Source organism: Streptomyces sp. NPDC007088, assembly GCF_042869355.1.
Lineage (GTDB): Bacteria > Actinomycetota > Actinomycetes > Streptomycetales > Streptomycetaceae > Streptomyces.
In genome coordinates, this window is the sequence record NZ_JBIAFO010000016.1 from 1 (window position 1) to 56,699 (window position 56,699).

Annotated in this window: 48 protein-coding genes, 1 pseudogene and 1 riboswitch (1 of these 50 running past the window's edge); of the genes and pseudogenes, 25 read left to right on the forward strand and 24 right to left on the reverse strand. The window is 70.9% G+C overall.

What is annotated here, in order from left to right:
• Positions 1 to 204: 204 nt before the first annotated feature.
• Positions 205 to 651: an ATP-binding protein gene (locus ACFYMP_RS23370; RefSeq protein WP_388860961.1), complete on the reverse strand. Its 447-nt coding sequence runs from the start codon at positions 649 to 651 to the stop codon at positions 205 to 207.
• 196 nt (positions 652 to 847) lie between these two features.
• Here ACFYMP_RS23370 and ACFYMP_RS23375 point away from each other — a divergent pair, with 196 nt between their 5' ends.
• The 8 genes from ACFYMP_RS23375 to ACFYMP_RS23410 all read left to right on the forward strand — a co-directional run bounded on the left by ACFYMP_RS23375 (position 848) and on the right by ACFYMP_RS23410 (position 11,015).
• Positions 848 to 1,609, forward strand: a complete 762-nt coding sequence (locus ACFYMP_RS23375; RefSeq protein WP_388860964.1) for a hypothetical protein — start codon at positions 848 to 850, stop codon at positions 1,607 to 1,609.
• A 113-nt stretch (positions 1,610 to 1,722) separates the two neighbouring features.
• Positions 1,723 to 2,580, forward strand: coding sequence for a YcnI family protein (locus ACFYMP_RS23380; protein ID WP_388860967.1), 858 nt, complete (start codon positions 1,723 to 1,725; stop codon positions 2,578 to 2,580).
• 83 nt (positions 2,581 to 2,663) lie between these two features.
• A complete protein-coding gene (locus ACFYMP_RS23385) occupies positions 2,664 to 3,350 on the forward strand; it encodes an SCO family protein (protein ID WP_388860969.1) in 687 nt (228 codons plus the stop codon).
• 104 nt (positions 3,351 to 3,454) lie between these two features.
• Entirely contained in the window at positions 3,455 to 3,931 is a 477-nt protein-coding gene (locus tag ACFYMP_RS23390) for a copper chaperone PCu(A)C (RefSeq protein WP_388861311.1), read from the forward strand.
• A 10-nt stretch (positions 3,932 to 3,941) separates the two neighbouring features.
• Positions 3,942 to 6,233 carry a copper resistance protein CopC gene (locus tag ACFYMP_RS23395; RefSeq protein ID WP_388860972.1) on the forward strand — a complete coding sequence of 764 codons (2,292 nt, stop codon included), beginning with the start codon at positions 3,942 to 3,944 and terminating at the stop codon, positions 6,231 to 6,233.
• 5 nt (positions 6,234 to 6,238) lie between these two features.
• Complete coding sequence (efeB, locus tag ACFYMP_RS23400) at positions 6,239 to 7,507, forward strand: iron uptake transporter deferrochelatase/peroxidase subunit (protein WP_388860975.1); 1,269 nt, start codon at positions 6,239 to 6,241, stop codon at positions 7,505 to 7,507.
• A 1,166-nt stretch (positions 7,508 to 8,673) separates the two neighbouring features.
• Positions 8,674 to 9,951: a serine--tRNA ligase gene (gene serS / locus ACFYMP_RS23405; protein ID WP_388860977.1), complete on the forward strand. Its 1,278-nt coding sequence runs from the start codon at positions 8,674 to 8,676 to the stop codon at positions 9,949 to 9,951.
• A 293-nt stretch (positions 9,952 to 10,244) separates the two neighbouring features.
• Positions 10,245 to 11,015: an HAD-IIB family hydrolase gene (locus ACFYMP_RS23410; RefSeq protein WP_388861314.1), complete on the forward strand. Its 771-nt coding sequence runs from the start codon at positions 10,245 to 10,247 to the stop codon at positions 11,013 to 11,015.
• 1,170 nt (positions 11,016 to 12,185) lie between these two features.
• Here ACFYMP_RS23410 and ACFYMP_RS23415 read toward each other — a convergent pair.
• From ACFYMP_RS23415 to ACFYMP_RS23435, 5 genes are all read right to left on the reverse strand, one after another.
• Positions 12,186 to 12,593 carry a hypothetical protein gene (locus tag ACFYMP_RS23415; RefSeq protein WP_388860980.1) on the reverse strand — a complete coding sequence of 136 codons (408 nt, stop codon included), beginning with the start codon at positions 12,591 to 12,593 and terminating at the stop codon, positions 12,186 to 12,188.
• A gap of 181 nt (positions 12,594 to 12,774) precedes the next feature.
• Positions 12,775 to 13,497, reverse strand: a complete 723-nt coding sequence (locus ACFYMP_RS23420) for an ABC transporter permease subunit (protein ID WP_388860983.1) — start codon at positions 13,495 to 13,497, stop codon at positions 12,775 to 12,777.
• A gap of 13 nt (positions 13,498 to 13,510) precedes the next feature.
• Positions 13,511 to 14,422: an ABC transporter ATP-binding protein gene (locus tag ACFYMP_RS23425; RefSeq protein WP_388860986.1), complete on the reverse strand. Its 912-nt coding sequence runs from the start codon at positions 14,420 to 14,422 to the stop codon at positions 13,511 to 13,513.
• Positions 14,419 to 15,327, reverse strand: a complete 909-nt coding sequence (locus tag ACFYMP_RS23430; protein WP_388860989.1) for an ABC transporter permease — start codon at positions 15,325 to 15,327, stop codon at positions 14,419 to 14,421. The genes ACFYMP_RS23425 and ACFYMP_RS23430 overlap by 4 nt, the downstream gene beginning before the upstream one ends.
• Entirely contained in the window at positions 15,324 to 16,373 is a 1,050-nt protein-coding gene (locus tag ACFYMP_RS23435) for an ABC transporter ATP-binding protein (RefSeq protein WP_388861317.1), read from the reverse strand. The genes ACFYMP_RS23430 and ACFYMP_RS23435 overlap by 4 nt, the downstream gene beginning before the upstream one ends.
• A gap of 289 nt (positions 16,374 to 16,662) precedes the next feature.
• Here ACFYMP_RS23435 and ACFYMP_RS23440 point away from each other — a divergent pair, with 289 nt between their 5' ends.
• The 4 genes from ACFYMP_RS23440 to ACFYMP_RS23455 all read left to right on the forward strand — a co-directional run bounded on the left by ACFYMP_RS23440 (position 16,663) and on the right by ACFYMP_RS23455 (position 21,866).
• On the forward strand, positions 16,663 to 18,816 hold the full coding sequence (locus ACFYMP_RS23440) for an SDR family NAD(P)-dependent oxidoreductase (RefSeq protein ID WP_388860992.1): 2,154 nt from the start codon (positions 16,663 to 16,665) through the stop codon (positions 18,814 to 18,816).
• Positions 18,817 to 18,902: 86 nt separating this feature from the next.
• Positions 18,903 to 19,871: a MerR family transcriptional regulator gene (locus tag ACFYMP_RS23445; RefSeq protein WP_388861320.1), complete on the forward strand. Its 969-nt coding sequence runs from the start codon at positions 18,903 to 18,905 to the stop codon at positions 19,869 to 19,871.
• Positions 19,872 to 20,213: 342 nt separating this feature from the next.
• Positions 20,214 to 20,891, forward strand: a complete 678-nt coding sequence (locus ACFYMP_RS23450; protein WP_388860995.1) for a cyclodeaminase/cyclohydrolase family protein — start codon at positions 20,214 to 20,216, stop codon at positions 20,889 to 20,891.
• A gap of 99 nt (positions 20,892 to 20,990) precedes the next feature.
• Entirely contained in the window at positions 20,991 to 21,866 is an 876-nt protein-coding gene (locus ACFYMP_RS23455; RefSeq protein WP_388860998.1) for a bifunctional 5,10-methylenetetrahydrofolate dehydrogenase/5,10-methenyltetrahydrofolate cyclohydrolase, read from the forward strand.
• A 286-nt stretch (positions 21,867 to 22,152) separates the two neighbouring features.
• Here ACFYMP_RS23455 and ACFYMP_RS23460 read toward each other — a convergent pair whose 3' ends face one another.
• The 7 genes from ACFYMP_RS23460 to ACFYMP_RS23490 all read right to left on the reverse strand — a co-directional run bounded on the left by ACFYMP_RS23460 (position 22,153) and on the right by ACFYMP_RS23490 (position 26,964).
• Positions 22,153 to 23,058, reverse strand: a complete 906-nt coding sequence (locus ACFYMP_RS23460; protein ID WP_388861001.1) for an LLM class flavin-dependent oxidoreductase — start codon at positions 23,056 to 23,058, stop codon at positions 22,153 to 22,155.
• A gap of 9 nt (positions 23,059 to 23,067) precedes the next feature.
• On the reverse strand, positions 23,068 to 23,355 hold the full coding sequence (locus ACFYMP_RS23465; RefSeq protein ID WP_388861004.1) for a hypothetical protein: 288 nt from the start codon (positions 23,353 to 23,355) through the stop codon (positions 23,068 to 23,070).
• Positions 23,325 to 23,888, reverse strand: a complete 564-nt coding sequence (locus tag ACFYMP_RS23470; RefSeq protein WP_388861007.1) for a transposase family protein — start codon at positions 23,886 to 23,888, stop codon at positions 23,325 to 23,327. Before ACFYMP_RS23470 ends, ACFYMP_RS23465 begins: the two co-directional genes overlap by 31 nt.
• A 75-nt stretch (positions 23,889 to 23,963) precedes the next feature.
• Entirely contained in the window at positions 23,964 to 24,158 is a 195-nt protein-coding gene (locus ACFYMP_RS23475) for a hypothetical protein (protein ID WP_388861009.1), read from the reverse strand.
• A gap of 46 nt (positions 24,159 to 24,204) precedes the next feature.
• Positions 24,205 to 24,417, reverse strand: coding sequence for a hypothetical protein (locus tag ACFYMP_RS23480; protein ID WP_388861012.1), 213 nt, complete (start codon positions 24,415 to 24,417; stop codon positions 24,205 to 24,207).
• Positions 24,418 to 24,513: 96 nt separating this feature from the next.
• Positions 24,514 to 25,314: a hypothetical protein gene (locus ACFYMP_RS23485; protein WP_388861015.1), complete on the reverse strand. Its 801-nt coding sequence runs from the start codon at positions 25,312 to 25,314 to the stop codon at positions 24,514 to 24,516.
• A 708-nt stretch (positions 25,315 to 26,022) separates the two neighbouring features.
• Positions 26,023 to 26,964 (reverse strand): DUF72 domain-containing protein, encoded by a 942-nt coding sequence (locus ACFYMP_RS23490; RefSeq protein ID WP_388861018.1) that lies wholly within the window; start codon positions 26,962 to 26,964, stop codon positions 26,023 to 26,025.
• Between the two features lie 501 nt (positions 26,965 to 27,465).
• Here ACFYMP_RS23490 and ACFYMP_RS23495 point away from each other — a divergent pair.
• Positions 27,466 to 28,494, forward strand: coding sequence for an HAD family hydrolase (locus ACFYMP_RS23495; protein WP_388861021.1), 1,029 nt, complete (start codon positions 27,466 to 27,468; stop codon positions 28,492 to 28,494).
• Positions 28,495 to 28,597: 103 nt separating this feature from the next.
• On the opposite strand, the gene ACFYMP_RS23500 is transcribed toward ACFYMP_RS23495, so the two are convergent.
• The 5 genes from ACFYMP_RS23500 to hisC all read right to left on the reverse strand — a co-directional run bounded on the left by ACFYMP_RS23500 (position 28,598) and on the right by hisC (position 37,822).
• The gene (locus ACFYMP_RS23500; protein WP_388861024.1) at positions 28,598 to 29,665 is read right to left on the reverse strand and encodes a M23 family metallopeptidase; all 1,068 of its coding nucleotides are present in this window, start codon (positions 29,663 to 29,665) and stop codon (positions 28,598 to 28,600) included.
• Positions 29,666 to 29,905: 240 nt separating this feature from the next.
• Positions 29,906 to 33,610: a thiol reductant ABC exporter subunit CydD gene (gene cydD / locus ACFYMP_RS23505; protein ID WP_388861027.1), complete on the reverse strand. Its 3,705-nt coding sequence runs from the start codon at positions 33,608 to 33,610 to the stop codon at positions 29,906 to 29,908.
• A gap of 147 nt (positions 33,611 to 33,757) precedes the next feature.
• The gene (cydB, locus tag ACFYMP_RS23510) at positions 33,758 to 34,759 is read right to left on the reverse strand and encodes a cytochrome d ubiquinol oxidase subunit II (RefSeq protein WP_388861030.1); all 1,002 of its coding nucleotides are present in this window, start codon (positions 34,757 to 34,759) and stop codon (positions 33,758 to 33,760) included.
• A gap of 18 nt (positions 34,760 to 34,777) precedes the next feature.
• Positions 34,778 to 36,373: a cytochrome ubiquinol oxidase subunit I gene (locus ACFYMP_RS23515; protein WP_388861033.1), complete on the reverse strand. Its 1,596-nt coding sequence runs from the start codon at positions 36,371 to 36,373 to the stop codon at positions 34,778 to 34,780.
• A 369-nt stretch (positions 36,374 to 36,742) separates the two neighbouring features.
• Positions 36,743 to 37,822 (reverse strand): histidinol-phosphate transaminase, encoded by a 1,080-nt coding sequence (hisC, locus tag ACFYMP_RS23520; RefSeq protein ID WP_388861036.1) that lies wholly within the window; start codon positions 37,820 to 37,822, stop codon positions 36,743 to 36,745.
• 452 nt (positions 37,823 to 38,274) lie between these two features.
• Here hisC and ACFYMP_RS23525 point away from each other — a divergent pair, with 452 nt between their 5' ends.
• The 3 genes from ACFYMP_RS23525 (at position 38,275) to ACFYMP_RS23535 (ending at position 41,834) form a co-directional block, all read left to right on the forward strand.
• Complete coding sequence (locus ACFYMP_RS23525; protein WP_388861039.1) at positions 38,275 to 39,402, forward strand: LacI family DNA-binding transcriptional regulator; 1,128 nt, start codon at positions 38,275 to 38,277, stop codon at positions 39,400 to 39,402.
• Between the two features lie 186 nt (positions 39,403 to 39,588).
• The gene (locus tag ACFYMP_RS23530) at positions 39,589 to 40,758 is read left to right on the forward strand and encodes a metallophosphoesterase (RefSeq protein ID WP_388861042.1); all 1,170 of its coding nucleotides are present in this window, start codon (positions 39,589 to 39,591) and stop codon (positions 40,756 to 40,758) included.
• Between the two features lie 203 nt (positions 40,759 to 40,961).
• Entirely contained in the window at positions 40,962 to 41,834 is an 873-nt protein-coding gene (locus ACFYMP_RS23535; protein ID WP_388861045.1) for a hypothetical protein, read from the forward strand.
• Positions 41,835 to 42,302: 468 nt separating this feature from the next.
• On the opposite strand, the gene thiC is transcribed toward ACFYMP_RS23535, so the two are convergent.
• Positions 42,303 to 44,141, reverse strand: a complete 1,839-nt coding sequence (gene thiC, locus ACFYMP_RS23540; RefSeq protein ID WP_388861048.1) for a phosphomethylpyrimidine synthase ThiC — start codon at positions 44,139 to 44,141, stop codon at positions 42,303 to 42,305.
• Positions 44,134 to 44,282, reverse strand: a riboswitch (TPP riboswitch). Its footprint overlaps the gene before it by 8 nt.
• 72 nt (positions 44,283 to 44,354) lie before the next feature.
• Here thiC and ACFYMP_RS23545 point away from each other — a divergent pair.
• The gene (locus ACFYMP_RS23545; protein WP_388861051.1) at positions 44,355 to 45,758 is read left to right on the forward strand and encodes a YibE/F family protein; all 1,404 of its coding nucleotides are present in this window, start codon (positions 44,355 to 44,357) and stop codon (positions 45,756 to 45,758) included.
• Between the two features lie 166 nt (positions 45,759 to 45,924).
• Here the strand turns inward: ACFYMP_RS23545 and ACFYMP_RS23550 are convergent, their stop codons facing one another.
• The 3 genes from ACFYMP_RS23550 to ACFYMP_RS23560 form a co-directional block, all read right to left on the reverse strand.
• The gene (locus ACFYMP_RS23550; protein ID WP_388861054.1) at positions 45,925 to 46,380 is read right to left on the reverse strand and encodes an SsgA family sporulation/cell division regulator; all 456 of its coding nucleotides are present in this window, start codon (positions 46,378 to 46,380) and stop codon (positions 45,925 to 45,927) included.
• An 874-nt stretch (positions 46,381 to 47,254) separates the two neighbouring features.
• Entirely contained in the window at positions 47,255 to 47,473 is a 219-nt protein-coding gene (locus ACFYMP_RS23555) for a DUF5326 family protein (RefSeq protein WP_388861057.1), read from the reverse strand.
• 220 nt (positions 47,474 to 47,693) lie between these two features.
• Positions 47,694 to 48,011 carry a cupin domain-containing protein gene (locus ACFYMP_RS23560; RefSeq protein ID WP_388861060.1) on the reverse strand — a complete coding sequence of 106 codons (318 nt, stop codon included), beginning with the start codon at positions 48,009 to 48,011 and terminating at the stop codon, positions 47,694 to 47,696.
• A 68-nt stretch (positions 48,012 to 48,079) separates the two neighbouring features.
• On the opposite strand from ACFYMP_RS23560, the gene ACFYMP_RS23565 reads away from it, so the two are divergent.
• The 7 genes and pseudogenes from ACFYMP_RS23565 to ACFYMP_RS23595 all read left to right on the forward strand — a co-directional run bounded on the left by ACFYMP_RS23565 (position 48,080) and on the right by ACFYMP_RS23595 (position 53,702).
• Complete coding sequence (locus tag ACFYMP_RS23565) at positions 48,080 to 48,460, forward strand: phage holin family protein (protein WP_388861063.1); 381 nt, start codon at positions 48,080 to 48,082, stop codon at positions 48,458 to 48,460.
• A 214-nt stretch (positions 48,461 to 48,674) separates the two neighbouring features.
• A complete protein-coding gene (locus ACFYMP_RS23570) occupies positions 48,675 to 49,787 on the forward strand; it encodes a cystathionine gamma-lyase (protein WP_388861066.1) in 1,113 nt (370 codons plus the stop codon).
• Between the two features lie 329 nt (positions 49,788 to 50,116).
• Positions 50,117 to 50,429, forward strand: a pseudogene (locus tag ACFYMP_RS23575) (LysR family transcriptional regulator); the annotation flags it as partial.
• Positions 50,430 to 50,783: 354 nt separating this feature from the next.
• Positions 50,784 to 51,266 (forward strand): NUDIX domain-containing protein, encoded by a 483-nt coding sequence (locus tag ACFYMP_RS23580; RefSeq protein ID WP_388861069.1) that lies wholly within the window; start codon positions 50,784 to 50,786, stop codon positions 51,264 to 51,266.
• Between the two features lie 350 nt (positions 51,267 to 51,616).
• Complete coding sequence (locus ACFYMP_RS23585; RefSeq protein WP_388861072.1) at positions 51,617 to 52,510, forward strand: GNAT family N-acetyltransferase; 894 nt, start codon at positions 51,617 to 51,619, stop codon at positions 52,508 to 52,510.
• A gap of 149 nt (positions 52,511 to 52,659) precedes the next feature.
• Complete coding sequence (locus tag ACFYMP_RS23590) at positions 52,660 to 53,127, forward strand: MarR family winged helix-turn-helix transcriptional regulator (protein ID WP_388861075.1); 468 nt, start codon at positions 52,660 to 52,662, stop codon at positions 53,125 to 53,127.
• A 122-nt stretch (positions 53,128 to 53,249) separates the two neighbouring features.
• Positions 53,250 to 53,702 carry a GNAT family N-acetyltransferase gene (locus ACFYMP_RS23595; protein ID WP_388861078.1) on the forward strand — a complete coding sequence of 151 codons (453 nt, stop codon included), beginning with the start codon at positions 53,250 to 53,252 and terminating at the stop codon, positions 53,700 to 53,702.
• Between the two features lie 81 nt (positions 53,703 to 53,783).
• Here the strand turns inward: ACFYMP_RS23595 and ACFYMP_RS23600 are convergent, their stop codons facing one another.
• Positions 53,784 to 55,184: a serine hydrolase domain-containing protein gene (locus tag ACFYMP_RS23600; RefSeq protein ID WP_388861081.1), complete on the reverse strand. Its 1,401-nt coding sequence runs from the start codon at positions 55,182 to 55,184 to the stop codon at positions 53,784 to 53,786.
• 119 nt (positions 55,185 to 55,303) lie between these two features.
• Here ACFYMP_RS23600 and ACFYMP_RS23605 point away from each other — a divergent pair, with 119 nt between their 5' ends.
• A complete protein-coding gene (locus ACFYMP_RS23605; RefSeq protein ID WP_388861083.1) occupies positions 55,304 to 56,308 on the forward strand; it encodes an aminoglycoside phosphotransferase family protein in 1,005 nt (334 codons plus the stop codon).
• A gap of 108 nt (positions 56,309 to 56,416) precedes the next feature.
• Here the strand turns inward: ACFYMP_RS23605 and ACFYMP_RS23610 are convergent, their stop codons facing one another.
• On the reverse strand, positions 56,417 to 56,699 hold the 3' portion of the coding sequence (locus tag ACFYMP_RS23610) for a MerR family transcriptional regulator (protein ID WP_388861086.1). The gene runs 167 nt beyond the window's last position; only the last 283 of its 450 coding nucleotides appear in the window; the start codon falls outside the window, past its right edge; its stop codon occupies positions 56,417 to 56,419.

Here is a 56,699-nt window from a genome sequence, read left to right on the forward strand (position 1 = left end):
GGGGGGGCCGCCGCCCCCCCCGCCCCCGGCCGGGGGGCCGCCGGGGGGGGGGGGGCCCCGGGGGGGCGGGGGGGCGGGGCGCGGCCCCCCCCCCCCGGGGGGGGGGGGGGGGGGGGCCCCCCCCCCCCCCCCCCGGCCCTTCGTCGTAGGTGACAGACGCCGGGGCCCCGGTGGGTGGCCGGGTGTCGGCACCGGCCCCCGGACTCAGACGAGCAGTGGCGCGTCCGTGCGCCACTTGACGATCTTGTCGAAGCTGACGACGGCGCCGCCGCGGCCGGTCCGGTTGCGGAACTGGGCGTGGTCGGCGAGTTCCGTGATGATCCCGAGCCCGCGGCCGTCCTCCGCCTCCAGCCGCTGTCTGCGCGGGGCGCGCCCGCGCAGGGCCGGGAACCCGGGGCCCGAGTCGGTCACCTCGACTCGGCAGCGCTCTCCGTCGAGCCGTACCGTCACCCGGTACTTTCCGGCCTGCGTATCGCTCGTACCGCCCCCGTGCTCCACCGCGTTCGCGCATGCCTCGGTCAGGGCCAGGGACAGGTCGAACGCCGTGTCGGCGTCCACACCGGCCGTGTCCATGGCTCCCGAGAGCAGCCTGCGGGCGAGCGGCACGCTCGCCGCCTCCCGCCGCAGATGGAGTGACCACCAGATGCTCATGCTCCAGCCTCCCGTGCGCGGCTCGACATACCGATACGTATTGCCGCGACGGGAGTTGCTCAATCGCGCTCTTGACAGCCGTCGGCCTCCGGACGGGGTGCGCGCACAACCGGACCGTCCTCCAGGAACCCGACCTTCAGGATCTTGCGGACCTGCCTGACACGGGCCGGGGAGCCGGTGGGATGATGGGGCCGCCATGGCTGCCCCCCACGTGTTCGCGCGCGCCGGAGCGGGACTCCGGCTGCTGAGGGCCGCGGTGTTCACCGCGGTCTGCGTCGCGCTGTCCGCCGCCGGGCACGGGCTGGCCGCCGCCTCCGCCGTCCCTCTGTGGAGTCTGGGGCTCGGCTTCCTCCTCGTCCTGGCCGTCGCCGTACCGCTGGCGGGCCGGGAACGCGGCCTCCCGGGCATCGCCGCCCTGCTCGCCACGGGCCAGCTCGGTCTGCACCTCCTCTTCGGCGCGAGCCAGCAGGGCATGGCCATGGGGCGGGCGCCGGAGTCGGCGGCCGAGCGCGCGGCCCGGCTCGTGTGCGGGGCGGGGGCCTCCTCGCTGAGCCCGCTGGAGGCGCACCACATCCTCAAGACCGCCGGTCTCGACGGAAGCGGCGCCGCCGTCCACCCGCACGCGGGGATGCCGCTGCTGCCGACCGGTCCGATGCTCCTGGGGCACCTGCTCGCCGCCCTCGTGGCGGGCTGGCTGCTGCGCCGGGGCGACCAGGCGCTGTTCCGCCTGGTCCGGCTGTCCGCGCAGGCCGTCGCGACGGTCGCGGCCGGGGCCCGGTTGCGGACCCTGGTCAGGACGCTGCTGTGCGTCCGGGCCTTCCTGGCGGCCCTGTCCGAGACCCCGCAGGCACCGCCGGACTCGGCGGACGACGACGGGGTGCCGACTCGCACCGCCGACCTTCAGCACACGGTGATCAGGCGCGGCCCGCCCGCCGCCGGCTTCTCCCTCGCCGCCTGACACGACCGCTCCCCCGTGCCGCAGCGCACGGCCGAGGACGCGGCGTGCCGCCGCGCGCCACCACGGCGCGCCGGCTCTCACCGTCACCACTGCTGAAAGTGGAGTGTCACGCCATGAAGGCTCCGTACGCCCAGAAGGCTCCGTACGCCCCCCAGGCCGCACGTTCCCGCACGGCCGGCTCGCCCCGCCGGGGCCCGGCCGTGCTGCCCCGGCTCGCCGCCGCGGGCGCGCTCGCCGGCTCCGCCGTCCTGCTGCTCGCCGGCACGGCGTCCGCGCACGTCAGCGTGCAGCCGCAGGGCCCCGCCGCGAAGGGCGGCTACGCGACCGTCAACTTCAAGGTCCCCAACGAGCGCGACGACGCGTCGACCGTGAAGCTGGAGGTCAGCCTCCCCGCCGATCACCCCCTGGCCTCGGTCCAGCCGCAGGCCGTACCGGGCTGGAACGTGAAGGTCACGCGGAAGAAGCTCGACAAGCCCCTCGACATGCACGGCGAGAAGGTGACCGAGGCTCCCTCGAAGGTCACCTGGACCGCCACGGGCAAGGGTGTCGCCCCCGGCACCTTCCAGCAGTTCCCGCTCTCCGTCGGCCAGCTGCCCGAGGACGCCGACCAGTTGGTCTTCAAGGCGCTCCAGACGTACTCCGACGACGAGGTCGTGCGCTGGATCGAGGAGCCGAAGAGCGACGGCAGCGAGCCCGAGGACCCCGCGCCCGTGCTCCAGCTGAGCGCGCCCGCCGAGGACGGCCACGCCGCCCCGGGTTCGGCCGGCGCCACCGACAAGGACTCCGGCAAGGGCGCCTCGGACAAGCCCTCCGGCGCCCCCGGCGCCTCCCACACGACCGCCTCGGACAGTTCGGCCGGCTCGGACAGCGACACCACCGCACGGGTGCTCGCCGTCGTCGGCATCGTCGTGGGCGTCGCGGGCGTGGCCTTCGGCCTGCTGGCCGGCCGTCGGCGTACCACCGCCGGCTGATCCACCGGGCCGGTGGGGCCGGGGCCGTCTGTCCCGGCCCCGGCCCCACCGGCCGCCCTCACAACACCTTGGGACTCTCCGTCATGCGCACCACCCTCCTGGCCCGCCGTCTCCGCAAGCAGAGCCTGCTGGCCGCCTCACTCCTCGCCGCCGCCTCCCTGACCCTGACCGCCTGCGGCGGGAGCGACGGCAAGAAGGACGACGCCACCGTGGCCGACGTCTCGGTCGACAGCGGCTCGCAGAAGCCGGCGACCGTGCTCGACCAGCCGTTCACCAAGCCCGACGTGGTCCTCACCGACACCGCCGGAAAGAAGTACGACCTGCGGAAGGAGACCGCGGGCAAGCCGACGCTGCTGTACTTCGGCTACACCAACTGCCCCGACGTCTGCCCGCTGACCATGAGCAACATCGCGGTCGCCGCGAAGAAGCTGCCCGCCGCCGAACGCCAGAAGCTGCGGGTCGTCTTCGTCACCACCGACCCGGAACGGGACACCCCGAAGGCGCTCGGCTCCTGGCTCAAGGGCCAGGACCCCGACTTCACCGGCCTCACCGGCGACTTCGACACCATCCAGGCGAGCGCCCGCAAGCTGGGCATCAGCATCGAACCCCCGCACAAGGACAAGGAGGGCAAGACCGTCTCGACGCACGGCACCCAGGTCGTGGCCTTCTCCCCGAAGACCGACAAGGGGTACGTGCTGTACGGCGAGGAGGCGACCGCCCAGGACTACACGAAGGACCTGCCGAAGCTCGTCCAGGGCCGGACGCCGTGAGCCCCCGGCACACCGCGCGGCCCACGCCCGCCACGTACGCGTACACGTACCGGGAGGAACACACCGGGGGGCGGGGACGCGCCGGGCGGCGGGCGCGGACCGCCGTGGCGGCGGGTCTCTCCCTCGTCTCGGCCGTGGTCCTCGCCGGTTGCGGTTCCGACGACGCCTCCGGTGACGGCGGCGCGGACGGCGCGAGCGCCCCGCGTCTCAGCGTGAGCGGAGGCTTCATGCCGCAACCGGTCACCGGCTCCATGGCCGCCGGGTTCCTGCTCGTCCACAACTCCGGTGGCGGCGCGGACCGGCTCACCTCGGTGACCAGCCGGCTCTCCAAGGACGTGACGCTGCACAGCACCTCGGGCGGCACGATGCGTGAGCGGAAGTCCTTCGCCGTGCCCGCGCACGGGACGCTCGACTTCGAACGAGGCGGCAACCACCTCATGTTCGACGGGCTCAGCCACAAGCCCGAACTCGGCGAGAAGGTGACCGTGACCCTGCACTTCGCCATCTCCGGCACGGTCGAGGCCGTTCTCCCGGTGAAGGAGACGACGTACCAGCCCCCCAGGGCGGGACACCACCAGTGAGGAGTCACCGATGCGCCACCCCGCACCACTCCGCGTGAACCCGTCCTCCACCGGGGGGGCGACGGCCCGGACGACCGTTCCGGCCGGGCGGCCGCCCGCCGCCGGACGTCCCGGCGCGGGCGCGGGGCCCGGCGCACCAGCCGGCGCCCGGGGCGGACCGCACCGGTCCCGGGCCCGGCTGGCGCTCCTGCTGGCCACCCTCGCGGCGGCCCTGGGTGTCGTGCTCGGCGGGGCGGCGCCCGCCTCGGCGCACGCCGCGCTCATAGGCAGCGACCCGAAACAGGGCGCCGTCGTCGACACCGCCCCCCGCCAGGTCACCCTGACCTTCTCCGAGAAGATCGCCGCGTCCGACGACGCCGTCCGGGTCCTGGACCCCGACGGCCGGCGCGTGGACACCGGAAAGCTCACGACGCTCCCCGAGGGCTCGGGCGCCCGGTACGCGGTGGAACTGCACGCCGGGCTCCCGGACGGCACGTTCACCGTCGCCTATCAGGTCGTCTCGGCCGACAGCCACCCCGTGTCCGGCGCCTACACCTTCTCCGTCGGGGCGCCCTCGAAGACGAGCGCCGCCCTCCCGCAGACCGAGGCCGGTGGCGGAGTCGTCGGCGTCCTCTACGACATCGGCCGCTACCTGTCGTACGCCGGCTTCGTCGTCCTCGTCGGCGGCGTCGCCTTCGTCCTCGGCTGCTGGCGGCGCGGGGCGGGGGTGCGTTCCGTCCAGCGACTCGTCGTCTACGGCTGGGTCGCCCTGACCGGCTCGACCCTCGCGCTGCTCCTGCTGCGCGGTTCCTACACGGGTTCCGGGAAGCTCTCCGACGTCCTCGACCTCGGGGCGCTCGGCGACGTGCTCCAGACCAAGCCGGGCGCGGCGCTCGTCTCCCGGCTCCTGCTGCTCGCCGTGTCCGCGCTGTTCGTCGCGGTGCTGTTCGGCACCTACGCGCGGCGCGAGGACGCCCAGGAGAAGAAGGACCTCACCTTCGGTCTCTCGGTCGGCGGGGCCGTCGTCGCGGCCGGGCTCGCCGCGACCTGGGCGCTCGCCGAGCACGCTTCGGTGGGTGTCCAGGCCCGTCTGGCGATGCCCGTGGACGTCCTGCACCTGCTGGCCGTCGCCACATGGCTGGGCGGGCTGACGACGCTGCTGGTCGCGCTCTACCGGGACCCCTCGGTGGAACGCGAGGCCGTACGGCGCTTCTCCCGGGTCGCCTTCGTGAGCGTCCTGGTGCTCACGGCGACGGGGCTCTACCAGTCCTGGCGGCAGGTCGGCTCCTGGTCGGCGCTCACCGGCACCTCGTACGGACAGCTCCTTCTCGTCAAGGTCGGCCTGGTCGCCGTCCTCGTGGCCGTCGCCTTCTTCTCCCGGCGCTGGACGGCGCAGCTCGGTGAGGGCCCCCAGCCCTCCGGGGTCTCCGAGACGCCCTCCGAGACCTCTGGGGCCTCTGGGGCCTCTGGGGTTTCTGGGAAGGACGCGACGACCGGTACCACGCCTGTCGTGCCCGGCCAGAGCACCGCGTCCACCGGCCCTGCCGGGGAGACCACCCTCAGCGCTGCCGCTGCTGCCGCCGCCGTCGCCGAGAAGAAGGCCGGCCGCTCGGCAAAGGCCGCCACCTCCCGTAAGCCGGGCCCCGAAGACACGAACGGCCCGGAGAGCACGGAGAAGGCGCCGGGCACGGAGAAGGCGCCGGGCACGGAGGCCGAGGTCGCGGAGGGCGCCGGTGGTGCGGCCGCCGACCCGGTACGCGCGGCCCAACTCGCCCGGCAGCGGGCGGCCGTCGCGAGCGCCAAGGTGAAGCGCGTCAGGGACGGCGACCTGATCCGTTCCGGGCTACGCCGCTCGGTACTCGCCGAGGCCGGCATCGCCGTGGTGCTGCTCGCCGTCACCACGGTGCTCACCACGACGGAACCCGGGCGTACGGAGGAACAGGCCGCCGCCTCCACCTCCTCCTCCCGCACCACCCGGAACGAGCCCGTATCCCTCAAGATCCCCTTCGACACGGGTGGCGAGAAGGGCACCGGCACCGTCCTTCTCGACATCGACCCGGGTCGCCAGGGTGACAACGCGCTGCACCTCTACGTCGAGAAGCCGGACGGCTCCCCGTACGACGTTCCGGAGATCAAGGTCACCCTGACCCTGCCGGAGAAGAACCTCGGGCCGCTGGACGTCAGCGCCGACCACATCGCCGCAGGACACTGGAGTGCCGACGAGGTGCAGATCCCGATGGCCGGGAACTGGCAGGTCGCCGTCACCGTCCGCACCTCCGACATTGATCAGGTCACCGTGGACAAGACCGCAAAGATCGGCTGAACGACATGACTGAGCAGCAGCCCGCTGCAGAGTCCCCGTCCCTCTCCCGCCGCCGGCTGCTCGGCACGGCGGGAGCGACCGGGCTCGCCCTCGGCGCCGTCGGGGGTGGGGTCGGCTACGCCCTCGCCCCCTCCGGTGGCGCCAAGGGCGGGGAGGCCACTGAGGCCTTGACGCAACTCGGCGCCCGGCGGGCGATGTTTCACGTGAAACATCAGCCGGGCATTACCACCCCGCTTCAGGCCAAGGGCCATCTGGTGGCCTTCGATCTGGTCGCGGGGGCCGGGCGCCGGGAGGCCGCCGGCCTGCTGCGCCGCTGGTCGAGCACGGCGGCCGACCTGATGGCCGGAGCGCCCGCCGCCGCAGGGGGCCACGACACCGGGATCGCCCTCGACGCGGGGCCCTCCGGACTGACCGTGACCTTCGGCTTCGGCCGCAGTTTCTTCGCCAGGACCGGTCTGGAGAAGCAGCGCCCGGCCTCTCTCGATCCACTGCCGGACTTCTCCTCCGACCACCTCGACGCGAAGCGCAGCAACGGCGACCTGTGGGTACAGATCGGCGCGGACGACGCGCTCGTCGCCTTCCACGCCCTGCGCGCCCTCCAAAAGGACGCCCACGGCACGGCGCGGGTGCGTTGGCAGATGAACGGCTTCAACCGTTCCCCTGGTGCCACCGACCGGCCCAGGACGACACGCAACCTCATGGGCCAGATCGACGGCACCGGGAACCCCGCCCCCCGGGACAAGGACTTCGCGCAACGCGTGTTCGTCCCCGCCGACGCCTCACCGGAGTGGATGCGGAATGGTTCCTACGCGGTCGTACGGCGCATCCGGATGCTCCTCGACGACTGGGAGAAGCTCCCGGTGTCCGGGCAGGAACAGGTCGTAGGACGACGCAAGTCCACCGGGGCCCCGCTCACCGGCGGCACCGAGACCAGCGAACCGGACCTCGAAGCCACCGGGAAGGACGGAAAGCTCGTCATCCCGCTCAACGCCCACGCCCGGATCACCCGGCCCGACCAGAACGGTGGCGCGGCGATGCTGCGCCGCCCCTTCTCGTACCACGACGGAATCGACGCGGACGGGGTGCCGGACGCCGGGCTGCTCTTCATCTGCTGGCAGTCCGATCCGCTGACCGGCTTCGTGCCCGTACAGCGCAAACTCGACCGGGGTGACGCTCTGTCCGAGTACATCCGGCACGAGGCGAGCGGGCTCTTCGCCGTGCCCGGCGGGGCGGCGAAGGGGGAGTACGTCGGACAACCGCTGCTGGAGGGCTGAGCAGGTGGGCTGGAGGGCTGAGCAGCCGGGCTGGAGGGCTCCCTCAGCAGCGGGGCCGGAGAGCGGGGAAGGGAACCGGAGAGCGGGGAACCGGCCCGGAGCGCGGGGAGCCGGACTGGAGCGCGGGGAGCCGGACCGGAGCGGGAGCCAGGCCGAAACGGGGAGCCTTGGAGAGTCGCGTGGGGCGGTTGGCGGGCTTGAGCGGGCGGACCGTCGAGGCCCCGGTCGCTGTCCACAGAGTTATCCACAGGCTTCGTTCTCGACCTGGGGACAAGTCGACACACTGTCCCGACATGGTCGACAAATCGCCCTACGGACCCCAAGTCCGTCCACAGCCGTCCCCGCCCCGGTCCACCCTCTTCCCCACGGTTCCCGGCGGCATTTCCCTTGATCAACTCTATGCGCAGGTCAATTTCCACCCGAAAGGGGGCCCTGGCCAGGTTTCGTAAGGGAAATCTCCGAGACCGAGAGGTTGATTCGGAACGGACCATTCCGGCATCCACAGATACTCCGCACAGCCTGTGGATAACTTCCCCGAGCCGCCTTCACCTGTGGAAAACAACGCGCCCCGCGCAGCCCCGGGACCACTCCCCGACCGCACGGCCATCCGCGCCAGAGCCGACGAGCCGACGGCCCGTACCCCCGCAACCCGGCCCGCCTTGCGCGCTCGCGGGGCCTCAGAGGTCCCACAAGTCCGCGAAGGCCAGTTCTCACAGCCCCTCACCGGCCGGCGGATCGGTACGCGCGCCAGCTTTCCCGACGGGCGCCAGGCGCCAGGCGCCAGGCCGGGAGGAAAAGTCATCACACGCGCCACAAGTCAATCCCACCCGAGCGGAATAGTCCGTTCCGGGCAATGAGACACTCTCCGCTTGACGGCCGACACGCATCCACCCTCCGCCCTACTTCACAAAACTCCCAAGTCGGCACAAAACCGTCTGGGCGGCAACTCGGGAACCGCGAAGAGCGCACGCAGGTGCAGCCAGCGGGTGAAGCTACTCGCCCACGCCTCCCAGAGGCGCATTTCCCGTGATGTCGATTCGCATCAATCAGGCAAATTACCCATTTCTCTCATTTCACTCTCGCCCTGCCCCGGTTCCCCGCGTCGACATGGCGGCCGTAGCCATATCGGGTCGTGTGCCGCGAGCACGCACCGGTAGCCTTGAAGGGTGATTGACCTTCGCCTGCTCCGTGAGGACCCCGACCGTGTCCGCGCTTCCCAGCGCGCCCGAGGTGAGGACGTCGCCCTCGTCGACTCCCTCCTCTCCGCCGACGAGCGCCGAAGGTCGTCCGGGCTCCGCTTCGACGAGCTGCGGGCCGAGCAGAAGCAGCTCGGCAAGCTCATCCCCAAGGCGGCCGGGGAGGAGAAGCAGGAGCTGCTGAAGAAGGCGGGCGAGCTGTCCGCCGCCGTCAAGGCGGCCGACAGCGAGCGCGACGAGGCCGCCGCCGCGACCCAGGAACTGCTCGGCCGGCTCGGCAATCTCGTGCATCCCGCCGTACCGGTGGGCGGCGAGGAGGACTTCGCGCTCCTGGAGACGCACGGCGAGATCCGCGACTTCGACGCCGAGGGGTTCACGCCGAAGGACCACTTGGAGCTGGGCCACCTGCTGGGCGCCGTCGACGTGGAGCGCGCCGCCAAGGTCTCGGGCTCGCGCTTCTACTACCTCACCGGCATCGGCGCACTGCTGGAGCTGGCCCTCGTCAACGCGGCGATCGCCCAGGCCACCGCCGCCGGTTTCACCCCCATGCTGACGCCGGCCCTGGTGCGCCCGCAGGCCATGGAGGGCACCGGATTCCTCGGCCAGGCGGCCCAGGACGTCTACCACCTGGAGAAGGACGACCTGTATCTGGTCGGCACCTCCGAGGTCGCTCTCGCCGGCTACCACATGGACGAGATCATCGAGGCCGACCGGCTGCCGCTGCGCTACGCGGGCTTCTCGCCCTGCTTCCGCCGTGAGGCCGGTTCCCACGGCAAAGACACCCGCGGCATCTTCCGCGTCCACCAGTTCGACAAGGTCGAGATGTTCTCGTACGTCGACCCGGCGGACTCCGAGGCCGAGCACCAGCGCCTCCTGGACTGGGAGAAGCAGTGGCTGACCTCGCTGGAACTGCCGTTCCGCGTCATCGACGTGGCGACCGGTGACCTCGGGTCCTCGGCGGCCCGCAAGTTCGACTGCGAGGCGTGGATTCCTACGCAGGGCAAGTACCGCGAGCTGACCTCGACCTCGGACTGCACCGAGTTCCAGGCGCGCCGGCTGTCGATCCGCATGCGGGACGGCAAGTCCGTCCGCCCGCTCGCCACGCTGAACGGCACGCTGTGCGCCGTCCCGCGTACGATCGTCGCCCTCCTGGAGAACCACCAGCAGGCCGACGGCTCCGTACGGGTGCCCGAGGTCCTGCGCCCCTTCCTGGGCGGCCGCGAGATCCTGGAGCCCGTCGCCAAGTGAGTCCCGCCCTCTCGGGCGCCCCCGGCCCGGCACGTCCCGGCCCGGGGTCCGCCCCCGGCAAGGCCCCCGGCGGCCCGTCCCCCGAGGGACGGGCCGGCAACCCGGAACCGCTTCCCTCCAGTTCCCGCGCCCACGGTGACGTCCTGGCCTCGGGTTCCTTCGTCGCCGGAAGCCGCGCCTCCGCATCGCCCCCCGGGGCCACCGCGGGCTCGCGTGCCGCCGCCGAGACGGGCGCCGGGGCGGTCGGCGGACGGTTCCCGTACCGGCTCGTCGCCACCGACCTCGACGGAACCCTGCTGCGGCCCGACGACACCGTGTCGGCCCGGACCCGGGCGGCGCTCGCCTCGGCCGCCGCCGCCGGCGCGGCCCACATCGTCGTGACGGGCCGGGCGGTGCCCTGGACCCGGCGCGTCCTCGACGACCTGGACTACGACGGCCTCGCGGTGTGCGGTCAGGGCGCGCAGGTGTACGACGCGGGGCAGGACCGGCTGCTGACCTCCGTCACCCTCGACCGGGAACTCGCCCGGCTCGCGCTGGAGAAGATCGAGGCCGCCACCGGTCCGCTGTCCCTCGCGGTGAGCCGCGACGGACTGGACGGCGACGTGGTCGTCGGCCCCGGCTACACCGTCCAGGGAGGACTGCGATCGGTCCCTCTGGAGGACACCGCCGAACTGTGGTCCGCCCCGATCAACAAGGTCTACCTCCAGCACGCCGCGCTGGACGCCGACGAACTCACCCGCGCCGCCCGGGAGGCCGCGGGAGATCTGGTCGGCGTCACGATGGCGGGTGAGGGCATCGTCGAGGTACTGCCGCTCGGCCTGTCCAAGGCCACGGGGCTCTCGCTCGCCGCCCGCAGGCTCGGGGTGAAGGCCGTGGAGACCATCGCCTTCGGCGACATGCCCAACGACCTGCCGATGTTCGGCTGGGCGGCCCACGGCGTGGCCATGGCCAACGCCCACCCGGAACTGAAGGCGGTGGCCGACGAGGTCACCCTCTCCAACGCCGACGACGGGATCGCCGTGGTCCTGGAACGCCTCCTCGCCGAGCACCACCCCACCGGCTGACTCCCCCGCTCCCGTCTCCGTCCCCGGAGGCCGACGTTCCGGCGTCCGGGGACCAGCGCCGGAGCGTGGAACACGCTCTGTCCCGCGCGAAACCCTCCACCGTCACGGGCCGGGAGTCCCGCGGGTACGGGGACCAGCCGTCGGTCGTCAGCCGTCAGCCGTCAGCCGTCAGCCGTCAGCCGTCAGCCGTACGGAACCGCCGGGCCGACCGGTCCTCCGCCGAAGTGAGCGGAACACACGCCACCGCGCGGCCGTGGTACGAACAGCCTCCGTACACGTCGCGGGGCCGGCCCTCGACACTCGCCACTCGCCACTGGCCACTCGCCGGCAGTGGGCGGCCTCCAGCCGGTGGCCCGGTGATACACGGGTCGAGCGCGGCGACATCCGTACCGAGGCCCTTGCCCCCCTCGCGGAGCCGGGCGCGCCGCCCTTCCCGCCCCGGCACGACTTTCCCGTACGTCACGTACGTCACGAGACGGCACGAGCTCGCGGTGCCGGGCCGGGCCGGGTCGGAGATCACCGCCTCCGGCGTCGGGCGCCGCGCGGAAACGTCACCTCGGCGGCCTGTACGTACGGAGCCGGCGAGGGAAGCCTCCAGGGGGTGGGCGGCCATGGGCGCTCAGCGCACCTGAGGGCCGCCCCGGACAGCCCGGCGGCGCTCGACGGAGTGGAGGTGGTCTACTCCGGAGCGCTCAGCCGTGGGCCGTCCTGCCGGGAGCGCGACGAACTGCCCGAAGGCGTCGTTCCTCACTCCACACCCCGTGGACGGCCGGACACCGGTGACGGCGTCCGACACGAACAACTGTGCCTTTTTTGTGGTCGGTTGGCCAGCCATTTACGAGCCGTCTTTCCCTCTCGGCCGCGGGCACCGGCCCCCGGGCCCCGGGGTCGAGCGCCTTCCCGGTCGTATCACTGTCGCCCCCGACGGGGCCCCCGGTCAGATCATCCGCTGATCCAGCCACCCCTCCGGTCCGACGATCACCCCGTCCGATCACTCATCGATCCGATCATCTTCTGGCCTGATGAGACACCAGCCGGATTACCTGTCAGGCCGATTACCCACCGGTCCGGTCGCCTTCCCGGCTTCAGGCCGACCAGCCGGCCACGCTCGTGGCTCCCCTCCGGCCAGCGGGCTTCTCCCGAAATTTCCCGTTCATTCGGGACGCCCATTCATCCGGAATTCCCGCCGCCCCGGCGTCGGCGCCGGGAACGACGGGCGCGGCTCCAGAACCAGCCCGCCGGCGGATCGTCGGCACGCCAGGGTTCCGGATCGGGGGGACCGCCCTCCCGCCGCCACCGCGCCGCCAGCATGCGGGCTCGGGCCGAGGGCTCGACGGTCTGCGCCTCGCGGACGAACTCCATGTCGAACTCGCCCAGATCCCAGTCCTGATCCCGGTCCTGACCGGCCCCCGGACCAGCGCTCGCGGCATCGGCACCCCGCCCGCCGGGCCCGGCGACCGGCTCCGGCTCATGCTCCGGCTCGTCCCGCTGCTCACGCCGCGGTCCGTTCCGGGACCCGGCACCCGGCTCGTTCCGGTCGCCCCGGCCCTGCCGGTCCCTGTCCTGCGGTCCGTCCATGAGCACCCGCTCCTCACGACCCCGTATCCGTACACCCGCACATCCGTACACGCGTACGGAAGAGACGGGCGGATATTGCTAGGATTGCCACCCTTTTGTCCAGTGTCCCGCGCTTCGGACAAAGCTGACGAGGCCGCTGCGGAGAGGGCGGAGCCGTCCTGCTCCTCTCCTCTCCAGTCGCTCAGCCCTCCCCGGCGGCCAGCTTCAGCGTGCGCAGCTTCTGGCCCGCGTACCAGGTGGCGAGGCCCGTGACCGCGGCCAGCAGGACGACGGAGAGCGGAAGGCCGACGTCGGAGCTGATCAGGTCGCCGCCCGCGATGCGTTCCGCCAGCGACAGCGACCACTGCTGCACGCTGAGGGTGCGGGCGCCGGGCACGAGGGAGCCGAAAAGCGCCTCCCAGACGAGCGCGTAGACCAGGCCGAACACCACGGCGTGCCGGGTCACCGTGCCGAGCAGCAGGAAGATCGCGGCGTAGGCGACGGAGGCGACGAGCGCGGCGACGGTGTAGGCCACGGCGATCTGCTGGCCGTTGCCGTTGAGGACGAATCCGGCGATCAGGGTCGGGATCGCCGAGAAGGCCATGGTGACGGCGATCGCCACGATCAGCTTGGTCAGGATGATCGTGGGCCGCTTGACGGGCTTCGCCAGGAGGTACAGCACCGAGCCGTCGTCGATCTCCGGACCGATCGCGCCGGTGCCGGCGACGACCCCGATGATCGGGACCATCGTGGCCAGCCCGAAGCTGCCCAGGACCTCGACGGCGGCCTGGTCGTCCGCCCCTGAGAAGAGACGCGCGGCGACGGCGATGACGAGCAGGAGGAGCGGTAGGGCGAAGAGGATCAGGGCCCGGCGGCGGCCGAGCAGTGCCCGGTAGGTGAGCCGGGCGACCGTGGGGTCGTACATCGCTGGGACTCCTTTAAGCCGCGACGAGATAGGAGAAGACGGATTCGAGCGACTCGTCGGAGGGGGAGACGGTCAGCAGACGCACCCCGTGCTCCCGGGCGACCCGGGGCAGCAGCGTCGTGAATCTGCCGAAGTCGACGGCCTGCACCCGCAGCGCGCCCTCCTTGAGATCGACCTCGATGCCCGCCGTCGACGGGTCGGAGATCAGCGCGGCGGCCAGCACCCGGTCGTCGCTGGAGCGCACGAGGTAGCGGTGCGGGCGGTCGGTCATCAGCCGGCGGATACGCCGGAAGTCACCGCTCGCGGCGTGCCGTCCCGCCACCACCACCTCGATGTGCGAGGCGAGTTGCTCGACCTCCTCAAGGATGTGGGAGGAGAACAGCACGGTCCGGCCCTCGTCGCCCATACGCCGCAGCAACTCCATGAGCTGCATGCGCTGTCGCGGGTCCATCCCGTTGAACGGCTCGTCGAGCAGGAGCACGGAGGGCTCGTGCACGAGGGCGGAGGCCATCTTGACCCGCTGCCGCATGCCCTTGCTGTACGTGGAGATCTTGCGGTCCTGCGCGTGCTCCATCTCGACGGTGGCCAGGGCCCGCGCGGCGGCCTGCTCGTCCAGACCGTGCAGTTCGGCGTTGGCTACGACGAACTCGCGGCCGGTGAGGAAGTCGTACATCCCCTCCCGCTCCGGTACGAGACCGATCTCGCGGTAGATCTCCTCGTTGCGCCAGATCCGGGCGCCGTCGAGGGTGACGTCTCCTCCGGAGGGCGCGAGGAAACCGGCCATCATGTTGATCAGGGTGGACTTCCCCGCGCCGTTCGGGCCGAGCAGTCCGGTGACTCCCGGGCCGATGGTCATGGTGACGTCGTTGACGGCGACCACGTTGCCGAACCAGCGGGAGGCGTGGTCGATGGAGAGCGTGGTCACAGCGTGGCCTTTCGGTAGCGGCGCAGCAGCAGGCCGTAGCAGGCGGCGAGGAGGCCGATCAGGACGAGCAGGAACACGACGCCCGCTCCCGCCGAGGGGCCCTCTCCGCCCGGGTAGGCGGAGGACGCGCCCAGGAAGGCCGTCTGCACCCCGTCGATGAGCGTGATGGGGGAGAAGAGGCCGATCCAGCTGATCGCGTTCGCGCTGTTCTGCTCGAAGGCGATCCCCTGGAGGGCCGATACCGCCCCGTAGCTGATGGTGAGGACGGCGATGACCGCGGCGACCCCGAAGCCCCGGCGCGGAGTGACCGCCGAGACGACGAGACCGATCCCGGCGAAGAGAAGCGAGAGAAGGGCCACGGACACCAGTCCCTGGGCGAACCCCTTGGTGTGGTCCGCGAAGTCGAATTTGGCGAGCAGCGCCCCGGCGTACATCACGAGCAGGGGGACGGCGGTGAGCACGAACACCGCGGTGGCGGTCGCGGCGAACTTGGCCCGCACGTAGTCCACGGGGCCGACGGGCCGGGAGAAGTACAGCGGCATCGTGCGGAAACGCAGATCGTGCGAGACGGCCTGCGGGGCCTGCGCCGCGACGAACAGGCCGATCACGGCCTGCATGACGATCGCGTACCGGGTGTAGTCCACGGGCAGGTCCTTGAGCTTGGCGACGATGGTGGCCGCGGCGAGGATGCCCGCGACCAGGACCATGACGCCGAACAGGAGGACCGGCAGGACCTTCGACTTGGCGGAGCGCCCGAGCCCGAAGGAACTGCGCAGCGACTGGACGTACAGGGCGCGGCGCGCGGCCGCCCGGTCCAGGCGGGGCCCGGTGTAGTGCCGGTAGCCGATGTCGTGGATGGTCGAGGCTCCGGGGACCGGCGCCTCGGCCTTGGCGGGTGTGCTCATCGGGACCGTACCTCCTGTGCGGTGGCCGTCGGCTGCTGCGCCGGGGCCTGGGGGGCGGTGGCCTCGGCCGGGCCCGGGACGGACCCCGCCGGCACGGTCCGCCCGTCCGCGCTCTCGCTGTGGAAGACCTCGGCGATGCGGTGGCGGCGCTGTTCCATCCGGACCAGTCCCAGACCGAGATCGACGACGGCGTCACGCACCGCGTCGTGGGTCTCCTCCCCGGACGCCTCCACGAGCAGGATGCGCCCGGCGCCCGGGAGCCCCTGCTCGGCGGGGCCGCGGTCGACGGCGACGCCCGCGAGGACGAGCGCGTCACGCAGCGCGCGGGTGCCGTCGGGGTGTTCGTCGGAGTCGGTGACCTCGATCGCCAGAGTCGTGGTGGTCTGGGTGAAGTCGCTGGTGGAGCTGGAGCGCAGCAGCTTCCCGCCGTCGACGACCACGACGTGGTCGCAGGTGCGTTCCAGTTCGCCGAGGAGGTGCGAGGTCACCAGCACGGAGATGCCGAACTCGCTGTGCACGCGGCGGATGAGGCCGAGCATGTCGTCCCGGCCGACCGGGTCGAGTCCGTTGGTCGGCTCGTCCAGGAAAACGAGTTCGGGGTCGTGGACGAGGGCCTGCGCGAGTTTGACGCGCTGCTTCATCCCCGTCGAGTAGCCGCCCATCGGGCGGTACCGCTCCTCGTACAGCCCGACGTGGCGCAGGGTGTCGGCCGTCCGCTCCCGGGCCGCCGTCGCGGGAAGGCCCGACATGCGCGCCATGTGGACCACGAACTCGGTGGCCGAGACGTCGGGCGGCAGGCAGTCGTGCTCCGGCATGTAGCCGACGCGCGCCCGGATGGAGTCGCCCTCGGTGGCGACGTCCAGGCCGAGAACGGAGGCGTTGCCCTCCGTGGCCGGGGACAGACCCAGAAGGATCTTGATCAGGGTGGACTTGCCGGCGCCGTTGGAGCCCACGAGCCCGGTAACGCCGGGCCCGACGTCCAACGTGAGCCGGTCAAGCGCGGTCACCTTGGGGTACCGCTTGCTCAGGCTTTCGGTCGCGATCACAGTCACGCTTCGAAGTTAGTGGCGCGGACCACATACGACATCAACCCACGGGTCGGTCTTCGTCTCCCTCCCCGGTATTACGGGTCCCCCAGGGGTCCCCCTACGGTCTCCCCGGCTCCGCACTCCCCGCGTAGTCCGTCCGCGGCTCGACCGTAGCCCGCCCGCAACCCGCCGCCGCCCGGTCGCCCGGGTTATCCACAGGCCGGGCACGGGCCTTGACGTCGCCGCCGGGCATTGTCACATTCATTGGTGTCACCTTCCGGGACCGGCTGACGACAGGGGGAACGTCATGAACGGGCGCTACGGCGACGACGGCGACGGCGAGCGGGGCGACCGGGTCCACCAAGGCGACCTGGGCGACCTGGGCGACCGTGGTGGCAAGGGCTCCGATAAGGACCGCGAGGGGAACGGGGGCGGGCCCGCGCACGGACAACCAGTCGCTGGTCGGGGCGCTGAGCCGGCCGCTGCTCCGCCCGCTGAGCCGACCGCTCAGCGTCCGGTCGCCGCCGCGCGGGAGCGCCGCGTGCACACCGGCGGCATCGAGCTGTGCGTCCTGGAGCGCGGGGACCCGCGGCGTCCGACCGTCCTGCTCGTCCACGGCTACCCGGACTCGAAGGAGGTCTGGTCACCGGTCGCCGAGCGGCTCGCGCACCGCTTCCACGTCGTGCAGTACGACGTGCGCGGGCACGGCCGTTCCTCCGCCCCGAGGCCCCTGCGCGGCGGGTTCACCCTCCCCAAGCTGACGGACGACTTCCTGGCGGTCGCCGACGCGGTCAGTCCCGGACGCCCCGTGCACCTCGTGGGTCACGACTGGGGCTCCGTCCAGGGCTGGGAGTTCACCACCGTGGGCCGTACGGAGGGCAGGATCGCGTCCTTCACCTCGATCTCGGGCCCCTCCCTCGACCACCTCGGGCACTGGTTCCAGCGCCACCTGGCCCGCCCCACGCCCCACGCGGCGGCCCAGCTCCTCGACCAGGCGGCGAAGTCCTGGTACGTCTACGCCCTGCACACGCCGGTGCTGCCGGAGCTGGCGTGGCGCGGCCCCCTGGGCAGGCGGTGGCCCGGGTTGCTGCGGCGCGCGGAGAAACTGACCGCCGAGGACTACCCGACCCCCACGCTTCCCACGGACGCGGCCCACGGGGCCTGGCTCTACCGCGACAACATCCGGCCCCGGCTGCGCCGGCCACGGCCCGACGCCTTCGCCCACGCCCCTGTGCAGCTGATCGTCCCGACCGGCGACAACTTCCTGTCCCCCCGGCTCTACGACGAGCTGGCGGAGTGGACCCCGCGCGGTCTGCGCCGCCGCAGCGTCCCGGCCAAGCACTGGCTCCCCCGCTCCCGGCCGGACGGTCTCGCGACCTGGATCGGCGACTTCGTCACGGAGGTGGAGCGGCGCGGAGAGCACGGGGAAGGCAGGGAAAGCGGGAAAAGCGGGGAAAGCAGGAAAAGCGGAGGAAACGAGGAGGGGGACGACGCGGGCGGTGAGCGCGGCGGGAGTCCCGGCCGAGGGCGGACCGGCAGGGGCGTCGATCCTCCCCGAGCCGGCAAGCCCGTACCGCCTGGGAAGCGGCCACGCGGTGACCGGGCGAGCCGGGACGAACGGCGTCGCATGGTTTACGAAGAGCGGTTCGGCGGGCGGCTGGTGCTGGTCACCGGAGCCGCCGGGGGTATCGGCCGGGCCACCGTCCTCGCCTTCGCCCGGTCGGGTGCGCGGATCGTGGCGGTCGACAGGGACGCCGCCAAAGCGGCCGAGGTCGCCGGGCTCGCCCGGTCCGCCGGAGCGCCGGACGCCTGGGCGGAGACGGTGGACGTCGGGGACGCCGGGGCCATGGAGAGGCTCGCCGAACGGGTCGCCTCGGCCTACGGGACGGTCGACGTCCTCATGAACAACGCGGGCGTCGGCCTCGCGGGCCCCTTCCTCGACACCGGGGTCGAGGAGTGGCGAGCGGTGCTGGACACGAACCTCTGGGGAGTGATCCACGGCTGCCGGTTGTTCGGCGCGCAGATGGCCGAGCGCGGCGAAGGCGGCCACATCGTCAACACGGCCTCGGCCGCCGCCTTCCAGCCCTCCCGGGTCCTCCCCGCCTACAGCACCTCGAAGGCCGCCGTCCTCATGCTCAGCGAATGCCTCCGGGCCGAACTCGCCGGCCGGGACATCGGAGTGAGCGCGATCTGCCCGGGTCCCGTCCGTACCGGCATCACGACGGCCGCGCGCTTCACCGGTGTCGACGACCACGAGCAGGAACGGCTGCGGAGGCGGACCAGTCGCCTCTACGGTCTGCGGAACTACCCGCCCGAGAAGGTCGCCGAGGCCGTGCTCCGCGCGGTCGTGCGCAACGAACCGGTGGTCCCGGTGACCGCCGAGGCACGCGGCGCCCAGCTGATCGCCCGGTACGCCCCGAGGACCCACCGCGCCCTCGCCCGGATCGAGCCCCCACTGTGACGGCGGCCCACGACGCCCGCTCCGGCGTCGAGCCGCCCGAGCACCGCTCCGAGTCCCTCGGCGCGTCCGCGCTCCCGGCGGCCGCGATGGCCGGGCCCCCGGTGGACGCCGCTCCGTCGTCCCCGGCGGGACCCGTCTACCGCATCGAGGAACTAGCCGCCCGCGCGGGCCTCACGGTGCGGACGGTGCGGGGGTACCAGGACCGCGGCCTGCTGCCCAGGCCCGAGCGGCGTGGCCGGGCGAACGTGTACGAGAGGGCGCATCTGGACCGTCTGCACCGCATATCCGGTCTGCTGGAACGCGGCTACTCGCTCACCTCGATCAAGGAGTTGCTCGACGCGTGGGACACCGGCCGGGGACTCGGTGGAGTGCTGGGGATCGCGGCGGAGGTGGAGGGCCCGTGGACCGAGGAGCAGCCGGACCGGGTGACCCGCGAGGAGCTGCGCGAGCGGTTCGGGGGCCGGCTGGACGAGGAGGCCCTGGAGGACGCGATCGGCCTCGGCGTACTGGAGCGACTTCCCGGTAGTGAGAACGAGTTCCGGGTGCCCAGCCCCCAGGAACTCGCCGTGGCAGTCGAATTGTCCGCGGCGGGTGTCGGACTGCGCGCCGTGGCGGAGCACTTGCGTGAGGTACGCGGACAGGTCGAGCACATGGCGAGCCGGTTCCTGGAGTTCACCACCGAGCACGTCTTCGCCCGCTATATCGGCGACACCCGGGTGGACGAGGACGCCACGGCTGAGGCGGTGGCGCTCATCCGACGGCTGCGTCCCCTCGCTCAGCACACCGTCGACGCCGAACTCGCCCGCGCCATGCGTATTTTCGCCCGCCGGCAGCTCGACCGGGTGACCGGTCAGGACATACCGGAGGCGACGCCGACGAGACATGCGGACGTGCACATCCCGCTAAGCACAATCCGGGCCGTCAGCGACCTCGTTGGTGACGACGGTGTGTCGGCGTTCATCACCGCCGCCGCCGAACGAGAGGTGCAGACAAGGGCCTTGCAATCCCTTGTGGCAAACCATGTGAACAAAGGCCAAGTTGCCCAATCAGGGTGAGGTGCACCCTAGTTATCCACAGAAAAGTCAAACAGCCTGTGGATAACCGCAGTTATCTGTGGATCAAACCTGTTGGTTCCAACGGGGGAGGCACAAACACGGAGCGGTGCGACTGATCACATGGTCACTTCATCGGAAAGCCGGGATGATCCCCGGCCGGTGTACGAGTACCGGGTGATGGCAGGGTGTCCCTCACGAGGACCTGATGAGCGCCTCACGAGGACCTAATGGGCGCCGCACGAGCGCGTCACGAGCGCGTCACGAGCCGTACGATGTCGCTCTCGGCCTCAAGGGCCCCGCCAGGAACGCGTGTTGGCCCGCCATGCCTGAGAGAATCCGCGCATGCCCGACGCACCCACCGGCTCCGCCGCCTTCGCCGCCTCCTCCACCGGCTCCCTGCGCTCTCAGAGCCTCGACGACTACCTGCACGGCCTCGCCGCCCGGCTGCCCGCGCCCGGCGGTGGTGCCGTCGCCGCCCTGCACGCCGCACAGGCCGCCGCGCTGATCGGCATGGTGGCGCGCTACTCCACCGGGCCGAAATACGCCGACCACGCCCCGGCCGTGGACCGGATCACCACCGCGGCGGACGAACTGCGCGAGCGCGCGCTGTCGTTGGCGGAGGCGGACGCGGCCGCGTTCACCTCCGTGACCGAGGCGTACCGGCTCCCCAAGAATGACCCGCGGGAGAAGGCGGCACGCTCCGAGGCGATCGCCGCCGCACTCGTGGCGGCCGCGAACCCGCCCGCCGAGACCGTGCTCGCGGCCGGGGAGATCGTGGACCTCGCCGAGGCCCTGCTCCCGGTTGCCAACCCGAACGTCGTCTCCGACATCGCGGCCGCCACCGAGGCGGCGCGCGCGGCGGCCGTCACCGGCCGTGTGAACATCGAGATCAACCTGTCCGGCATCAAGGACCCGGACGCGCGGGACCGTCTCACGGGCCTCGCCGCGCGCGTCGACGACCTCGCCGCAAGGGCCGACCAGATGACCCGCGAGGTGCGCGGGCAGATCGCGAACGGCTGACCCGGCGCGGCAAAGCAGAGCAGCAACAGCGGGGTACGCGGGGCCGGCTCCCGCCGCCCCGCGCACCCCCTCATCCCCCCGTCTTCCCTTGGAGGAACCGTGTCCGAGCCGAGCACGGCGGCCCGTACTCTCTCCGGCAAGCAGCTCGCCGCCGAACTGCGGACCCGCACCGCGCGGCTCGCCGCCGAACTCACCGAGGCGGGCATTCCGCCGCGGCTCGCCATCGTGTCCGCGACGGAGGACGAGTCGAGCGCCTGGTACGTCCGTTCACTGGCCCGCGCCGCCCAGAAGTCCGGGCTGCTCTGCACCCTCGTGGACCTCGGCCCGCAGGCCACCACGGACGGACTGCGCGGCACTCTGGAGCGGCTGGGCGCGGATCCCGAGGTGCACGGGATCATCCTCCAGACACCGTTGCCGCCCGGTGTCGTCACCGAGGACCTCACCTCGTCCATCCCCCCGGCCAAGGACGTGGACGGGGCCAACCCCGTCTCGCTCGGCCGTCTCCTGGCGGGTCTGCCCGCCTTCGCGCCCGCCACCGCGGAGGCCGTCCTCGCGCTTCTCGACCACCACGCGGTGCCGTTGAGCGGGCGCCACGCGGTGGTCGTCGGCCGGTCCACGGTCGTCGGCAAACCCGTGTCCCTGCTGCTCCTGGCCCGCGACGCGACCGTCACCGTGAGCCACTCCCGCACCCCCGACCTCGCCGCCACCACCCGGTCCGGGGACATCCTCGTCGCGGCCGCCGGGCGGGCGGGCCTGATCACCGGAGAACACGTACGGCCCGGTGCCGTCGTCGTGGACGTCGGCACCAATCCCACCCCGGACGGCGGCCTGGCAGGCGACGCGGACGCGGCCACCGTCGCCGCGACGGCCTCTGCGCTCACCCCCGTACCCGGAGGCGTCGGACCGGTCACCACCGCCCTGTTGCTGCTCCACACCGCGGAAGCGGCCCGCGCGGCGGGAGAGGCCCGGCGGTAGCCCCACGGCGGTGGCCGCCCTGACGGCGGCTTACGGGCTCACGGGTCTACGAGGGGGCCTGCCGGGGGCAGCCGCGGGGCCGGCTGCCGAGAAGGGGAGGCGGAGCACTCGGGGACGAGCCGGCACGAGGGCCCGTCTTCCGCCCCGTCCGCGCCCACGGGCCCGCCGGCGCCGGGCCGGCCCGCTCTCCGCTCCCGGCTCCGCCGCCCGCCCCGGCTCCGCGGCCTGCCGCCTGCCGCCTGCCGCCTGCCGCCTGCCGCCTGCCGCCTGCCGCCTGCCGCCTGGCTCAGCCTTCCAGGCGGGAGAGTCCCTCGGTGGCGATCTGCTCGAAGACCTTCTCGTCGGCGGCGAAGTCGGAGTCCGGGATCGGGGCGTGCAGCACGATCTCGGTGATGCCCAGCTCGGCGTGCGCGCCGGCGAAGTCGACGAACGCCTCGACGCTGCTGAGCGGTCCCGTCCTCTCCGGAGTGAAGCCCGTGAGCAGCACGCGTTCGAGGGTGCCGGGGTCCCTGCCGGCCTCCTCACAGGCCGCGCCCAGCCGCTCGACCTGCCGTCCGATCGCGCGGCGGGACTCTGCGGGCGTGCCCGACTCGAAGAGCTTCGGATCACCGGTCGTGACCCAGGCCTGCCCGTACGACGCTGCAAGCCGCATGCCGCGCGGTCCGGTGGCGGCCACGGCGAAGGGCAGGCGGGGGCGCTGCACACAGCCAGGGATGTTCCGCGCCTCGATCGCCGTGTAGTGCGTGCCGTGGTGGGTGACGGCGGGTTCCGTCAGCAACCGGTCGAGCAGCGGCACGAACTCCGCGAAGTGATCCGCCCGCTCGCGAGGCGTCCAAGCCTCCTGGCCGAGAGCGGTGGCGTCGAAACCGCTCCCCCCAGCACCGATGCCCAGGGTCACACGCCCCCGCGAGACGTCGTCCAGCGAGATCAGTTCCTTCGCGAGAGTGACCGGGTGCCGGAAGTTCGGCGAGGTGACGAGGGTGCCCAGCCGGATACGTTCGGTCGCCGTGGCGGCGGCGGTGAGGGTGGGGAGGGCGCCGAACCAGGGCCCGTCGCGGAAGGTCCGCCAGGAGAGGTGGTCGTAGGTGTAAGCGGTGTGGAAGCCGAGTTCCTCGGCCCGCTGCCACTTCGCCCGTCCTCCCTCGTGCCAGCGGTCGGTGGGGAGGATCACGGTGCTCAGACGAATGCTCATGGGGGAAGGCTATGGGCAGGCGCCCCCCGCACTCGGCGGAGTGGTGTGCCGCGCCACGCACGTCACGGCACCGAGATCGCCGTCCGCGCCGAGCGCGGGACCGGGCCAGAACGTACCCCTCACGTCCGGAGCCGCCCCGAGCAGTACGTAGGCGTCGTCCTCGTCCAGGGCGCGTTCGTCGAGAAGGACGAGCGAGCGCTCCCCCTCGGGGCTCCAGGTCACCGTGCGGTACGGGCTGAGTACGGCGTCGTCGCTCGCGAGCACCGTCACCCCCGCGGTCCGGGCGAAGAGCGCCACGACACGCTCTTCGTCGACGCGCTCCTCGGCGCGTGGGTGCGGCCAGGCCGCGCGGCGGATGTCCAGATCAGGCGCCCGCTCTCGTCGGTCTGGGCGAGGAAGTGCAGGCCATGGCTGCGGTGCTTGCCGGAATAGTTCCGACGGTCGGCCTTGCCGGTGCGGCGTCTGGTGCGGATGAGGGTGCCGTCGATCAGGACCACCTCCCCGCCCTGCCTGGTGACCTTCATCAGGGCGCGGTCCAGGCGCGGGGCCTTGGCGGCGAGCAGCCCGATCAGCTCGTCCCGCCAGCGGCGGACCATGGACTCGGACACGCCGTTTCCGCCGGCCAGGTCGGCCAGGCGCTGGTCGTGACGCAGCACGGCCAGGACGATAACCGCGACTTTCCCGGGCGGCAGGGTCCGCCACCGGGGCCGAAAAGTCTTCAGATGACGCCGTAGCAGATCGGCGAGGTGGTTGACGGTGCGCGTGGACAGCGGCAGACGGCACTGGCAGACAAGCGCAGAGATGCCCTCGGCTCGCTCTTCGGTATTCATCACACAATTCCAACAGCCTCCAGGAGCAACCGGGTTACGCCCGTGCCGAGCCGCTCCGAGTGGCGGTGTTGCTGGTCACAGGCGGGTGGTGAACCGGCCGTCGGGCAGTTTCCGCAGCCAGCCGCGATCGACGAGTCTGACCAGCTTGCCGCGCAGCGGTTCCAGCTTGGCCTTCACGCTGACGTCCACCCCCACCACCTCGCCGACCTCGCGGCCCATGACCGGCCGGCGGCCTGCCGCACGGCGGTGATGACGCGCTGGTAGTCCCACGGCGGCGCGTCCTCCTCCTGGCCCGGCTCGCGGTGCGGGATCAGCATCACCGCCCGGCCGCCCACCTGCCCTGACATCGGCCTGGCGGAGGCGCGTTCCTCGGCGAGCTGCCCGGCCATCCGTTCAGAAACGCGTTCGGCGACGGCGAGTTCGTCTCGTTCGGCCGCACTTCCTCCAGCTGGGTGGCCAGCTGTTCTTCGGGTTCGTCCAGTTCCGCACGCCGCGCGGTGATCCGTTCCAGCAGCTCGGGATCCAGCATGCACCGGATCGTAGAGGGCCGTCCGGCCCCAGCGGGCAGGAACTGGAGTGCTCGCCGCTCCAGGGCTGGGAAAGGAACTTAAAGGGCGGCTCGTCATCAGTGTGCCCAGGGCAGGCGAACCGCCTCGATTTCGGAGTCGTTCAGCAATGCGTTGATGAGGGCTGGGGAACCGGTGACCTTGGTGGCCCACAGGTCGTAGTCGGTGCAAAGGACCCAGGAGCGGTCACCGGCCCAGAGGTTGGACGGGCTGAAGTCTGCTTCGGACTGGTCGTACAGGAGCTCGGCGTCGCCGAGCCGGCCCGCATGCACGTGGAGGTTGTCGAAGTCGGTGGCTCCGAGCGTCAGCGGGTTGTAATACGCAAGGCAGCGGGTATCCGGGTCTGCGGGGCTGTACCGGTTGAGGGTGACGATCAGCCGGTTCCAGGTCTCCCGGTCCAGGCTTCCTTCGGTCGGCGGGATTATGCTGAGTGGCCAGCTGCCCTCCTTCTTGGCTGAGGGGAAGCAGCGATAGGAAGGCATCAGCCCGTCGGGCACTATCGGGTCGCCGGTCCGCCGGGCAAGCTCGTTCCATCGCAGCCGCCGCCAGCCAGGGCCGGGGTGCCGGGCACGGCCCAGACCTCCCCCCGTGGCCATGCTCACGGCGTCGAGGTCGATACCCGCGACGGTATGGGGCTGGGTGCTCCCGTCACCAAGACGTGCCTGGTGGTGCTCGTCGTACGACACTTCGGTTGGTCCATGCTCGTGCTCGTACATGGCGTTGAGCACCCACACCGCGTCGGGCATCGCCGGAGGCATGAAACCGGTTAGGCCGTCACCACATAGCTCCAGCAGCCAGTCGGTGGCCCCAGGCGGTACGAGCGGCCACAGGCTAGACATCGGGTTCGGGTCCTCGGACATCCGCTCATGGTCCCAGGCCCGAATCCGCCCTTCTGCGAGGGGCCGACACAAGGAAACGGACCTCAAGAACCGACAACCGGCCGCTGGAAACGATCTACACCACAGACAACCGCCCACGACCAGCACGAGTACCCGGAGGACCGGCCACACCAGTCCTTTGACCTGCGACTTCAAGTTGGCGGAGGCTCAGTGCGCTCCACTCCCTGCGGACGGAGACCGGTCTCCACCCCGGTGCGCGAGCGCAACGTGTCGATCAGGGGAGGCGGCTCCTCCGGGAGGCCGGCATGTCGTAGCTCGCGTCGAACGACCAGTCCTCCCGGCCGAAACCTCCCGTGCGAAGGCCGCGTCCGTCTCGCCCAGCGCACCACGCGCGCATGACGACACCACGCGCGCATGACGAGGTGCGCGTAGTCATCCAGGACTTCGAGAGGGGGGCGAAGGACCGGTGAAGGAGGACCGGAAGGACATCGTGATCACTCCAGAAAGCAGGGGCCATGCCGCGTAACGGGCGGTCCCGGGAAGACGTGGGGGCGCCCCGACCGAGGAGGCCGGGGCCGGGCAGGGGTCAGGGCGAGAACGTGCCCGAGCAGAGCTGCGAGCGGTCAGGAGCCGCACCCCCCTGGCGCTCGTGGCGCTCACGGCACTCGCGGCACTCGCGGCACTCACGGAGTCCAGACCAACCGCTGTGCTGATCCGTCTTGCCTCCTCTCACCCTGCCTCATCCACCATGCCCATCAGGTCCATCCCGTCCAGCTCACCCGCCTCCCCACCGGGCGGCGCGGTGAGTCCCAGCAGATCGCGCATCGACTGTGCGGCGTGGACGGCAGCGTTCCCGCAACAGTTGTTGAACAGGACGTGCACCTCCCGAGCCTGTTGAGCCATCGTGCGGATGCGCGAGGTCCATGCGGACAGTTCCTCCGGCGTGTACGAGTGACGGAACTTCTCCTCCTTCGTACCGGTGCCCCAAGCCGCGCTGCGCCCGTGGAAGCGCACCACCGCGAGCTGCGGGGACGTGACCCGGACGACCGGTGGTATCGAGGTGGGGAGTTCCTGGGCCATGTCCACGGCCACCGCGGTCGTGCCGAGTTCTGTCAGCAGCGCGGTCGTCGCGGCGGCGCGGTCCTCGCGCCACCAGCCGGGGTGGCGGAACTCGACGGCCATCGGCCAGCCCTCGGCCCGTTCCCGGCATTCGCGCAGGAACGCCTCCGCCGGCCTCCCCGGCGCGAGCCGGCGCGGGAACTGAAACAGCAGCGTGCCCAGCCGTTCCGAGCGGCGCAGTGGCTCCAGAGCCCCGCTGAACCGGTCCCAGATGTCGTCGAGCAGTCCGGGATCACTGCCCGCCCGGTCCCCGCGCCGCGCGAGGTACGGGCGCAGGTCGGCCGGCATCGCCCGGGGCTGTGTCGGATGACCGGTCAGCAAGGAGAACGCCTTCACGTCGAAGTGGAAGCCGTCAGGGGTACGTTCCGCCCACAGCGCGCTGTTTCGGGCGCTGGGCAGCCCGTAGTAGGTGGCGTCCACCTCCACCACCGGGAACCGGCCGGCGTAGTGCCGCAGCCTGCCCTCGGCATCACGGAGACCTGTCGGGTACCAGCCGCTGGACACCAGCGCCTTGTCCGTCCATGAGCACGTTCCGACCCGGATCTCTCCCATACCCCCCGCCTTCCCCGGGCGCGGCCGCGCCAACGCCCCACCACGGGACCGCCCACAGGCGGGCGCCAACGCCCCTCCGTCGCATCCGCCCAACCGCTTCCCGCCCGAAACCTCCGCGCCGTGCGGTCCAGCGGAATTCCGCCGATCCGGCCGAGGCCGCGCCGAGTACGGCAGGGACCCGTCTTCGGCACGGCACGGCGAGGGCGAAGGACGGGCATGGCCCCAGCTCCACGTCCCCCGTGCCGGTCGGCCGCCGTCGCGAGAGGCGCGCGCCCGGCCTGACGGATCCGGCGAGGGCCGACGGAAGGGCGAGGGGTGCGCGCCGTTCGTGCGCCCCCGTTCCCCCGGCGTCGCTCGACCGTGGAGCCCTCCCGCTCCCTCCCTTTCACCGTGTGCCGACGACTTAGGGGATGCCTGCCGCTTGTCTCCGAGCCGCCTCCCACCGGCGACGGGGGCGCGAATGGCTCATCTGTGCGGCAGTCCGCACGCCCGTTCTGGCATATGCGACACAATGCGGAAGTGACCTCAGCGACTCCCCGGCCCAGGCCCGATACGTCCGTCCCCGCTGCCACGGCCCCCACCGCTCCGACCGCTCCGACCGCTCCGACCGCTCCGCCCGCGCTTCCCGGCTCCGCCGCCCTGGCCGCCGCGTCGAGCGGCGCCGGGTCCCGGCAGGAGCAGGTAGCGGCCGGGACGCTTCCCCGGCTCATCGCGACCGACCTCGACGGGACACTGCTGCGCGACGACCAGACCCTGTCGCCTCGCACGGTGGCCGCCCTGGCCGCCGCGGAACAGGCGGGGATCGCCGTCTTCTTCGTGACCGGCCGGCCGGCCCGCTGGATGGACGTCGTCAGCACCCACGTCCATGGCCACGGGCTCGCCATCTGCGGAAACGGCGCGGCGGTGGTCGACCTCCGGACGGCGGACGAGGAGAGCGGGCTGCCCCACAGCTTCGTGAAGGTGCGGCCCGTGCCGGCGCGAAAGGCCGCCGAGGTCGCCGAGGAACTGCGCCTGGCGGCCCCCGGCACCACCTACGCCGTCGAGCGGACCGGCGGACTGCACCACGAGCCCGGTTACCCGCCCTTCCACCTCGACCCGGGTTCCAGCGTCGCGCCCCTGTCCAAGCTGCTCGCCGACCGGAGTCCCGACGCCGGACAGCCCCTGCTGAAGCTGCTCGCCCACCACCCCGACCTCGCTCCCGACGCCTTTCTGCGCCTCGCGCGGGACACCATCGGGGACCGGGTCGCCATCACGCGGTCCAGCCCGACCGCTCTCCTGGAGATCAGCGCACTCGGGGTGTCCAAGGCCAGCACCCTCGCCCAGTGCTGCGCCGAACTGGGCATCACCGCCGAGGAGGTCATCGCGTTCGGCGACATGCCCAACGATCTGGAGATGCTGACCTGGGCGGGGCGCTCCTTCGCGATGGGCAACGCCCACCCGGACGTTCTCACCGCCGCCTCCGCCACCACGCGCGGAAACAACGAGGACGGCGTCGCCCACGTCATCGAACAGTTCCTGGCCCGGAGCTGACCGAGAGGCCCCGGCAGACCACCATCGGCGGGTCCGCGCCGCAGATCCGCGGACGAGGCGGAGCGGGGGGGCGAGCCGGGCCTGTGGACGGGAGCGTGCGACCCTACAGGGTGACGCCGTGCTCCTTGAGCCACGGCACGGGGTCGAGCGCCGAACCGTAGTCCGGGGTGAGGCGTACCTCGAAGTGCAGGTGCGGGCCCGTCGAGTTGCCGGTGGTCCCCGACTGCCCGATCCACTGGCCCGCGCCCACTCTCTGTCCCTGATCCACGGCCGCCGAGGACAGGTGGGCGTACTGGGTGTAGTAACCGCCCTCGTGCTGTACGACGACCTCGATACCGAACGGCCCCCCGCACGAGACGCGCACCACACGGCCCGCTCCGGCCGCGCTCACGGGTGTACCGACGTCCACGGCGAAGTCCTGACCGGTGTGCTGGTGCGACCAGCGTTCGCCCGAACCGCCGAACCTCGCGGAGACCACGTACTTGGCCACCGGCTTGACCCACGGTCCACGCGGCACCTCCGAGACGGCCTGCGCCAACCGCACCGCACCACGGCACTTCCCCGCCGTGACGGAACTGTCCGCCTCTGCCTGGAGTTTCTGCCGGGCCGTCTGGAGCTTTGCGCTGATCTCCGCCTTCAGAACCGCGAGTTGCGCGTTGCGTCTCTCCAGGGACTTCCACCTCTTCCTCGCCTCGCGCTCGTCCCCGAGGAGCTTCGCGCTCGCGAGCCGCGTCCGGTCCACCAGATGCGTCACGGCCAGATCGGCCCGCGCGGTCATCCGCGTGCTCCGCAACAGGCCATCGGGGTCGTCCGCGAGAAGCAGATTCGCGGCGATCGACAGGCCGTCGTCATGGGAGCGGTACTGCTCGCGGGCGATCCTGCCCACGTCCTCCTGCAACAGGACGAGCCGTCCGCGTTGCCCCTTGAGGCGCTCCTCCAACTCGGCTGCCCTGACCTTCTCGGCAGCCGCGGCCTTCCGTCCGGACTCGTACTGTTCAGTGGCCTGCGCCGCCCGCCGGTAGAGGGCCGCTACCTCCGCGCTGGGCGTCTCAGGACCGTCCGCAGCGTCGACCGGGGGCCGGGACACACCGAGCACCCCGGCCAGCAGCAGACACAAGGACGGCACCACGAGCGAACGCCGCAGGGCGCGGCTACGAGAGCAGGAAACCATGCCCCGGATGGTGACTCCGCTCCCGGGGAGGACGCGCCTCCTGCTCCTGCGGGTGGCGCAGTGCGTAACCCGAACGGGGTCGACGCAGCCCGACAGCCTCGCCAAGCCGGATAGTCGATGTTTCACGTGAAACATCGGACGGGGTGTCACGCGGATATGGGGTCACGCAGGTTTCACGTGAAACATGGAGGCCCATGTTTCACGTGAAACATCGCCTTCCCGCGCCAGGCGGCCGGGCGGTCAGTCCTGGGTGATCGCGAACGCCGGGCCGCCTCGGTGACTCGGAGCCCTCCTGGGCAGCTCCGGGAGCGCGTCCCCGGCAGAACCGCCGACCGCCAGAAGCCGCTCCGCTTCCCGTTCGCGCACCCACATCTCCTTCAAGGGTCCCTCACTACGGAGCAGTTCACTGACGTCGCCGCGCTGCACGACACGACCCTCGTCGAGAACGAGCACCTCGTCCACGGCCCCTTCAAGCCCTGCCAGCCGATGGGTGATCAGCACAGTGGTGTGCCCTTCGGTGGCCGCGAGCAGGTCGGTGGTGAGCGCGTCGGCCGTCTCCAGGTCCAGGTGCTCGGCGGGTTCGTCCAGGACCAGCACCGGGAAATCGGCCAGCAGCGCTCTGGCCAGCGCGAGCCGCTGCCGCTGGCCACCGGAGAGCCGTGCGCCGTGTTCGCCGATCATGGTGTCGAGACCGTCCGGGAGCGAGTCCACCCACCCCAGAAGCCGTGCTCGGTCCAGCGCCGAACGCAGCTCGGGCTCCCCGGCCTCCTTACGGGCGAGCAGCAGGTTCTCCCGTATCGAGCTGTCGAAGTGGTGGGCGTCCTGGGCGCACAGCCCCACGAAGCGGCGCACCACGTCCCCCGGCAGTTCCTCCGCCCTCGTCCCGCCGAGCAGGTAGTCGCCTTCCGCGGGGTCGAGGAAACGCAGCAGGACCTGCGCGAGCGTCGTCTTGCCCGAGCCCGAGGAGCCCACCACGGCGATCCGGCGTCCTTCGGGGATCGTCAGGTCCAGATCGCGCAGCGCGTCGCGCTCCCGACCCGCGTACCGGGCGCTGACCCCATGGAGCCGCAGCGGGAACGGCGAGACGGGTGCGGGCCGAGGCGCGACCGGTTCACGGACGGGCGCCGGGGCGTCCAGTACCTCGTGCACCCGCTCGGCACTGCGCCGGACCCGCTCCCGGTACTGCACGGTGACCGGCATGCCGGTCACCGCCTCGAACGCCGCGAGCGGCGTGAGGACGACCACCGCGAGGGCCACACCCGACAGGCGGCCCTGCGCGACCGCCGGTACGGCGACAGCGGCACAGGCCGCCACGGTGAGACCGGTGATCAGGGCCGTCAGTCCGTCGCCGAGAGCGGTCAGAGCCGAGGCGCGCGAGGCGATCCGGGTGAGCCTGCGGTCCGCCGCGACCGCCGCGCGGAGCCTGCCCGGCAGCGCCCCCGCGACCGTCAGTTCGCCGGTTCCGGTCAGCACATCGGTCACCCGGACGGCGAGATCTCCCCGGGCGGGGGCGAGCTGCCGCTCCGCACGGCGGGCGCCGCGCACCGTGAGCAGCGGGACGCCGACGCCGGCGAGCAACAGCCCGGCGGCGAGCACCATGCCCGCTGCCGGAAGCAGCCACGCGGTGAAGCCCACCGTCCCCGCACCGACGACCACCGCCGCGCCCGCCGGAAGCAGCCAGCGCAGCCAGTAGTCCTGGAAGGCGTCGACATCGGCCACCAGGCGCGACAGCAGATCGCCGCGCCTACGCCCGCGCAGCCCGGCGGGGGAGAGGCGTTCGAGTCCCCGGAACACCGCGACCCGGGTGTCGGCGAGCATCCGCAGCACCGCGTCGTGCGACACCAGCCGCTCCGTGTAACGGAAGACGGAGCGCCCGATGCCGAAAGCGCGCGTCGCGGTCACGGCCACCATCAGGTAGAGCACCGGCGGCTCCTGGGAGGCCCGCGAGATGAGCCAGCCGGACGTCGCCATGAGCCCGACCGCAGAGCCGAGCGCGAGTGCGCCGAGCATGAGGGCGAGCGACAGCCTCCCCCAACGGGCCCGGCCGATGTCCCGCACCCGGCGCAGAACGCCACGACCCGCTCCCGCCCTCTCTGCGGCCGATACAGCGGTCCGGCCCTCGTCGGCTTCCTCCCGCAAGGCGGCTTCCCGGGAAGCGGCAACACGCACGGGCGCAGACGAGCCGTCCCGCTCCGGCCCGGCCCCGGCCACCCGCGCCAAAACCTGATCCGGCTCCGCCGGTACGCGGTCCGGCGACGCCAGGACATGGTCCGGCTCCGCCGCCGCGGACCCCCCGGGAACCGTCTGCCGGACCGGGCGACCGACCCGTACGACCCGGTCCGCCACGGCGAGCAGAGCCGGCCGGTGGACGACGAGCAGCACCGTGCGTCCGACGACCAGCCGCCGTACCGCCTCGACGATCTCCGCCTCCGTACTCCCGTCGAGGGCGGCGGTCGGCTCGTCCAGCAGCAGGACCGGACGGTCCGCGAGGAAGGCGCGGGCCAGTGCGAGCCGTTGGCGCTGCCCCGCCGACAGACCGGTGCCGTCCTCGCCGAGCGGTGTGTGCATCCCCTGCGGCAGCGCGGACACGAACTCCCAGGCGCCTGCGGCCCGCAGCGCCGCCTCGACCGCCGCGTCGTCGGCTTCCGGCCGTGCCAGCAGGACGTTCTCGCCGACCGTCCCGGCGAAAAGGGTGGGCTGTTGCGGTACCCAGGCGATCCGCTCGTGCAAGCGCTCCGGGGCCACCGTGGTCAGATCCGTTCCCCCGAACAGGAGCCGGCCCGACTCGGGCCGTACGAAACCGAGGACCGTGCTCAGTACCGTGGACTTCCCCGCCCCGCTCGGGCCGACGAGCGCCACCGTCTCCCCGGGGGCCACCGACAGCGAGAAGCGCTCCACAGCGGGTTCGTCCCGTCCCGGATAGCGCACCGTCACTGCGTCCCAGCGCAGCGCACCGCGCTCCGGGACCGGTCCCGTCCCGGCCTGCGGCACCCGCGCCTCCAAGACGGCGAACACCTCTTCGGCGGCCGACAGCCCCTCGGCCGCGGCGTGGTACTGGGCGCCGACCTGCCGCAGGGGCAGATACGCCTCCGGAGCCAGGACCAGCACCACGAGCCCGACGTACAGGTCCATGTCGCCGTGGACCAGCCGCATCCCGATGGTTACCGCGACGAGCGCGACCGACAGGGTCGACAGGAGTTCGAGCGCGAAGGAGGAGAGGAACGCGATGCGCAGGGTGCGCATGGTCGCGCGCCGATAGGAGTCGGTGATGGTCCGGATGGACTCGGCCTGCGCCTTGGCCCGGCCGAAGACCTTGAGGGTCGGCAGGCCTGCGACCACGTCGAGGAAGTGTCCCGACAGGCGCGACAGGAGTTCCCACTGCCGGTCCATCCGGCTCTGCGTGGCCCAGCCGATCAGCATCATGAAGACCGGAATGAGCGGCAGCGTGATCACGATGATCAGCGCCGAGACCCAGTCCTCCGTCACGATGCGCGCCAGCACCGCCACCGGCACCGCGAGGGCGAGCCCCAACTGCGGCAGGTAACGGGAGAAGTAGTCGTCCAGGGCGTCCACGCCCCGCGTGGCGAGGTTGACCAGCGAACCGGTGCGCTGTCCGTCCAGCCCGGCGGGCCCCAGCTCTGCGGCCTTCCGCAACAAGCGCGAGCGCAGTTCAGACTTGACCGCCGCGCTGGCCCGGTGAGCGGAGAGTTCGGTCAGCCACGAGACCAGCGCGCGTCCCAGGGCCACCGCGGCCAGTAGAAGCAGAGGAGTGGCCAGTTCGTTCAGGCGCATCCCGTGCTCGAAGGCCCCGACGACGATCTCGGCGATGAGCATGGCCTGACCGATGACCAGCAGAGCGCCGAGGACGCCGAGAACCACCACGGCTACCAGGAAGAGGCGGGTGGCACGGGCGTAGTGCAGAAGTCGGGGATCGATGGGTTTCACGTGAAACATCCCTCGGTGTCGGTCCACGCCGGACGCGGGCCGGTCAACAGGTGGTGCGGGCACCTTCGGTGGGGCGCACCGGGTAGGACGTGGGCGCGGTACCCGGTGCGTCCGGCCGCAGCGTCCGGTCCGAAGCGGCGACGGTGATCAGTGCGCGTCCGCGATGTGCTGTGTACCGATCCGCTTGCGGAAGACCCAGTAGGTCCAGCCCTGGTAGAGCATCACCAGAGGAGCGGCGACGCACGTGCACCAAGTCATGATCTTCAGGGTGTAAGGAGAGGAGGAGGCGTTGGACACCGTGAGGCTCCACTGCTCGTTCAGCGAGGAGGGCATGACGTTCGGGAAGAGCGTCAGGAAGAACATCGCCACGGTCGCCGCGATGGTCACCCCGGAGAGGGCGAACGCCCAGCCCTCCCGCCCGCGCGCTGTCGTGACCAGGGCGCACAGGAGGGCCGCGACCGCCACGAGCAGGGCGACGAGGCTCTTCGTGTCGCCCCGGTCGACCTGAGTCCAGACGAGGAACCCGGCGGCGAGCAGGGCGGTGACCGCGCCGAGCCGTAGAGCGAGCCTCCTCGCCCGGTAGCGGATCTCCCCCGTCGTCTTCAGCCCGGCGAACACGGTGCCGTGGAAGGTGAAGAGCGTCAGCGTGACCAGGCCGCCCAGCAAGGCGTAGGGGTTGAGCAGATCAACGAGGTTGCCGACGTACTCCATTCCGGAGTCGATCTTGACGCCGTGCACGATGTTGCCGAAGGCGACGCCCCACAGGAACGCGGGGAGCAGCGAGGCCCAGAAGATGGCGTGCTCCCAGTTGCGCTGCCAGCGTTCCTCGGGCCGCTTGGCGCGGTACTCGAAAGCGACGCCTCGCACGATGAGGCACACCAGGATCAGCAGCAGCGGCAGGTAGAAGCCGGAGAACATCGTGGCGTACCACTCGGGGAAAGCGGCGAAAGTCGCGCCGCCCGCCGAGAGCAGCCAGACCTCGTTGCCGTCCCAGACCGGGCCGATGGTGTTGATCAGCACCCGCTTCTCGGTGCGGTCCCGGGCCAGGACCTTGGTGAGGACGCCCACTCCGAAGTCGAAGCCCTCCAGGAAGAAGTAGCCGGTCCACAGGACAGCTATCAGCACGAACCAGAGGTCGTGGAGTTCCATGGTCAGTTCACTCCCTCATCAGTAGGAGAAGGCCATCGGGCGGTCGGCGTCGTCGTCATCGTCCTCGCGCCGCCTGCCGTCGGGACCGTCCTGGTCCGGGCTCGCGTCCCTGTCGCGGGTTCCGCCCGTGCCGGGCCGGCCGCCGACGCGCGTGGGCGGGTTCAGGTCGGCGTCCGTGAGCTCGGGCGGGCCGCCCTTGACGTACTTGACCATCAGCCTGAACTCGATGACGGCGAGCACGGCGTACAGCAGCGTGAAGACGATGAGGGAGGTGAGTACCTCGCCCTGGGAGACCCCGGGGGACACCGCGTCCTCGGTCCGGAAGAGTCCGTACACCGCCCAGGGCTGGCGGCCGTTCTCCGTGAAGATCCAGCCCCAGGAGCTACCGATCAGGGGGAAGCACAGCGTCCACAGGGCGATGATCCAGTAGAGCTTGGTGAAGCGGGGACTGAGCACGGTGTTCCTGAGGAGCACGAGCTTCGGTATCTCGTCCTCGCCGACCCTCAGGTGCCTGGGCAGCAGGAACTTCTTGCGGGTGAGCCAGAGCCCCAGCACGCCGACCCCGAAGGAGGTCATCCCGAAGCCCATCATCCAGCGGAAGCTCCAGAAGGCGACCGGGATGTTGGGCCGGTAGTCACCCGGGCCGTACTTCTGCTGCTCGGCCTTGTTGGTGTCGTTGATGCCGGGGACGTGCGAGGTGAAGTCGTAGTCGGAGAGGAAGGAGAGCACGCCGGGGACCTGGATGGCGACACTGTTGTGCCCCTTGTCCACGTCTCCGTACGCGAAGATCGAGAAGGGGGCCGCGTCCTCCCCGTCCCACAGCGCCTCGGCCGCGGCCATCTTCATGGGCTGCTGCCTGAACATGGTCTTGCCGAGGAAGTCACCACTGATCGTGGTGAGCAGGCCGGCGGCCACGACGGTCACCAGGCCCAGGCGCAAGGAAGTCTTCATGACCGCGACGTGCTTCGCCTTCCGGCCCCGGGCGAGGTGCCAGCCGGCGATGCCCACCATGAAGGCGCCACCGGTCAGGAAGGACACCGACAGGGTGTGGAAGATCTGCGTGAGCGCGGTCTCCTGGGTCAGCACCTGCCAGAAGTCGGTGAGCTCGGCGCGGCCGCTGCTCTTGTTGATCCGGTAGCCGACGGGGTGCTGCATCCACGAGTTCGCCGCGAGGATGAAGTACGCGGACAGGATCGTGCCGATCGACACCATCCAGATCGTGGCCAGGTGGAGCTTCTTCGGCAGCTTGTCCCAGCCGAAGATCCACAGGCCGATGAAGGTCGACTCGAAGAAGAAGGCGATGAGCGCCTCGAAGGCGAGCGGTGCGCCGAAGACGTCCCCGACGAAGCGCGAGTAGTCCGACCAGTTCATACCGAACTGGAACTCCTGCACGATGCCGGTGACCACGCCCATCGCGATGTTGATGAGGAAGAGCTTTCCCCAGAACTTCGTGGCGGTGAGGTACTTCGCCTTCTGCGTCCGGACCCACGCCGTCTCCAGCCCCGCCGTCAGGGCGGCGAGCGAGATCGTGAGCGGGATGAACAGGAAGTGGTAGACGGTGGTGATGCCGAACTGCCAGCGGGCCAGCGTTTCCGGCGCTAGGGCGAGATCCACGAAGTCATCTCCTCGTTTCGCTGATCTCTGTGCACGCGGCGGGCACCGTGGGCACAGCCAGATCCCGCTCTCACCGAGCGATTCATCCCGGTTCACCCCACCAAGGCAGGACTAATCGGGTGACGCTTGTGAAAGCGTTCACATTCACAAGCATTATGTACTACTAGTCCGGCGCAAAGAAAAGTGGGGGTCCCCTTCGCGGAACCCCCACTCGGAGCGCTTCGCCCCTTACGTACCTGGATACGGCTTTTGGTAGAAAAAATCACGCCGAGGGCCGGGCTCGGTCCTCGCCCCGGGGCGGTCTTCAGCCGGCCCCGGGCTCGGACCGCCACCGCTCCCGCCGAGGCCACCGGCGTCCGCTCCCCGCGGCTACAGCCCCTTGCGGTAAGCGGCGGCGGTCCCCAGGAAGAGGTCATTGGCCTGGGTCTCGGCCACCGTCACCCGCACTCCTTCCCCCGCGAAGGGCCGGACGACCACCCCCGCCCGCTCGCACACCGCGGCGAACTCGACGGTCCGCTCGCCCAGGCGCAGCCACACGAAGTTGGCCTCGGTGTCCGGCACCGTCCACCCCTGCTCCCGCAGCGTCTCCACCATGCGAAAACGTTCCTGCACCAGGGCGTCCACCCGGCCGAGCAGTTCGTCCTCAGCCCGCAGGGAGGCGACCGCCGCGTCCTGGGCGAGCTGGCTGACGCCGAAGGGCACGGCCGTCTTGCGCAGGGCGGCCGCGACCGGCTCGTGCGCGACGGCGAATCCGATCCGCAGACCGGCGAGCCCGTACGCCTTCGAAAAGGTCCGCAGCACACAGACGTTGGGGCGCTCGCGGTACAGGTCTATGCCGTCCGGCACCTCGGGATCACGGTTGAACTCGCGGTACGCCTCGTCGAGCACCACCAGAACGTCCGGGGGCACGCGGTCGAGGAAGGACTCCAACTCGACGCGGCGCATGACGGTGCCGGTGGGGTTGTTCGGGTTGCACAGGAAGATCAGACGGGTGCGCTCGGTGATCGCCGCGGCCATCGCGCCGAGGTCGTGCGTCTCGTCGGGTGCGAGCGGGACCTGCACCGCCTTCGCCCCGCTGATACGCGTGATGATCGGGTACGCCTCGAAGGACCGCCAGGCGTAGATCACCTCGTCGCCCTCCTGCGCGGTGATCTGCAGCAGTTGCTGCGCGACCCCCACAGAACCCGTCCCGGTGGCCAGATGCGAGACCGGAACACCGAAACGCTCCGAGAGTTCGGCCAGCAGAACGGTCGCGGCCATGTCGGGGTAGCGGTTGAGACGGCCCGCGGCGGCGAGCGCGCTGTCCATCACCCCGGGCAAGGGCGGATAGGGGTTCTCGTTCGAGGAGAGCTTGAAGGTCTCCGTCTCCCCCTCGGCCGCCGGCTTGCCCGGCACGTAGGCCGGGATGCCGTCCAGCACAGCTCGCAGTCTCGGGCTCTTCGCACTCACGCGGATCCTCCTTCTGACACTCCTGGGGCACCGGCGGTCCACAGCGCCGCACCGGCACGGACACGTCTCACTTTATGAGATCCGGACTGCGCCGCCCAGTGATCGAAGCCGGGCTTCTCACCGGCTTCTGGGACCGCAGTTGACCGGTGAGACTCCTTACGCGACCACCCTTCGGGGGCTCACCCTCCTACCGGGGGGCGCGCGGGGGCCCGAGGGCGCTGGTAGCTCGCTCCGTGGCGCGCGTCACCCGTGCAGGTGAGTTGCCGCAAGCCCTCCGTTCGCCCCGCCTCACGGTTCGCCCCGGGCCGATGAATCGCTCATCGCATCACGAACCGTCAACTACCTTCGATAACAAGGCATATGACAGGCCATCGCCTTGCAGAAACGTGACTCCATCCTTCGGCATATGCAGCCGCGCCACCCCTCCGGCGTCCCCCTACTATCGGCAGCCCATGACAGCAGCAGGGAAGCATCAGGTGAGCCGAGCGGAAACACCCCGCCGGGGCAACCGGCCTGGCCGCGCGGGCATCAGAGACGTGGCGGCGGCGGCGGGTGTCTCGATCACAACCGTCTCCGACGCACTCAACGGAAAGGGCCGTCTGCCCGAAGGGACTCGTCGGCACGTCCGCGAGGTCGCCGAGCGGCTGGGTTACCGCCCCTCGGCCGCCGCCCGCACCCTCCGTACCGGAAAGTCGGGGCTGATCGGCCTGACGGTGACCACGTACGGGGACGAACCTTTCACCTTCACCGAGTTCGCCTACTTCGCCGAGATGGCGAGGGCCGCCACCTCCGCCGCGCTCGACCGGGGTTACGCCCTGGTCATCCTGCCCGCGTCCTCACGGCTGAGCCCCGTGGACGTCTGGTCGAACGTCGCCCTCGACGGGACAGTCGTCGTGGACCCCTCCGACCACGACCCGGTGGTCAGCGAACTGGTCCGGCAGGGGCTCCCGGTGGTGTCGGACGGCCGTCCCGACGGCACGCTCCCGGTCACCGCCTGGGTGGACAACGACCACGAGACGGCCGTACTCGACATCCTCGACCACCTCGCCGCCGCCGGGGCCCGGCGTATCGGCCTGCTCACGGGCACCACGACGGACACCTACACCCGGTTGTCGACCACCGCGTACCTCGAATGGTGTTCCCGGGTGGGCCAGGACCCGGTCCTGGAGTCCTACCCGGCCCATGACCCGTGCGCCGGGGCCGTCGCCGCCGACCGGCTCCTGGCGCGCCCCGACCGCCCGGACGCGGTCTACGGGCTGTTCGACCCCAACGGCACCGATCTGCTCGCAGCCGCGCGTCGCTACGGACTGCGCGTGCCCGACGACCTGCTGCTGGTGTGCTGCAGCGAGTCCCTCGTCTACGCGAGCACCGAGCCGCCCGTCTCGACGCTCTCCCTGAAGCCCCGCAGGATCGGCACGGCGGTGGTCCAGCTGCTGATCGACGCCATCGAGGGCATCGGCCCCGCACACCCTGTGGAGCGCGTCATACCGACGGAACTGATCGTGCGGGCCTCCTCCCAGCGCCGTACCCCGCGCACCACCGTCAGCCCTCCCCGCAGTCCTGGCGGGGGCGGAGGCTGACCGGCGTCCGGGACGCCGGGCGAAATCCGCGCCCAATTCAGGAGAAATCACCGGCTTGGCGGGCGCCCCGCGGGATTCACCACCCCTGGTGCGTCACAGAGCGGGAGCCGCATTCCTATGATGGGCCCACGACACCGCGGGCCGCTGCGACCAAGCAGTCCGAACCGGTGCAGATGCGGCGCGATCGTGGTGGAGGGGTCAATGACGCAGGGGGCCGGTCAGGGACCCGTGGGGGAGACACCGACGGTGCGCGACTTCCGCGTCCCCGCCTACATGAACCGTCCTGATCCCCAAGGGGACGGATCCGAACCGTACGCGCAGGGCACCGACCGGTACGCCGAGTCGGCCCAGGTGTACACGGAGCGGCACGCCGAGGCCCCGGCCCCCGTCCGGGCCGCGTATCCGGCCGTGCCGCAGACGCCCCACGCCCAGGCCGGGGAGGCGCTCGGCGAGCCGGAGGGCTACACGCCCACCCAGCGGGACCTGCCGGTCATCGGAGCGCAGGCCACCGCGGGCGCGCAGCCCGCCGCCGAGGGGCTCGGCCCGCTGTACGTCGTGGGGGACGTCCACGGCTACCTGGACCAACTCGTGGCGGCGCTACGGGAGCAGGGGCTGGTCGACGCCGACACCCACTGGGCGGCCGGCAACGCCCGGCTCTGGTTCCTCGGCGACTTCACGGACCGCGGCCCCGACGGGATCGGCGTCATCGATCTGGTGATGCGCCTGTCCGCCGAGGCGGCAGCGGCCGGCGGCTACTGCAAGGCGCTCATGGGCAACCACGAACTCCTGCTCCTGGGGGCCAAGCGCTTCGGCGACACTCCGGTCAACTCAGGCGCGGGCACCGCCACTTTCCAGGCGGCCTGGCTGCTCAACGGCGGGCAGAAGTCCGACATGGACAGGCTCCAGGATGTCCATCTTCAGTGGATGTCCCGGCTGGACGCCATCGTCGAGGAGGACTCCCACCTCCTGGTGCACTCCGACACCACGGCCTACCTCGACTACGGCGACACGATCGAAGCGGTCAACGACACGATCCACGAGATCATCAACCGCAACGACGCCGACGAGTGCTGGGACGTCTTCCGGAAGTTCACCAAACGCTTCGCCTTCCGCGACCAGTCGGGTCCCGAGGCGGTGCGCGAACTGCTGAGCGTCTTCGGCGGCAACCGCATCGTGCACGGTCACAGCCCGATCCCCTACCTGCTCGGTGACGTCGGCTCCGAGGACGGCGAGGACAGCGCCGGACCCGTCGTCGACGGCCCGCACATCTATGCCGACCGACTCGCCGTCGCCATGGACGGTGGCGTGACCATGGCCGGAAAACTGCTCGTCCACCGCGTTCCCTTCCCCGCCTGAACCAGATCCGCTCGCCGTTCGGGCGGTCCCGCCCCCTTGGCATGAACGGCTGTCACCATTCACCGCAGGTCAATTTCCAGAAACACCCTGTTACGACGCGCCGTGCCCGGCCTACCATCGCCTTATCCGTAGGCTTTCCTCCGCTTCCGCCCCACTGCCCGCACCCAGGCGGGCGTCCCGCCGGCCCTACGGAGCATCGGGGGATGCACATGACCAGCGCTCCGCATCTGCTGAACGAGGACCGCCCCGAATTCGAGCGCGTCCTGGACGAGGCAATCCGTACGGCCGCCTCCCACCCGGAAACCGCCCGGGTCGCACAGCGATTCAACCCTGCCCAACTGCGCACCCTCGCGACGGGTGCGACGGCCTTCATCGCGGGGGCGGCGGCGGCCGAATACCAGCACTACGTCCACGCGCGGGAACGGTCCCGCGAACCCGCGCGCGTCAGCGCCGCCCCCCGGCCCGAGGAGGGCGAGGGGGCACCGAACGGCATCGCCGCCGCGCTCAGCGAGGTGACGGAGTCCTCGGGTGCCGGAGCGACAGCGGTGGTGGCCGTGCTCGCCCCGCTCCTGGCCGCGATCGCCGCCGTCATCTTCCTTCTCGTCGGCTATCTGCTGAAGCTCCTGGACCCCGAACCCGCCATCGCGAGTGGGCTGCTCACCGCCGGGTGGGTCTTCGCTGTCCTCGCCGCATTCGGCATCCTGATCGCCGGCGCCGCCCTCCTGCTCACCGCCCTGCGCAACAACTCCCCCACGCACTCCTCCGCGGAGGGGGGCTTCGCAGGGGAGACAGCCGAGCTCGCCGCCGCACGCGCGGCCTGGCATCGAGCGCTCCTGGAGAAGGGCATTCTGCCGTTCTTCCGGGATCTCGACGACGCTCCGCGCACGGAAGCGGGGAACGTTGCCGCTCAGCCCGGCCCGAACCTGCCCTCTCAGCAGCGCATGCCCCGCCTCGGTTATCACCGGCCAGGTTTCAGCGGCCCGGAAGCGGACGGCGAGTCCGGGACCCGCCCCCGCTACTCCAGCCCCGATTTCAGCAGCCCCGACTACGGCGGGCCGGATCACCGTCCGGAGTAACTGACCTTCCGGCAGGCAGCTGACGGGCCCACGTCGGTGAAACCGCGCGTGCCGATGCCGGTGTGCCCCCCATGAACGAGAGACCCACCGGCACCGGGAGACGTACGCCACCGGAACGGTCCGATGTTTCACGTGAAACCAGCGTCAGCCGGATGTTTCACGTGAAACCACCCCATCAGCCAGGTGTTTCACGTGGAACAACTCCTCAGTGGTGTTTCACGTGAAACACCTCCTCGTGCTTCACGTGAAACACCTCCTCGTGCCTTCCACCAACCGGACCAGTGGAGACACGGGCCCATCCCGGGTGAGTCCTGACCGAGAAGCGGGGCCGGCATCGAGGGCGAGGCAGCGCCCCACCGTGGTCCCAGGCACGAGGACACGTCAACGCGTCGGGGAGTACAGCAGCGCCGGTGCCCAGAACCCGCGATCGTCAGTCGCGGCGGCAGGAGCCCTGACCGGCTCACGCCCCTACTCCGCCAGCGGCAAGTAGACGCGGCTCCCCAAAGCGGCGAACTCGCGTGACTTCTCCAACATCCCCGCGTCGATCTCGTCCTGACTCAACTCCGCCCGCGTGGAACCCGCTTCGAGGAGGTCCGGGGCGAACTGCTCGGTGATGTCGTGGCTGATCTTCATCGAGCAGAACTTCGGCCCGCACATGGAGCAGAAGTGCGCGGTCTTGGCCGGTTCGGCCGGGAGTGTCTCGTCGTGGTACTCGCGGGCGGTGTCCGGATCGAGGGCCAGGTTGAACTGGTCCTCCCAGCGGAACTCGAAGCGCGCCTCCGACAGGGCGTCGTCCCAGTCCTGGGCCCCGGGATGTCCCTTGGCCACATCGGCGGCGTGGGCGGCGATCTTGTAGGTGATCACCCCGGTCTTCACGTCGTCCCGGTTGGGCAGGCCGAGATGTTCCTTGGGGGTCACGTAGCAGAGCATGGCGGTACCCCACCAGCCGATCATCGCCGCGCCGATACCCGAGGTGATGTGGTCGTAGGCGGGGGCGATGTCCGTGGTCAACGGGCCGAGCGTGTAGAACGGCGCCTCCTCGCAGATCTCCTGCTGGAGGTCGATGTTTTCCTTGATCTTGTGCATCGGCACGTGTCCTGGGCCCTCGATCATCGTCTGGACGCCGTGCCGACGAGCGACCGCGTTCAGCTCACCGAGCGTCCGCAACTCCGCGAACTGAGCCTCGTCGTTGGCGTCCGCGATCGAGCCGGGCCGCAACCCGTCCCCGAGCGAGTACGTCACGTCGTAGGCCGCGAGGATCTCGCACAGCTCCTCGAAGTGCTCGTAGAGAAAGGACTCCTGGTGATGGGCGAGGCACCAGGCGGCCATGATCGAGCCGCCCCGCGAGACGATGCCGGTCTTGCGCCGGGCCGTGAGCGGGACGTAGGGCAGCCGGACACCGGCGTGCACCGTCATGTAGTCCACGCCCTGCTCGGCCTGCTCGATCACCGTGTCCTTGTAGATCTCCCAGCTCAGCTCCTCGGCCTTGCCGTCGACCTTCTCCAGCGCCTGGTAGAGCGGCACCGTGCCGATGGGGACCGGCGAGTTGCGCAGCACCCACTCCCTCGTGGTGTGGATGTTGCGTCCGGTGGAGAGATCCATGACGGTGTCGGCTCCCCAACGGGTCGCCCAGGTCATCTTCTCCACCTCCTCCTCGATCGAGGAGGTCACCGCGGAGTTGCCGATGTTGGCGTTGACCTTCACGAGGAACCGCTTGCCGATGATCATCGGCTCGATCTCGGGGTGGTTGACGTTCGCGGGTAGCACCGCGCGCCCTGCGGCCAGTTCCGCCCGGACGATCTCGGGTTCGAGGTTCTCGCGCAGCGCGACGAACTCCATCTCCGGGGTGATCTCCCCCCGCCTGGCGTAGGCGAGTTGCGTGACGGCGCGTCCGTCCCTGCTCCGGCGCGGCTGCCGGGGGCGCCCGGGAAAGACCGCGTCGAGGTTGCGGAGCCCGCCCCGGGGCGAGGTGTGCTTGAGTCCGTCGTCCTCCGGCCGCACGGGCCGGCCCGCGTACGTCTCGGTGTCGCCGCGGCCCGCGATCCAGTTCTCCCTGAGCGGTGCGAGCCCACGGCGTACGTCGGTCCTCTCGGCCGGGTCGGTGTACGGGCCGGAGGTGTCGTACAAGGTCACTACACGGCCGTTGGTCAGGTGCACGGCCCGCACCGGCACCCGCAGGCCGGGGCGTGAGCCCTCGACGTACGCCTTGTGCCAGCCGATGGTGCGTTCCTCCTGCGGGGACAGCGGCTGCTCGCTCGCCGTCCTCTCCTCCGCGGAGGCAGGGGTGTGCGCGTCCGATGTGGTCATGAGACCTACTCCCTACGCCGGCATTACCCGGTAACAGGTTCGGCGGTCGACGCAGCCTTCCCGTACTTCTCGCCGAGGTCTCGGCCGTACGGAGTTCAGCGCCCTCTCAGCCCGGTGCTCCGAGCTCCCGCGTGTACGTATCGTGGCCTCACGCTAACGCCATCCCGGGCGCGCTGAACAGAGGGCGTGTGCCGTTCTTGCGATGATCGGGCGGTGACGACACCACCCCCTACGGATCTCGGCCACGGTTCCGCCCACGGCCACAGCCACCAGCACGGCCCGGCCACACCTGGCTCAAGGAGACTGCGTACGGTCATCGCCGCCGTGCTCGTACCGTTCACCGCCGCCGTCGTCGTGGGACTCGTGACGCTGTGGCCCGGCGAGCCGCCCGAGCACGGGCGTTCAGGCGTGGGTTTCGACCGGCAGACCGTGGCCGGCAAGGTCGTCGCGGTTACGCACGTCGGATGCAAGGACGGAACCGCGTCGAACGGCGTGGCGGGCTCGGCGACCGGGGCGGCGGAGCCCCGGGGAGACGCGCCGGGGGCGGTACCGGGCAACGGCGGACACGCCGACGGAGTCTGTGAACAGGCGAAAATCGAGGTCACCGAGGGCAAGGACCGCGGGCGGACCTTCAACGAACTGGTCCAGCCCGATTCCCCGCGTCAGCTGCGCGCGGGTCAGGAAGTCGTCCTGGCCTACGCGCCGGACGCGCCCCGGGAACTCCAGTACTCCGTCACCGATGTCGGCCGAAAGCTGCCGATGCTGCTGCTTGCCGGGATCTTCGCGCTGGCGGTCGTCGTCGTCGGCCGGTTGCGGGGGCTCATGGCGCTCGTGGCACTCGCCGTGAGCTTCCTCGTGCTCACCTTCTTCATCCTGCCCGCGGTGTTGCAGGGCTCGAATCCTCTGGTGGTGGCGGTCGTGGGGGCGAGTGCCATCATGTTGCTCGCGCTCTACCTCTGCCACGGGCTGACGGCCCGCACCTCGGTGGCCGTCCTCGGCACCCTGGTGTCACTGCTGCTCATCGGCCTGCTCGGCTCGCTCTTCATCGGGTGGGCGGCGCTGACCGGCAACACCGACGACAACACCGGACTCGTCCACGGTCTCTATCCCGGGATCGACATGAGCGGGCTCCTGCTGGCCGGGGTCATCATCGGTTCACTCGGAGTGCTCGACGACGTGACGGTCACGCAGACCTCGGCCGTATGGGAGCTTCGGCAGGCCGACCCGGCGATAAGCCGTCGCGCTCTGTACCGCGCCGGCATCCGGATCGGGCGGGACCACATCGCCTCGGTGGTCAACACGCTGGTGCTGGCGTACGCGGGGGCTTCCCTGCCGCTGCTCCTGCTGTTCTCGCTGGCGCGGAGCGACGTCGGCACGGTCGCGGGCAGCGAACTGGTGGCCGAGGAGATCGTCCGGACCCTGGTGGGTTCCATCGGCCTGGTGGCCTCCGTGCCGGTCACCACGGCACTGGCCACGCTCGTCGTGTCGGCCGACCGCCCCGGCTCGAAGCCCGAGGACGTCCCGACACCCCCGCCTCTAGCGGCGGTGCCCGGCCCGGACCGCGGCCCACTGCGTGGCGCGGTGCTTGGCGGCGGAGGCCGACGCCGCAAACGCTGAGACGGCCGACGGGAACCCGCGCGCACTGCTCACCTCGGGTACCGGTGTCCCACCCGGCAGCGGGGCCGCAGAAGACCGAGTCCGATGCGGCCCTGGCGACTTGGCGACCTCCAGGGCCCACCCGGCTCTCTCCGGGTCCCCCGAGGTCCGTCGCCGCCCTCCGGAATCAGCCCGCGCTCTGTTCCTCGGCGAGGATCCGGTGCAGGGCGTCGTCCAGGTGACTCTCGAAATCCGCCGAGGCACGCTCCTCGCCCAGCGGAACGAGCCGGTCCGTGCGGTCGAGGAACGCGACGATGGGCGCCATACTCACCCGGAACAGCGCGTGATCGGCTCCGACCTGCAACCGGATGTGCATGTCGGCCGGCGGCTCCGCGTCCATCAACGGGTCGAGCTCGACGGGGGCGACACGCACGTCGCCGTCTCCGCACGGCTCCTCGATACCGTCGCTGAGCAGATCCCTCCCGAAGGTCCAGGAGACCGGAGCGTCCCCCGGGAGATGGAACGTCAGCCGGACGGCGTACGGATCGTCGGCCTCGTACCGAAGCTCGACGGGGATACGGAAGGACAGCTCCTCGGAAACGAGGAAGCTCATCATGACTTCTGCCTGTACGGACTCGCGCATCGCCAACCCCGTCGATTGCCGTCACCTGATCAGGGGCTCAGGCCCCTGACACTCCTGACACATTGCTCGGTGCACCCATCACATCACAGTGAGTGACACCACAGATACTGATTGAGGAACAAACCTGCGGGGAAAACTGTCCGCAACCTACTCGCCGAGCAGGCCGGAACTCCCGCGACCGATCACCGGTATTCCGGCTGCCCCCTGGCAGATCGCGTATGCGCCGCGCCCTAGAGGGGCCGCACGTTCACTCCTTTGCCCCAGCGGGCCGCCGGAGCACCGGAAAAGACCACCGCGTCGGCGGCGGCCCGAACATCGCGGAGCGTGACGCCTGGAACGGACGACGAGCCCCTCGGGGCGCCGTCCGGGAACGGTGCGCGCCACGAAGGGCTCGAAGAGGGCACCCGAACCGGAGAGTTCGGCGAAGGTGCGGTCAACCGTGGCCAAGGGTCACTTCCAGGGCGCGAGTACAGCCTCCCCCGCCATGGGCCGAGGAGGCACAGGAAGCGGCTGCGGAGTCGGGCCCCACGCCGGTGTCCGGACTGTAGCCTCTGGCGCTGTCGGATGGTGGCGGAGCGAGGAAACTTCCCCCGGGTGGGCGAACGGGGCCCCGTGGGCGGGCGCACGGAGCGCCGTCTTCTCGCCCTCTCGGGACGCGGTAGGCACGACTGGCGGGCAGGGCCTCGTGGCGGGGTCGGTCCGGGCGCGGTCGCGGGACCCCGCCGGGGAGCCGGGACCGGTCCCCGGGCGTGCGTGGAGTGGAGTCCCGGGCGCCGGGCGGGCCCGGTCGCGGCCGCCGAGGTGGCGCGTCCCGCGCGGCCGCGCGTCGGACCGCCCGGCCGTGACCCGGTCCGGGCCGCCCTGCCGGACCGGGTCAGTAACGGCCGGAGGAAGAACCCGCGTCCTTGAACTTGCGTACGACGTAGATCAACACGCCCACCACCGCCACGAAGACCAGCACCTTGAACAGCAGTCCGATCACGAAGCTGAGGATCGAGGTGATCAGGCCACCGAAGATCACCAGGGCGACCACGGGCACGGCCACCCACTTCACCCACCACGGCATACCCGTGAATATCTCCCGAACCGCCATCGCCCCTACCTCGTCTCCCCGAAACCCCGGTGCCCGCCCGTCCGTCGCTGTCGGCCGGGTCTGTCGGCTGTCGTCCGTCTGCTGTCGTCCGTCTGCTGTCGTCCGTCTGCTGTCGATGCTAGAGCGCCGCCCCTCCCGGGCGGGCGTCTCGCACCCCTGGCTCGTCCCTGAACAATCCCTTAGGGGACTGCCGTCGAGCCGACCGGCCGTTCGGAGGAGATCAGCCCTCCGGAGGCGAGAAGACGACCAGTACGCGCAGGTCCTCGCTGATGTGGTGGAACCGGTGGGGGGTGCCGGCCGGCACGAAGACCACGCTGCCGCGCGCGACCTCCGTCGTCTCCGCGCCCACGGTGATGGCGGCCCGGCCGCTCACCACGAAGTACACCTCGTCCTGGCGGTGCGGCTGCTGGGGGTCGGTACTCCCCGCGTCGAGCGCGTACAGCCCGACCGACATGTTCTTCTCCCGGAGGAACTGGAGATAGGCACCGTCGTTGACGGCACGCTCCACCTCCAGCTCGTCCAGCCGGAACGCCTTCATCGACTCGCGCACCTTTCGGTCACTCTGCTTACCTGGCCGGGCTGATCCTGTCTGCCACGATCAACCGCATGAAGAACTTCGCACTCAAGACGATCGCCAACGCGGCCGCTCTCGCCGTCGCGGTATGGCTGGTCGACGACATCACCCTCGCCGGCCACAGCACGGGCAACAAAGTCCTCACCCTGATTATCGTCGCACTGGTCTTCGGCGTCGTGAACGTCCTGGTGAAGCCGCTCGTACAGCTCCTCACCCTCCCCCTGTTCATCCTGACGCTCGGGCTGTTCACCCTGGTCATCAATGCTCTGATGCTGCTGCTGACCTCCTGGGTGTGTGACAAGCTGGACGTCAGTTTCCACGTGGACGGCTTCTGGACGGCCGTGCTCGGCGGACTGATCGTGTCGGTGGTCTCCTGGGCGGTCAGCCTGGCACTGCCCGAGGACCGCGACTGACCCCGTCGTCCGCGTGCGCCGGGTCACCGCCCGCCCTCTTCTGAAAACGATCATTCCTCTCTCGCGAGAGCTCACTTCCTCCCGCCTGAAAGTCGCCCCGCCACCGCCTTCGGACCGAAGGTGACCGATGCTGTATGCATCGCACGTACGACACACAGGGAGAGGGCCGGGGGCGGGGAACACGCTCACGGCCCGCGGGAAGGAGCGGCTCAGGATGGCAGGAGAAGGTACGAGGGCGGTGCGGGCGGGCTTGCCGGAGCCGACGAAGAACGCGCCGACGCTGCCGGGTCCGGTGTTCGCGGCCCACTTCCATCTGCCCGGTGACGTCTCGGGGCCGTACACCTACGGCCGCGACGACAATCCGACCTGGACTCTGCTGGAGCGGGCCGTCGGAGAACTGGAGGCTCCGGGGGAAGAGGTCGAGACCCTCGTGTTCGCCTCAGGCATGGCCGCGATCTCCGCCACGCTCTTCTCCCAGGTCACCTCGGGCGACATCGTGGTACTGCCCAACGACGGCTATCAGGTCCTCCCCCTCGTCCGGGAACAGCTCACCGCGTTCGGCGTCGAGGTACGCACCGCGCCGACCGGCCAGGACGCCCAGCTCGACGTACTGGACGGAGCCAAGCTGCTGTGGATCGAGACGCCCTCCAACCCGGGTCTGGACGTGTGCGACGTTCGCCGGCTGGTTGCCGCCGCCCACGCGCAGGGCACACTCGTCGCCGTCGACAACACTCTGTCCACGCCGCTCGGCCAGCGTCCGCTGGAACTGGGCGCGGACTTCTCGGTGGCCTCCGACACCAAGGGCCTCACAGGCCACGGCGATCTGCTCCTGGGACACGTGACCGGACGCGACCCCGGACTGATGGCAGGTGTCCGGCGCTGGCGCAAGATCGTCGGTGCGATCCCCGGACCGATGGAGGCATGGCTCGCCCACCGCTCACTGGCCACCTTGGACTTGCGCAACAGCCGGCAGAGCGCCAACGCCCTCGCCCTCGCCGAAGCACTGCGACACCGGAGCGACATCACCGGCCTGCGGTACCCCGGCCTGCCCGACGACCCGTCGCACAAGATCGCCAACGAGCAGATGCACCGCTTCGGGACCGTCCTGGTCTTCACCCTTCCGTCCCGGGAACGTGCGGAACGCTTCATGTCGGGCCTGCGACTGGTGGAGGACGCCACAAGCTTCGGCGGGGTCCGCTCCACCGCGGAACGTCGCCGGAGGTGGGGCGGCGACGCGGTCCCCGAGGGCTTCATCAGGTTCTCCGCCGGTGCGGAGGACACGGAGGACCTGATCGCCGACGTCCTGCGGGCTCTCGACGAGAGCTGACGTCCCCGCGGGCGCGGCGCGAACCCCAGGGCCTGCCGGCCGGTGCCGGTGCGGCCCCTCCGTCCAGCAACTTCCGTTTCTTGGGGTCAGATGACCGCGCCCAAGGAGACGGGCGGGCCGAGCCTCCCCTCATGGCTCGACCCGCCCCGGTAGCCCGCACCGGCAACCCGCACCAGTAGCCCTAAGTGAAGCGGAAAACCGTGCCCCGCAGGCTAGTTGACTGTCTGTCAGCGCCAATCACCGTAGTGCCAGCGGGGCGTCGAAAACTTGCACTTGCTGAAGGCGGACGGACCGGAAGGGGATGGGGAGGTAGGGGGGAGAGGCCAACCATGGACCTGGCCGCCCTGCTCCGTACGTTCGTCACCAGTGCACCGGTCCGGTGCCTACGCGAGTTCCTTTACGCGAACCGCCGCGCCGCTCGGTCTGTCGCAGCAGGTGGCCACCTCTCAGATCCGCACCCTGGACGGAGGGCGCGGCCACCCGCTCTTCCCCCGATAGGCGCGCGGTGTCGTTTTCACCTCGCCGGCGGACGCTCTGGTCGGCGTCGCGGAGGACGGTCTCGGTGACGGACACCGTTCCTCGCGGACGCTGCGTCTGGTGGGGCCACCGGAGTGCACCGCCCACCGTGCGCTTCCCGCCCTGGCCGTCATGGCCGTCCAGGGGCCGTACTCGCCTGAGCCGTGGCCGGGGCGGGTCTCGCCGTATCGCCGCGGTACCCGCGCACCTCGGCTGTCGCCCGGGTGAGCTGATCCTCCTGCTCGATCCACCCGTTCCTCCGCTGGGTCCTTACTTCCTCGCCGTACGCGGGGGAACCCTGGCTCCGCTCACATCACCAGGGCCGACGAGAGGCTGCTGCACTCTGCCGCGAAGGGTCCTGAGAAACGGTGCTGGGAAACGGCCGCCATCTCGCCGGCGCAACCCGCCGAGAGCGTCCACCGGACACGGCGAGGCCGCCCGCGATGTTTCACGTGGAACAACTCGGGCCACATTCCCTCCATGACCGTCCGCCCCTTGGTCAAGCGCACCGCACGAGCCGTTCTCCTCGACGGAGACCATCTCGTGCTGATCAAACGCACGAAGCCCGGACTTGATCCGTACTGGGTGACCCCGGGCGGCGGCGTCGAGCCGGAGGATCGCACCGTGATCGACGCCCTGCACCGAGAGGTTCACGAAGAGCTGGGAGCGAAGATCCGCGAGGTGGTCCCCTGCTTCGTGGACACCGTGGAACACATCGGGGAGGACGGCGGCGCGACCGGCGTCAAAGTGCAGCTCTTCTTCGCATGCCGGCTCGAATCGATGGATCTCTCGCAACGGCACGGTCCCGAGATCGAGAACCCGTGCGGTACGTACGAGATCGAGCGCGTGCCCTTCACCAGGGTCGGGATCGCCTCGGTCCACCTCGTCCCGCTCTCCCTGCGCCACTACCTGGACGCGAACATCGAGGGAGTCGGCGCCCTGCTGTCCCCTGACCTCGCCTGAGGACACCGTTACCTCGCCCGCCATGGCTGCGGCGACAGATGAGCCTCCCGGGTCTCAGGACAGATGACATCTCGACCTCGCCCGGACTTCGTTCGAGCCCGCCGTGGGACTGTACGAGCAACACCCCGGGCCCGACACCCTCCGACCCCGCAGTCCGCGCGGGCGGGCGTGCCTGCTGCGCAGCGGGTGAAGCGCGACGAGTACTCACCCCCTGTTTACCGCCGGTGTACCAGCAGGGCACCACTCACCCGCCACGCGATGTTTCACGTGAAACATTCCGGGTCGCCGCGCTGATCCGGCGTCCGAAAAGAGAGTGGACGTAGCCACCTCGCCTCCGTCAGCCTGACCCCGTGCCGTCATGCTCCCCCACCCCGCAATCCGTCCGTAGGCTGACCCGGCGCGACCTTTCCGCCTGCACGGCCCTGGCAGAGGATCGGGGGTGGCCTCCCGACACCCACCTGTGGTCGTTGCTGCTCGCGGCCGGTACGGGGTTCGGCATCGACGCCCCGGAGGGAGGGCTGGCCGCAGCCTGCGTCCTGTCGCTCTACGGCCCGGAGGAACGGCCCGGTCTGGGTGTCCTGGGGATGCTTCTGGTGGCTCGCCGGCACGCCCGTCAGGGCCTCGGGCGCGCTCTGGTAGACGCCGCGGCAGCGACCGCCGGCGCCGCGCCTCTGTCTCTCTACGCGACTACTCAGGGACTACCCCTCTACGAGCAACTCGGCTTCACGAGCACGGGGAGTGCGGCGACCCATCAAGGCCGGTTTCTGGGCGTTCCACCGTCCGCTCCGTTCGTCGCGCCGGCAAGCGCCGCAGGGGTCAGCACCCGTCGCGCCACCGCCGGTGACCTCCCGGCGATTCTGCGCCTGGACGGTGAGGTGTTCGGGCTCGACCGCACGGCCTTGCTCGCCAGGCTCCCGGCCTTCGCGGATCAGCTCGTGGTCGCGGAGACGGAGGGTGTGCTCGTCGGCTACGCGGCACGCTGGCCCGGCCCACACGCCGACGTCCTGGGTCCGGTGATCGCCCGCGACACCGCCACCACGCAGTCCCTCATCGAAGACCTGGCGAGGGGAAGCGCCCGGCCGCTCAAGCTCGACGTGGACGTCCGCCACAAGGAGCTGTGCGACTGGCTCCACGTATGCGGGCTGGAACGTACGTCTGTGAGTTCCGTCATGCTGCGTGGGGCGGCGGAGCCGCCGGGTGACTGGCGCCGCCGTTTCGCTCCGCTGACCACGGCGGTCGCCTGAGGCAGGGCTTGGAGCGGGCCGCTTCAAGAACAAGACCCCAGCAGTCGGGCTCTCCCGGAATAGTTGCAGGCGCTTTATAGTTGCACGCAATGACTATTTCAGGGCATGCCCTACCCTGAATGAAGTCGCTCAGGACGGAGGAAGCCCCCATGACCGCGACCGACCCCGCACTGACGGCGCTCGCCCATAGCTGGTCCGCTCTGTCCGTGCTGCACGGACGCATCGAGTCACGTATCGAACGCGCGCTTCAGGCCGGACACCAGCTGAGTGTGCGCGAGTTCTCTCTCCTCGACGTGCTCTCCAGGCAGCACGACGGCGAGGGCGGACATCTCCAGATGCGCCAGGTCGCCGAGGCAGTCGTACTGAGCCAGAGCGCCACCACCCGCCTCGTGACGCGGCTGGAGGATCGCGGGCTGCTGTCGCGCTACCTGTGCCCCACCGACAGGCGAGGCATCTACACCGATGTGAGCGACGCCGGACGCGTTCTGCTGGAGGAGGCCCGTCCGACGAATGACGCCGCTCTGCGCGCGGCCCTGGACGATGCCTCGCGGGACCCGCAGCTGGCGCCCCTCGTCACGGCGATGGAAGCCATGGAGACGGTCCCGCAGCCGGTGTGACATCGCGCCACCGAGCCGACACGGGGGGTGCGGGCCACATCGGCGGCCGCAACTACTACGGCCGACCGTTTGTGTACCGCTCGCCCCTGGGGGAGCCCAGGCCGACTATCTAAGATCACCCCATGGCCGATCTTGAGATACGACAGTCCACGGTTGAGGACATCGCCGCCATCGTCGAGATGCTCGCGGACGACCCCCTCGGCGCCCAGCGCGAAAGCCCGGACGACCTCGCCCCCTACCGAACCGCCTTCACGCGGCTTGAGCAGGACCCGAACCAGCAGCTGATCGTGGCGGTGCGGAACGCAGAGGTGGTCGGCTGCCTCCAGCTCACCACCATCCCCGGGCTCTCCCGGCGTGGCGCCACCCGTACGCTCATCGAAGCGGTGCGGGTGCGGGCCTCCGAGCGGAGCACCGGCCTCGGCACCCAGCTCATGCAGTGGGCCATCGAGGAGTCCCGGCGGCAAGGGGCGAGCCTGGTACAGCTCACCTCCGACTCCCTGCGCGCCGACGCGCACCGCTTCTATGAGCGCCTGGGCTTCAAGGGTTCACACGTCGGCTTCAAGCTCTCACTCTGAGTCTGTGCGCATGTTTCACGTGAAACATGCGCACAGACCCCGAGCGCCCATCTGCCCTGGCCCCGCGTGGCCTCGTGCGGCTCAGATCGCAAGCCCGCGCCACCCCTCGGGGTCCGAGCCGCCCGGTACCGGCGCGGCTTCGTCATACGGCTGACGCGTGAACACGAACGAGCCGAGATCCAGGTGGGTGACCTGCCCCGAGTCGTCGCGCACCGCCCGGAGCTCCTCCCCCGCGTAGTAGGCGTCCAGCCCTACCCAGGTACCGTCGCCGACCGGACAGAACCTCGACTGGCGGCCGCCACCTCCAAGGCCCCCGAGTTCCAGCCCTCCTTCGGCGGCCAGCCGGACCGCGACCGCCTGCGTGCCCCAGTACCACGGCCCGGTCAGCGCCAGCAGGTTCTGGTCCACATCCGGGAGGGGGCGCCAGGGAGCCGGCAGCTTGGGCTCGGCGTCCGCCACGATTCCCACCAGCTCGGCGGCCACCGTCCCCGCAGCCACCCCTGAGGTGCAGTTGGCCAGCACCACCGCGGCGACATCGTCCTCCTCGCAGGTCCACAGGCCGGCGACGAAGCCGGGAACCGAACCGGTGTGGCCCGCGAGCGTACGGTCACCCCTGCGCCTCAGCTGCACCCCGAGGCCGTACGACTCCTCCCAGCCGCTCGGCGCGGCAGCGGTTCGCAGGTCCCGAACGGATTCCTGGGGGAGCACCCTGTCGTCACCGTTCATGAGGAACGCGGCGAAACGAGCGAGATCACCCGCTGTGGACCACAACTGTCCGGCAGGCGCCATCACCCCCAGGTCCTCCACCTTCTCGGGCTGCAGGACGTCGGCCCACGGGTGCACTGCCCACCCTCCCGCGTTCGGTGCCTGGGGCCGGACGCTCGTCCGGTGCAGTCCCAGAGGGCCCAGCACCTCCTGCTGAAGGACTTCTTCCCAAGTGGCCGCGCGGAGCCTCGCCACGAGGGCGCCCAGGAGCGCGAACCCGGGGTTGGAGTAGTGGTGGCGACGGCCGCGCTCGTGACGGAACGGCCGGTCGCCCAGTACGTCACGCAACTCGGGCCGCAGAGAGGCGGGTGTCCGCTCCCACCAGGGTCCGGGCGTCTCGGCGGCCAGCCCCGCGGTGTGGGAGAGCAGCTGCACGACGGTGACCTCGCCGACCCCCGTCCCCGGCAGATGCCGTTCGACAGGGTCCTCCAATCGCAGGAGCCCTTCGTCCCGCAGCCGCATGACCAGGACGGCGGTGAACGTCTTGGTGATCGAGCCGACCCGGTACTGCACGTCGTCGTCCGGCCCATGACCGTCCACCGAGGTCCGCGCCCCGCTCCACACCTGCCGACCGCCCCGGACCACGGAGGCGACCAGCGAGGGCGCCCTCCCCTCGGCCTGGGCCCGTGCGATGCGATGCAGCAGAGCTCTGCGTGTCCCCGGCAACAGGTCGGGCTCCGAAGAGGGATCGCTGAACTGGTCCTGAGGTGACGTCATGGCCGCACGGTAGCTGTCTTCGTGCCCACGGCAGAAGGAGGAATCGTTCCACGTGGAGCCCAGGGCCCGACGAGGAAACCGGGATGCCGTACGGACGACCGGGGTGGTGCAATGCCCGGATGCAGCCCGAGGCGAAAGAGGTGGTGGACCGCGGCGCCTATCCGGACGCGGTGACGCCGTGGGAGCAAGCGGACTGGCGCGAGGAGGCGCTCGGCTGGATCTCTCACGAACTGGCCGCTCACGGTCTACGGGCATCGGGTCCGCTCCGGGTGCGCCTGCGCCCCTGGTCCGTACTCGTACGGTTGTCCGTCGGCGACCGCACCGTGTGGTTCAAGGCGAACCCGCCGGCGAGCGCCTTCGAGGCGCCGCTGACCGAAGCGCTGTCCCGCTGGGTGCCGCAGCACGTGCTGACCCCGCTCTCCGTCTCTCCTGACCACGGCTGGTCCCTGCTGCCGGACGGCGGGCCGCTCCTGCGGGACGTGTGGGACGGCGACCGCGCCGGGTCACACGCCTGGGAGCAGGCGCTGAGCCAGTACGCCGAGATGCAGCGCGGACTCGTGGCGCACACCGAGGAAGTGGAAGCCCTCGGTGTCCCCGGGCACCGCACACCGGACCTTCCGCGCGTCTTCGATCGTCTGGTGAGCGACTCCGCCGTGCGGGATCTCACCGACAAACGCGAGACAGCGGCCTTGCGCCTGCGGGTCGTCGAGTGGTCCGCGGAACTGTCCGCCGCCGGAATCCCCGACGCACTCGACCACGCGGATCTGCACGACGGGCAGCTCTTCGCCCCCGCGCCGGGCCGCTTCACCTTCTTCGACTGGGGCGACGCCGCGATCACACACCCCTTCTGCAGCCTGCTGGTCCCCGCGCGTGCCGCACACGACCGCTTCGGCCCGGGTATCCTCCCCCGGCTCCGTGACGCCTACCTCGAACCGTGGACCGGCAGCGGCCTCACCACCGGGGAGCTGCACCGTGCCCTGCGCCTCGCCTGGCGACTCGCGGCCATCGGACGGGCCAGCTCCTGGGGCCGCCTCTTCCGAGGCGACACGGCCGGCGCGAACCCCGCACGAGGAGCCGAGGTCCTCTGGTGGTTACGCCACATGCTGACCGAACCGCCGCTCTAGGGCCGTCCTGGCTCGGGCGCTCTGTCCCTCGTGGGACGATCCGGGCTTTTTTCCCCCCGCGTCGAGGTCGCCGGTCGGCTCGCGTACGGCCAGGAGGCCCCGGCGCGCTCACGCGTGCCGCGCACCTTCCTCCGCAAGGCCCGGCAGCCCCGGGGACCACAGTGCGGCTGCCTCGCCGGACCGTAGATGCTGCTCGTACACGACGACCTTGGTGTGGATGACGTCGAGGCAGGCGGTCAGCTCATCGATCCTGGCCCGCACGTTCCGCTCGTGCTCACGGAGCAGTTCGAGGCGGTCGGGTTCATTGCCCGGACCGGTACGGACCAGTTCGGCGAACTGCCTGATCACAGCGATCGGCATACCGGAGGCACGGAACCGGTTGCACAGCACG

Excerpts from the sequence above, each read along its gene's own strand:
- ACFYMP_RS23590 (WP_388861075.1), top strand. The coding sequence starts at position 52,660 with ATGACCGCGACCGACCCCGCACTGACGGCGCTCGCCCATAGCTGGTCC.
- ACFYMP_RS23550 (WP_388861054.1), bottom strand. The coding sequence starts at position 46,380 with ATGCGCGAGTCCGTACAGGCAGAAGTCATGATGAGCTTCCTCGTTTCC.
- ACFYMP_RS23385 (WP_388860969.1), top strand. The coding sequence starts at position 2,664 with ATGCGCACCACCCTCCTGGCCCGCCGTCTCCGCAAGCAGAGCCTGCTG.
- ACFYMP_RS23370 (WP_388860961.1), bottom strand. The coding sequence starts at position 651 with ATGAGCATCTGGTGGTCACTCCATCTGCGGCGGGAGGCGGCGAGCGTG.
- ACFYMP_RS23525 (WP_388861039.1), top strand. The coding sequence starts at position 38,275 with ATGACAGCAGCAGGGAAGCATCAGGTGAGCCGAGCGGAAACACCCCGC.
- ACFYMP_RS23480 (WP_388861012.1), bottom strand. The coding sequence starts at position 24,417 with ATGCTGGATCCCGAGCTGCTGGAACGGATCACCGCGCGGCGTGCGGAA.
- ACFYMP_RS23535 (WP_388861045.1), top strand. The coding sequence starts at position 40,962 with ATGCACATGACCAGCGCTCCGCATCTGCTGAACGAGGACCGCCCCGAA.
- cydB (WP_388861030.1), bottom strand. The coding sequence starts at position 34,759 with ATGGAACTCCACGACCTCTGGTTCGTGCTGATAGCTGTCCTGTGGACC.
- ACFYMP_RS23605 (WP_388861083.1), top strand. The coding sequence starts at position 55,304 with ATGCAGCCCGAGGCGAAAGAGGTGGTGGACCGCGGCGCCTATCCGGAC.
- ACFYMP_RS23495 (WP_388861021.1), top strand. The coding sequence starts at position 27,466 with ATGCGACACAATGCGGAAGTGACCTCAGCGACTCCCCGGCCCAGGCCC.
- ACFYMP_RS23395 (WP_388860972.1), top strand. The coding sequence starts at position 3,942 with ATGCGCCACCCCGCACCACTCCGCGTGAACCCGTCCTCCACCGGGGGG.
- ACFYMP_RS23460 (WP_388861001.1), bottom strand. The coding sequence starts at position 23,058 with ATGAGCATTCGTCTGAGCACCGTGATCCTCCCCACCGACCGCTGGCAC.
- ACFYMP_RS23560 (WP_388861060.1), bottom strand. The coding sequence starts at position 48,011 with ATGAAGGCGTTCCGGCTGGACGAGCTGGAGGTGGAGCGTGCCGTCAAC.
- ACFYMP_RS23565 (WP_388861063.1), top strand. The coding sequence starts at position 48,080 with ATGAAGAACTTCGCACTCAAGACGATCGCCAACGCGGCCGCTCTCGCC.
- ACFYMP_RS23445 (WP_388861320.1), top strand. The coding sequence starts at position 18,903 with ATGGCCGGGCCCCCGGTGGACGCCGCTCCGTCGTCCCCGGCGGGACCC.
- ACFYMP_RS23485 (WP_388861015.1), bottom strand. The coding sequence starts at position 25,314 with ATGTCCGAGGACCCGAACCCGATGTCTAGCCTGTGGCCGCTCGTACCG.
- ACFYMP_RS23420 (WP_388860983.1), bottom strand. The coding sequence starts at position 13,497 with ATGTACGACCCCACGGTCGCCCGGCTCACCTACCGGGCACTGCTCGGC.
- efeB (WP_388860975.1), top strand. The coding sequence starts at position 6,239 with ATGACTGAGCAGCAGCCCGCTGCAGAGTCCCCGTCCCTCTCCCGCCGC.
- ACFYMP_RS23375 (WP_388860964.1), top strand. The coding sequence starts at position 848 with ATGGCTGCCCCCCACGTGTTCGCGCGCGCCGGAGCGGGACTCCGGCTG.
- ACFYMP_RS23600 (WP_388861081.1), bottom strand. The coding sequence starts at position 55,184 with ATGACGTCACCTCAGGACCAGTTCAGCGATCCCTCTTCGGAGCCCGAC.
- ACFYMP_RS23380 (WP_388860967.1), top strand. The coding sequence starts at position 1,723 with ATGAAGGCTCCGTACGCCCAGAAGGCTCCGTACGCCCCCCAGGCCGCA.
- ACFYMP_RS23595 (WP_388861078.1), top strand. The coding sequence starts at position 53,250 with ATGGCCGATCTTGAGATACGACAGTCCACGGTTGAGGACATCGCCGCC.
- ACFYMP_RS23490 (WP_388861018.1), bottom strand. The coding sequence starts at position 26,964 with ATGGGAGAGATCCGGGTCGGAACGTGCTCATGGACGGACAAGGCGCTG.
- ACFYMP_RS23440 (WP_388860992.1), top strand. The coding sequence starts at position 16,663 with ATGAACGGGCGCTACGGCGACGACGGCGACGGCGAGCGGGGCGACCGG.
- ACFYMP_RS23450 (WP_388860995.1), top strand. The coding sequence starts at position 20,214 with ATGCCCGACGCACCCACCGGCTCCGCCGCCTTCGCCGCCTCCTCCACC.
- ACFYMP_RS23555 (WP_388861057.1), bottom strand. The coding sequence starts at position 47,473 with ATGGCGGTTCGGGAGATATTCACGGGTATGCCGTGGTGGGTGAAGTGG.
- ACFYMP_RS23470 (WP_388861007.1), bottom strand. The coding sequence starts at position 23,888 with ATGAATACCGAAGAGCGAGCCGAGGGCATCTCTGCGCTTGTCTGCCAG.
- ACFYMP_RS23500 (WP_388861024.1), bottom strand. The coding sequence starts at position 29,665 with ATGGTTTCCTGCTCTCGTAGCCGCGCCCTGCGGCGTTCGCTCGTGGTG.
- ACFYMP_RS23580 (WP_388861069.1), top strand. The coding sequence starts at position 50,784 with ATGACCGTCCGCCCCTTGGTCAAGCGCACCGCACGAGCCGTTCTCCTC.
- ACFYMP_RS23430 (WP_388860989.1), bottom strand. The coding sequence starts at position 15,327 with ATGAGCACACCCGCCAAGGCCGAGGCGCCGGTCCCCGGAGCCTCGACC.
- ACFYMP_RS23415 (WP_388860980.1), bottom strand. The coding sequence starts at position 12,593 with ATGGACGGACCGCAGGACAGGGACCGGCAGGGCCGGGGCGACCGGAAC.
- ACFYMP_RS23570 (WP_388861066.1), top strand. The coding sequence starts at position 48,675 with ATGGCAGGAGAAGGTACGAGGGCGGTGCGGGCGGGCTTGCCGGAGCCG.
- thiC (WP_388861048.1), bottom strand. The coding sequence starts at position 44,141 with ATGACCACATCGGACGCGCACACCCCTGCCTCCGCGGAGGAGAGGACG.